The organism is Chitinophaga sp. (genome assembly GCF_017745275.1).
Lineage (GTDB): Bacteria > Bacteroidota > Bacteroidia > Chitinophagales > Chitinophagaceae > Chitinophaga.
Window position 1 is genome coordinate 692,057 of sequence record NZ_JAGHZS010000001.1, and the last position, 57,671, is coordinate 749,727.

Genomic DNA, 57,671 nt, shown 5'->3' on the forward strand with positions numbered 1-57,671 from the left:
AGATGAGCGCTCCCTTACCACTGTAAAAACCTCTGAACAACAACGACTGTTCTCTCTGCACTGGGAAATCAAAACGCTGTTATACCTGGGCGTATTGCTACTCAGCGGCGGCCTCGGTATCCTGATTTACAAAAACATTGATACCATTGGACACCAGGTCATCCTGCTGATCATCGGTGTCATTTGTGCGGGTTGTTTCAGTTATTGCATCCGCCAAAAAAAACCTTTTTCATGGCAACAGGTTCCCTCGCCCAACGCATTTTTCGATTATGCGTTACTGTTAGGTTGTCTCACATTTGTGACCTTTATTGGTTATCTGCAATTCCAGTATACGGCCTTCGGCACCGCCTATGGCCTGGCTACGTTTATCCCGCTGGCTGTACTCTCTGTCAGCGCTTACTACTTTGATCATCTCGGCGTATTATCGATGGCCATTACTAACCTCGCCGCCTGGATGGGCATTGCCCTCACACCCGCTCAAATACTGACTGCCAACGACTTTGGCAATGCGCGTATTGTGTACACGGGCGTTATACTGGGTATAATCCTGTTGGCATTTGCACTGATATCTTCCCAAAAAAATCTGAAAAAACACTTTGCCTTTACTTACCAGAACTTTGGTGCGCATATCTTTTACATCGCCTGCATTGCAGGTATCTGCATATTTGACGATGCCCATGTGTGGTGGTTCCTCTTTATGTGTGTGATTGCTGCTTATATCTACTGGCAGGCATTCCGCGAACGCTCCTTTTATTTTGTGCTCATCACGGTACTGTATATCTACCTGGCCTTTAGCATTGTATTTTTCCGCATATTATTCAAAGCTACAAATATTGAGCAGCTGTATACCGGCTTCTTCTACGTGATTGGCTCTGCTATCGGCGTAATTTTACTATTGATTAACCTCAACAAAAGAATTAAAAATGCTGGCGTATAAATCTCAAACTCTCGACAATCTTCATATACAGGAAGAAGCAGCGAAAGCATTGCGGAAAGACTGTATCGACGTAACCACCTACAGGGCTATTGAAGCGGCACACCCGGTAAACTTCTATACGCCTAACCCGGTTATAAAAATCGGGTTGTTTATCCTCACCGTGGTGATTGTATCTTTCTCACTGGGACTGTTCTCCTTAATGACGCTGGATATCCATCATCCTGAAAGGGTAATCAGAGGTCTCTGCATTTTTGTTGGACTGGGCTGTTATGCAGTCCTGGAATTATTTATTGCGAGCAAAAAATTATTCCGCGCCGGGCTGGATGATGGTCTGCTATGGTGCGCTACCGGCTTGTTGATTTGCAGCCTGGCAACTTATGAAGATACCAGTACTACCACCTGGTGTGCAATTACCTTAGTAACTACCCTCCTGGCTACCTTACGTTTTGCTGATATGGTGATGGCAGGCTTTGCATTTCTCGCCTTTGTGGGCCTTGCTTTCAGCCTGCTGGTTGAAATGGGGCCCGTGGCTAAAACCATTGTCCCTTTTGTTATCATGGCGCTTTCATTGGTGGTTTATTTTATGGTAAGAAGAGGTATGCGGCAGCACTTACTCCGTCACTACAATCGTTGTCTGACGGTGGCAGCGGTACTCGCTTTGCTCACTTTCTACCTGGCCGGCAATTACTTTGTGGTAAGGGAAGTAAGTAATACCATGTTTGACTTGCAGCTACAAGAGGGACAATCCATCCCGGGTGCCGCATTCTTCTGGATTTGTACCATCATCATTCCGATTGCTTACGGCTACCTGGGCATTCGTAAAAAGGACGCTATCCTGTTACGTACAGGTTTGGTGCTGCTGGCGGCTATTGTATTCACGGTACGGTACTATCATCATGTAATGCCGCTGGAAGCAGCCATGGTAGCAGGCGGGCTGATACTCACCGTAGGTGCATGGGCATTGATCCGCTACCTGCAAACACCCCGTCATGGCTTCACTTATATGGAAGCAGACGAACCTTCGCTGGCAGATAAATTAAAACTGGAGTCATTGATCATTGCGCAAACCTACGTTCCGGGCGCGCCTAAACCCGATATGGATTTCGGTGGAGGCAGTGGCGGCGGCGGCGGGGCCAGCGGTAATTATTAATAGTAATAAAAAAATTACGGGGAGATGGTAATAGCTGCTGCTGTTACCATCTCCCCGTAGTTTTTTACATCTTCCTATATCAAAATATCAACAGGAACTAATGGGCATAAAAAAAGCCTGACTGAATGATCAGTCAGGCTTAAAGAGCGAAAGACCGGGCTCGAACCGGCCACCCCGACCTTGGCAAGGTCGTGCTCTACCAAATGAGCTACTTTCGCAGAGGTATTAAGAACTTTGGGAGGATATTACTCCGCATGTGACGCATGCGTTTTGTATCCCTTACTGGAGCGGAAGACCGGGCTCGAACCGGCCACCCCGACCTTGGCAAGGTCGTGCTCTACCAAATGAGCTACTTTCGCAGAGGTATTAAGAACTTTGGGAGGATATTACTCCGCATGTGACGCATGCGTTTTGTATCCCTTACTGGAGCGGAAGACCGGGCTCGAACCGGCCACCCCGACCTTGGCAAGGTCGTGCTCTACCAAATGAGCTACTTCCGCAGGTATTAAAAACTTTGTTAGTTTAAAGAACTCTTCCCTTCGATGTGCATTCTTTCGTTTGCTTTGCCCCGTGGCGTTTTCGTTGGGATTGCAAAGATAGGAAACGGACTGAAAACACAAAATTTTTTTTCAAACTTTTCTAAAAAAATTTTGCACGAATATATGCAACAACTCATTGAAACACAGAAGGGCAAAGCTTTTCACCAATAAAAATAGTAATACTTTTTATTTACAACGTATCTGTAACTGCAACAGTACGAACCACCAAAGGCTTCTTTTTCGACTTTTTCCGCTTACCCCACCACACATAAAAACCCGTTACCGGCAAGGAAGCACAAATAAAACTGATGATGAAAGCAATTATTTTTCCTGCAATGCCGCCAATAGCTCCCACATGAATATCGTAGTTCATTTCTATTAATCGCTCGCCCCGGTTTTTATGGCTATCATTGCGCCTGCCTAATTGTTGGGCAGTGTATTGGTCAAACTGTAATTCATCTGCGCCAAAATAAGTTTCCTTACCCTTATAGCCACCAATTACATGCACGCCCTTTTCCCCACGGGCCGGATAAATGTAGATGCGGCGCGATCCTTTCAGCACCGGCAATGCTTGCGCAAAAGCCTTATCCAGCGGGTTACCGGTGATGGTAGCGGTACCTTTCACTGACTCATGCAGTGATCTGTCCGGCGGCGTAGTACTACCGGCAGCTACCACATACACTGTTGCCTGAAACCACGTAAACGCCCACACCATGCCGGTTAACGCCAACACTAATGCCAAGGTAAGGGCATAAAAACCCAGTACATTATGCAGGTCATAATTCACCCTTTTAAAGCCTGCTTTCCACTTAATTTTAAAGCTCTTGTCCCGGTTTCCCTTATTCCATTTCTTAGGCCACCACATAATCAATCCCGTGATCAGCAGTATCACAAAAATGAAAACACTCCAACCTACAATCGGCTGCCCATAAGGCGTATTCAGCAATAAACTCCAGTGAATGGATTTGATAACAGAGAAGAAATTATGTTTATAGTCGATGATACCGGTTACGGCTCCACTATAAGGATTAATCATTACAGACTCGTAGTACTCCACCCCTCCAAAATAGGTCAACGCTGTATCATTACCTTTGTAAGTCATAAACTCCCAGGCCCGGTCCGGCGCAGGATACGTTGTAATGTTCAGTAAAGGCTTTCCGGGTCCAAGCACCGCCTCCGCCTTCTTTTTCAGCTCGCTGACAGGCAGCAACGCCCGGTTTTCCGGCGTTACAAATAGTTGTTTACGGTAGTAGTAATTATTGATCTCCTGTTGAAAAACAAACAAACACCCGGTGATACTCACTATCAGCACAATAATGCCTGACCCCAGGCCCAGCCAGAGGTGTAACTTTTCTACGATGATCCTGAACAGCGATTTATGCTGTTTCTTTTTTAATTTATCCGTTCGCTTAAACATATTGTATCATTGGAGAATAAATCTCCATCATACAAAGTTGTCCGTAAAACGCGAGGATGTTTAATCGTATCCGGAATTTCATTTACGCAAAAGGGAAAGTTGGGGCACAAAAAAACCTCCTCCGGAAAAACCGGAGGAGGCCTGGATAATTATGTGAAAGCAGTTGCTTACTTATATTTTGGATTGTACAGCGAGCTTCCCTGCACTTTTACATCTGGCTTACCTGCATATTTATGTGTATAAAGGCCGTAGCTGAGTCCCAGGATGAAAGCTACCAGGCAAAATAACTGCACGTAAAATAACCAGCGGGAGCGGGAAACCTTATCTAAGGTAATATCGTATTTATTTTCTACTGTATTCTGTTCCATAATCAGTTTATTTCCGCTGCAAACCTACATAATATTTTGAAATTTTCGAAGTTATTTGAGAGAGAAAGAAAACTTTCACCGATTAAATAAGCTCAGAGAATTTCTTATGTTTTAAAAAATAATACCGCCAGATCATGATCCCGTGAAATACGCCTGTCATTTTCATCAGCTTTATTTTCGGTAAATGATCAGTCCCTGTATATTTACGGCGCCAGCGATAATAATCTTTATAAGCCCTGTAAATCGCTGCCATATCCTTCGGTTTACCTGCCACCAGGCTCTTAACCCCAGCCAGGATATCCAGGAAGAAACGCTGTACCAGTACAATCCAGCGGTCTTCATTATGCAGGTTTTTCCACAACATCATCAGGTTGTTCCGGAAGTTCAGGTATAACTTACGGGGATTTCCCTGTGGTAAACTACCTCCGCCCACATGAAACACCACGGAGGCCGGACAATAACAAATCCGGTATCCTGCGCGCTGTAAACGCCAGCAAAGGTCTACTTCTTCCATATGTGCAAAGAAATCGTGGTCAAAACCACCTACCTCATGAAAACAGGACGAGCGGATAAACAATGCGGCCCCGGTTGCCCAAAAAACGTCCTGTACATCATCGTACTGCCCCTGGTCTTTCTCTACGGTATACAATACACGTCCCCGGCAGAAAGTATAACCCAGGATATCCATCCAGCCACCTGCGGCACCGGCATACTCAAACTCATCTGGCTGGTTATAAGCCCGCAATTTAGGCTGACAGGCTGCAATACGCGTATCCTGCTGCATCAGGGCCACTACCGGCTCAATCCATCCGGCCTCTACTTCCACATCCTGGTTCAGCAATACGTAAATATCGGCCTGCACTTCCCCTAAAGCGTCATTATACCCACCGGCGAAGCCGTCGTTGCGGGCATTCCGGACAATCCGGATCTGCGGGTAATGCTTCGCCACAAAATCCACGCTGTCATCTGTAGAGGCATTGTCTGCCAGCACCAGCTGCAGGTTGCCGTAAGTAGAACGGCAAACAGACGGCAGGAACTTCTCCAGAAAAGACTTCCCATTCCAATTTAAAATAACAACTGCTACTGATGGCAATACGGACAATGGATCTTACGTTTATGCGTGAACAATTATTTTTGAGATGCAAATATGCAACAAACGATGCTAATATTTGCCAATCATTACAGAATCAGGGAAGCCAAATATGGCTTAAATTAGAAGTATGTTTAAACAGTATATCGGATGGAAGTTTGTACTGGCCTCCATAGCAGTGCTCATTATTGGAACCACTATATGGTTTGTAAGTAATTTATCGAAGAATATCCAGGAAGAAGAACGAAAAAAAGTAGCCACCTGGGTGGAAGCCAACCGGGAGCTGCTGCGTACAGATGCCGACGCCAATCTCAACCTGGCCATCGGTATTGTGACCAACAACACCACCATTCCCCTGATCCTCACCGATGAGGAAGGCCATATACTCGACAGCCGCAACCTCGACTCCCTCCGCATCGCAAAGGATCCAAAGTACCTCTCCGAACAACTGCGGGCTTTCAAAAAACAACATCCTCCCTTTATCATGGAGGTAGATGCCAAACAAAAGATGTATAATTTCATCTATTACGGCGACTCCCTCATTCTCCGGCAGGTACGATACTATCCTTACATTCAGCTGTTTGTAGTCACCCTCTTTATCGCCATCGTACTCTTTGCCCTTTCCAGCACCAACCGGGCCACCCAAAACCAGGTATGGGTAGGACTGGCCAAAGAAACTGCCCACCAATTGGGAACACCTCTCTCATCCATGGAAGCCTGGCTTGAAATCCTACGGGAAAACGAAGCCAATACCACCATCGTGGCAGAACTATCGAAAGACGTAGACCGCCTCAAACTCATTACGGATCGCTTCTCCAAAATAGGTAGCATCCCCAAACTGGAGGAAACCAACATCGTGGCCCAGATAGAAAACATGACCAACTATATCCGGAAAAGAGCGCCACAGAAGGTACAACTAACCGTTCATAGCGCCGACGAAGAACTGCCTGCGATGATATCTCCCCCACTTTTCGACTGGGTAGTGGAAAATTTATTAAAAAATGCGCTGGACGCCATGGAAGGCAAAGGGAAGATCGATATCACCATTGAAAATCACTCTACTTATATCACAGTAGACGTTGCAGATACCGGGAAAGGGATTCCCAAAATGAGCTTCGAAAAAGTGTTCAAACCCGGATTCAGCACCAAGAAGCGCGGATGGGGCCTCGGCCTTTCACTCGCCAAACGGATCATAGAAGAATATCACCGGGGACGCCTGTATGTAAGGTCGTCTGAAATCAATAAAGGCACCACTTTCAGGATCCTGTTGAGAAAATAATTGACCTTTTTGAGAAAATATGAATAAATAAATTTGCTTATTTTAAAAAAGCCGTTATTTTTGCACCCCATTCTACCAGATGCGAAGGTGGCGAAATTGGTAGACGCGCTACTTTGAGGTGGTAGTGCCTGAAAGGGCTTGGGAGTTCGAATCTCCTCCTTCGCACCAAACGAGACAAATGAGGATAATCCTCGCTTGTCTCGTTTTTTTTGGCAAAAGCCACGTCCAGCGTGAGTATCAAAACAGGTGTTGCCAACCCGCGGTGAATATAAATCGATGCCACTGAATATCGTGCTGTTGTTAACATCATTGTTCGTAACGTACATGCGTTACCGTAATTAATCATAAACGGTCGGACTGTAAATAAACAGTCCGACCGTTATACCACTTCCATTCACAGGCCTATTCTTTTTTTCTGATAAGTTTGGCTTCTTTATCTTCCATACCATACAGGTCGTTAAACAACAGTTTAAACGTACCTAATGACTGCCCGCGGAAAGTAATTTCTGGTCCGAACGCATAGAGCATACCAGCACCTACCGGTGCTGAAAAAGCCGCTACCCCGTCTTTTAGGTATGATTGTCCCCAGGCCCAACCGCTGTGTAAAGGTTGTGCGGTAGCGAACCAGGCAATCGGTTTGATCCCTTCCTGCGCCGCGTTGGCATCCAGGCGGAATACCGGGCTGTTGTCAAAGTTCACATCGCCGACAGAAGGCAGCCCCCATGCGGCCGGATGTGTACTATCAAACGATACCTGGAGAATACTGCCAGGTACAAAATATTTGGTACCGGGCAATGGTTTTTCCTGCCCGGCTTTGTCCGTTTCCACCAAAGCATTATGTACCGGCAATCCCAGATGGTAAGCGAGATTGGTACTGCTGCCAATAGTAATAACCGTACCGCCTTCTTCCATGAATTGCTTTAATGCCGGTATAGATTTTTCTTTAGAGATCTTACCTAACATATGCCGGTAGTTTTCCGGAATTTCCGCAGGAGCCGGATCTTTTTGCGTGTATCCGTACCTGTTAGGCTCTGCACCTCCCACCGGTGGAATGGCGCGGGTAGCGAAGATGATCGCATCATACCTGCTATGCAGGTTTCCGGTATCAATGTCCTGCGGATAAATCACTTCAAATGGAAAATGGTATTGCTCCATGATCCACCGCATCCAGCCGGAAGGCATAGAGCCGCCATAGGTATCCCATAGCGCAATACGCATCGGGCGCAGGGCTACGGTACCCGCAGGTCGCTTATTGATGCCCGTAGTTTTCAATCCCAGGGTGGTAGCCGATTGTTGCAGGATCTCCTTTGCTTTGCCATTGGCAGGTACAAAGAAGGCGCCCGCTACGGCTTTATTATTACCCGCTACTCCTTTGGTGAGACGGTATACTTTTACACCGGCTTTCAGGAGATCGTTGACCGCAATAAAAGCATTGTTCTCGCGGGCACTCAGCAGGTAACCCGCGCCGGCACCTGCCAGCGTGTTTTTGGGAGGCGACTGCAATTCACCGTAGGGCAGCCGCGTAAAGGGTCCGTCGAATGCGTCGAGCACCCGGTCAAACTGAACCCCCATCTGGAAAGCCAGTGTCCAGCCTGCTGCATCATATGGCCGGATAGGAGGCCCACCCGGGTATTGAAAATCGTTGGGGTGATCCTGTGGTTCAAACATATCCAGCACATGCGGCCGGAATGACTGGTTCGTTTTTACGATATAAGATCCGGCAGGATAGGATTTGCCGCTTACCGTAAACGCGGCATCTGCTTTCTGTACCTGGATACCCGCCTTGATCAGCGCATTGATAAATTTCACCGCAGTAGGAAAATCGGCCTGATCTGCCGGCAGGATATATCCCCGTGGATCTCTTCCCGCAGGATCTTTGAATACCGCGTCGTAATATTTCATGGGAATATTGTTACCCCGACGCATCCAACCATAAGGATCACTCCCATCGTTTTTATCGGTGGAATCCGGATGGTCTTTCTTAAAGGCGGCGGTAACGGCCTCGGAACGTTTCGGCGATAATGTCCAGGAGTCCTGGTTGCCACGGTCGATCGCGTTTTTACCCATTTTGTAAATATTGTAGAGCACTTCATCACGCTGACGGGCAGCGTAATCCAATACCGCGTAGTTCAGCGATACAGAATAATCGATAGAGCGTCTGAAACGCCAGTCGTCCTGCGGCTTTACGGGATTTGGTGTAGCGCCGTTGGGAATTAACCGTTGTGGTACCACAGGGATTTTCTCTGGTGTGGGATTTCCAATAATTTCCGTAAGCAACCCAATCATATTATGATACTGCGTGGTGGTACGCAATCCGCCGTTATACCAGGTAGAGAAACTGGAGCCGTTCAAACGGGTATAACCTGGTTTATCTTCTGCGTTCAACCGGTTGTACATAGCGGCCCCGAGTGCATCGATACCGGTGATCATCAGCGGATCAAAGAAATAATTGAACGGATCGCGGTAGGGAGGTCCTGCGAGTACAGAACCTTCGGGACCGCGTTGGTGGTGATTGTACATGATCTGCGGCATCCATTCAAGAAACAATTGTTTTCCCATGTTCACGCTTTCTTTCATGTTCATGATGTAGAAATCGCGGTTATTATCATGACCGATATATTTCTGATACAATACCGGCAACTGGTCTACCGATCTTTTCAACGGATCCGCATTCCGCATATACCAGTTGGACACCAGTTCCTGTCCGTCGGGGTTGGCGTGCGTCATCAGGATGATCACATTATCCAGGATGCGCATGGTTTCCGGATCTTTGCGGCTTGCCAGCTGCCACGCGGTTTCTATGAGCTGGTGCGTACCTACTACTTCTGTAGCATGTAATCCACCATCGATCCACACCACAGCCTTTCCTTCGGCGGCCAGCGCTTTCGCCTGTCCGGTGGTAAGGTCTTCCGCGCGGGCCAGTTGCTGTGAAATCTTTTTATACTTTTCCAACTGCTGCAGATTGGCTGGAGAAGAGATCACCAGCATATACTGGTCCCTTCCTTCTTCTGTTTTGCCGATGTCTACCAGCTTCACCCGGTCGGATGCCGCGAGCTTTTTAAAATACGCTGCCGTTTGTGTGTAGTTGGCCAGCTGATAATCATCCCCGATATTAAATCCGAAATGTTCTTTCGGTGAAGGGATGGTTTGCGCCACTACGGAATGACTATATAACCATCCGGCAACTGTGATGGCAACGAGTATTTTATTTTTCATGGCGTTGTTATTTGCGGTAATCTAATGCAGGTTTGCGGTCGCCCAGCATGGCTTCATACTGGAATCCGGCGCCTTGTCGTTTGTTTAACTCTGCTTTGGCGGCCTTCAGGCTTTCCGGGCTTTTAAACAGGTCATACGCGGTGAGTGCAATGGTTTTGGCAGCCACCATCATACCTTTTACGCCGATGCTGCTACCTGCGGCGGCTACGTTCTGCCAGCTGTGGCCGGAAGATCCCGGTACAAAGGTAGCGGTTACAATACCTGCTGTAGGCGCTACCCAGCTCACATCAGCTACATCGGAAGAGGCGCTGCCGCCGTCTTTGATCATAGTAAAAGGACTTACCCGGGAAGTCACCGTATCCGGATCAGGCGTGTTATCCTTCTCCACAAAAGTGGCCTGTATCTTTTTCGCAAATTCCTTTTCAGCGGGGGTATAGCTGAAGCCACCAACCTGTTGCAGGTTCTTATCCATCAATTGCGATAAGGTTACGTTGGGCAGCATGTTATAAACACCACCTATCACTTCGTAATCCATGCGGGTACCGGTTCCCATAGCAGCGCCTTCAGCAGCCTTTACCAGTCGCTCCCATACACTTTTTACTACTTTCATGTCCGGATGCCGTACATAATAATATACTTCTGCAAATGCCGGTACTACATTCGGTGCATCGCCACCCTTGGTGATCACGTAGTGGATGCGGGTAGAGGAAGGCACATGCTCCCGCATCATGTTCACCATATAGTCCATTGCTTCGACACCATCGAGCGCAGAGCGGCCTTTTTCGGGCGATGCGGCGGCATGAGCTGCAGTACCATAGAACCTGAATTTGGCGTTCTTATTCGCCAGCCAGGGAGAAATAGCCGCTGAATTCAGATTGCCGGGATGCCAGTGTAATACGGCATTCACATCTTTAAATAATCCTTCCCTTACCATAAATACTTTGCCGGAACCGCCTTCTTCCGCAGGACAACCATACAAACGGATCGTGCCTTTCACCCCACTGCTTTGTAGCCAGTTCTTCACGCTGATCGCTGCTGCAACAGAGGCGGTCCCAAACAGGTTATGCCCGCAACCATGTCCTGGTCCGCCTTCCTTCACGGGTTGTTTTTCCGGCACGGCTTCCTGCGACAAGCCCGGCAACGCATCGTATTCCGCAAGGATGGCTATCACTGGCTCACCGCTCCCATAGCTGGCTACAAAGGCAGTGGGAATACCGGCAATACCGGCCTTCACCTGGAACCCTTGTTGCTGCAGGGTGGATTGTAACAGCGCCGAACTTTTTTCTTCCAGGTAACCGGGTTCTGCATAGCTCCAGATCTTTTTGGCAATGGTATCGTAGGCAGCGGTATGTTGATCGAGGTAACTGATCATCGCGGTTTTCTCCTTGTTTTGTTGTGCCGGCAAAGTTGTTGTCATGCAACAAAAAAACGCGCAGGAAATGATAAATGGTTTCATGGGCTATTTATACAGTTGGTTAAACAGTAATTTAAAGGTGCTGTGAGATTGCCCCCGGAAGGTGATCTCCGGCCCGAAGGCATATAATTTTCCTTTGCCTACCGGCGCTGTAAAGGCAGCAATGCCACCTTTCAGGTATTGCTGTCCCCAGGCCCAGCCACTATGCAGCGGTGCCGCATCAGAAAACCATATCAGCTTTCTTATCCGGGAGGTATCTGCTCCGCTCAATTTGAAAACAGGGCTTCTTTCAAAGTATACATCATTTTTTGCCCGCATGCCAAAGGTTTCCGCTACCGAGGTGTCAATGTCTGCCAGCAGCAGGCTACCGGGAATATAATACTTTGTACCGCTGAGTGGTTTCATCTCTCCTTTCGCATTCTTCTCCATCAGTGCATTTACAACGGGTAACTGAAGGTGATAAGCCAGGTTAGTGCTGCTGCCGATGGTTACAATCTGTCCACCTTCTTCGAGGAATTGCTTCAACTGCGGAACAGACGTATCGGCGGTGATCTTACCCAACCAGCTACGATACTGTGCCGGCAGCTCTTCCGGCCTGGGTGGTTTGCTCTCAAAATTGTTACGCGGCTTCTTTGGTTTACCGGTATCAGGAATAGCGCCGGTGGCAAAAATAATCAGGTCGTATTTACTACGCAATTTTCCACTATCTATCGCGGAAGTATATACGAATTCATACGGAAAATGATATTGCTCCATCAGCCAGCTGAGCCAACCGGCCGGAATAGATCCTCCATAGTTATTCCAGAGTGCCACCCGCATGGGCGCCAGGGCTTTCATACCGGAGGGGCGCCGCTCACTAACGGCAACGGGTATACCAAATTCAGCCGCATCTTTCACAAGGATGGTCTGCGCCTTTGCGGAAAAAGGAATATAGAAAGCACCCGCATTGCTAACGCCTGGGGGTAAACGAAATACTTTTACACCCGCTTTCAGCAGATCATTCACCGCGATGAAAGCATTGTTCACCCGTGCATCGATCAGGTAGCCTTTGGCCGCAGCGGCCACCACTTGTTTTGGGGGCGACTGTAACTGGCCATAGGGTAGCCTTTCAAAGGGTCCGTCAAATGCTTCCAGTACCCGGTCGAATGTGATGCCCATCTGGAAAGCGAGCGTCCACCCGGCGGCATCGTAGGGACGGATCGGCGGACCGCCTTCATACTGGAAATCATTCGGGTGATCCTGTGGTTCAAACATATCTATTACATGCGGTCGGAAAGCCTGGCTGGTTTTGACTATATAGGAACCCGCCGGATAAGTTTTTCCTGCAACAGTAAAGGTAGCAGTCGCCTTTTCTACAGCGATACCGGATTGTATCAGCGCATTGATAAATTTTACAGCAGTGGGAAAGTCGGCCTGATCTGCAGGCAAAATATATCCCCGGGCATCTCTTCTCGCCGGATCTTTTAATACGGCATCATAAAACTTCACGGCAATGGTATCTTCCCGGCCAAAGGAAAATTCGCCCCCACCTTCTCCTTCGCCACCAGCAACGGCTTCCTGCGGGCGACTATTTTTATTGGCTACTTTGATGCTATCGATATAGCTGGGATAAAATGTCCAGTTATCGCGGTTGCCTCTTTCAATAGCGTTGCTGCCCATGCGGTAAATATTGTACAGCAGTTCGTTCCGGTAGCGGGCGGCGTAGTCGAGGATGGCATAGTTGAGCGATACCGAATAATCTATCGACTGCCGGAAATGCCAGCGTTGCGGCGTTACAGGATTGGGAGTGGCACCGTTAGGTACCAGTCTGTCGGGCACCAGTGGCACATTCTCCGGCGTAGGATTACCGATGATTTCCGTAAGGATACCCACCATATTATGAAAATACGGTGTGGTACGTAATCCACCATTCCACCAGGTGGAGAATTGTGAACCGGCACGTTGGGTGTATCCCGGTTTACCTTCTGCATTCAGGCGGTTGTTCATGGCCGCGCCCACCGCATCGATGCTGGTTACAATCAGTGGATCATATACATGGTTAAAAGGATCACGGTAAGGCGGACCTGCCAATACAGAACCAGCGGGGCCACGCTGGTGGTGGTTATACATGATCTGCGGGATCCATTCTACGAACAGCTGCCGGCTGATATTCTGACTCTCTTTCATGTTCATCATGTAGAAGTCGCGGTTATTATCATGTCCCACATATTTTTCGTATAGCCGTGGTATATTCATGGCTCTTTTACTGGTATCGCCTGTCCGCATGTACCAGTCGGACACCAGTTCCTGTCCGTCGGGATTGGCATGTGTGAGCAGGATGATATCATTATCCAGTATAGACATGGTTTCCGGATCGGTGCGGGTAACCAGCTGATACATGGTTTCTATCAGCTGATGTGCGCCTACTACCTCCGTGGCATGTAGTCCGCCATCTATCCAGATCACGGCTTTGCCCTCCGCAGCCAGCTCACGGGCTTGTGGCGCCGTGAGCCCTTCCGCGCGGGCCAGTTGTTGAGAGATAGTCTTGTATCGTTCCAGTCGCTGTATATTGACCGGTGAAGAAACAATCAGCATATACTGATGTCTGCCTTCTTCGGTCAAACCGATATCCACCAGTTTGGTACGGGGAGATGCAGCGAGTTTTTTAAAATAGGCTTCTGTTTGTGTATAGTTGGCCAGCTTATAATCATCTCCTATATTAAAACCAAAATGTTCCTTGGGAGATGGTATCTGCTGCGCCCATGCAATGGCGACGGTCGCCAGCAGCAGGATCAGCAAACGGTAAAACTTGCTATTCATAAGCGCATAAGAATTTCAGATAAACAAATGACGGACTATTGCTTTTTAAACCTAACGCCTACACGGCAATCACCAGGTTCTCCGCGGGCTTCATCACAGATATTATTGAAGAAGGTAACAATGCGTCTTCCATCAGCCAGGTTTAATATAAACTTAAACAGAAAATAATCATTCACTTTCACATTTTCCAGGCTTACATTATTCATCGCTGCCAATTGCGCCGCAGTAAAGGAATACGTTTTGGGAAAGGCCGTTACGGTTTCCAACAGGTGATCATTGGTGCCTACAATACTGGGCAATGGAAACTGGGCAATATTCGTATATTGATTACCGGGAGACGATATCACTAACGGGTACGCAGGTACGCTTGTTTCAGCTTTATTGTAACTGTTGTATACTTCTATGGATGTTACCGTTTCTTTGCCAAAACCTTCCCAGGTTAGTGTAAACGCAAACTCCTGTGCCGCCAGGTTGGGATCGGTGAGGTTAAAGAAAGCTACCTTACCCGCCTGCCGCGTAGGCAGGGCTGTTTTGGTGGTATCTATCGTCACTATTGGCACAGCGCTATAGTTATAATCCTGCCATTCGTAGGTTACCTTTTTACAGGAAAACGCCACCGAAGAAATAACCAGTATGGCCACTATAAAATGCTTCATAATTATAATTTTAGTCCCGTAAATATGTTAGCTTATTTATCCCAGAATACCGGTGTTGTTTGTTGTGCTACCTGCAATGCACCTGCATTTTCTCCCAGGCTGGTATTGGCTGTCAGTTCTGTTTCAGAATAATAGAGCCGCAGCGGGAAGGTGTTGAGCGGCGACAGTGGTGTGCGCAGCAAGGGCAAACCGGTTCTCCGGTAATCGCTGTAGGCTTCCATACCGTTACCATATTGCGCAATGTATTTCTGCGTCATCACCAGTACCAGCTTACCGGCGTCTGTGGCGGCATCGTATTTCAACAATTGGTCTGCTGCAAAATCATTGATCGTAGCAGCCGGCAAAGCAGCGCCGCCGTTGGCGGCAGCAAAGGTGCTCACACTGTTAAGATGCGCTGTAATCCCGTCTTTAAAAGCCTGCCGCGCATCATCGCCGGTATTCAGCGTGAGCGCCGCTTCTGCCCGGATAAACTTCACCATCGCATTGGTGATCATCGGCATGATCCCGGCGCCGGTGCCGTCTGTAGGACCTACTACTTTCAGTGTACCGGTGGCGCCGTTATTGGTGAGGAAACGGTTGGTGACCGGGATATTATTCACAGGTGCATTGTCGTACAAACCACCGGCAGGATAAATACCAAAGGTGGAACGCCTGTTCAGATCAGCCGGTGCAGCCGTACCATCGCCGGGATTACGGCCGTAGTAACCATTGCTGTTGGCGGAATTATTCAGTCCTGCTGTAGCATTCTGCCGGAAGATATAATACCGCAACCGGGGATCATCGTTGTTAAACAACAGGTCGATCAACGACTGGCTCATGTAAAATGTTTTACTGCCCTGGTACTCCACGCGGTGCCAGGGATGCCGGTTGTTGGGGTTTTGCCCTGAGCCGAAACGGAAAGTAAAATCACCTGCGTTGGAATTGGTGGTCCCCCCTATCAGCGTGGCCGGATCAGCTATCAGTGCTTTGATGGCAGTGGCAGAACGTGCCGGATTCACCAGGCGGATCTGGTTGTATAGTTTCAGCTTTAACGAGTTGGCCATCATCAGCCAGGAGCTTTTTACACCACTGTATAAGAGATCGGAGGTGGCAGGGACAAGCGTGGTCCCAGTGACTTTAGCAGCATCGGCTATCGCTTCGTCTACCATCTTCAGTACGTCTTCATAAATCTCCGTTCCTTTCTCAAATGCAGGGCTCACGTTGGCCTGGCCCTGTTGCGACTGTGAGTAAGGAATATCGCCCCACATATCTACCATCATGCTTGCCAGGTAAGCCTTCTCGAGTTTAGCAACGGCCACATACCCCCATTGCTCCTGGGCGGCACCGGCTTTTATAATAGCGGCAAGATCATTTAGTGTTTGTGTGTAAAAGCCATCCCAGGAATCATTGAAACTGGTACCTTGTTGCTGTAACCGGCTCAAACCGGAAGAGAACACCGTGTATTGCATAAAGGTGGCGGTACCGCTATTCAGCTGGTACATATTCGCCGCCATAGATACCTCCGTAGAAGGCAGTAATAACGACAACTGGGCAGTGGTAGGATTATTCGGGTCTGTATTGATGTCTACAAATTTTTTGCAACCGGAAACGGTTAACACACCTGCCAGTCCTATTGTGTACGCGATATATTTAAGTGCCATTATCATATCAGGTTTAATGATCAGAAAGAACATTTCAGGTTCACACCAAAGCGCCGGGTAGTAGGCACTGCCAGGTTATCATATCCTTGCGAGTTGCCTACGCCCAGGGAGCTGACCTCCGGATCGAAATTGGTATATTTTGGAAAGTTGGGAGCGCTGTACCAGAGGTTACGACCCGTTACAGAAATGAAGGCAGCACCAAAGGGCGTTTTACCCAAAAGGCTTTTGGGCAATTCATAGCCAAATGCTATTTCGCGTAAACGGAATACTGTTGCATCGAATACCGATCCTTCATTGATACCACCATTGCCCGGGCCCATACTACCGCTGAAGAAATGATCTTCAAAAGACAATGCCACATTGTTAGGGATCTTATTTCCCCTTTCATCCAGCAGTGGTTTTTGTGTATTGATATCGCCTAATATACCGGGAGATACAATCATAAACTCCCGATTCTCCATATCGCGGGTAACACCGCGGGAAAGCATCTCTGCTACGGTACGCGAATACAGCTGTCCACCCTGTTTCCAATCGAACAATACATTGACGGAAAAGCTGCGGTAACGGAAGGTATTTGTAATGCCTACCATAAAATCCGGGTTGGGATTACCGATTGCTTTTAACGAACCCGATATCAGCGGTTTGCCGGTGTTAGGATCTATGAGCACGTTGCCTTCATCGTCCCGTGCATAGGCGGTGCCCTGGATCAAGCCGTAGGGCTGTCCTACCACATGCACGCTGCTGGTACCGTTAGTACCACCATAGCTGAAGCGTTCATATCCTCCGAGGTCCTGGATGATGTTACGGTTGCGGGTAAAGTTGGCTGATATTTCCCAGTTGAAACCGTTGTTGCTCTGGAAGGGTACACCTGTTACTCCGATCTCCACACCCTTGTTGGTGGCCTCTCCCAGGTTTAAGATCTGTGTGGTATACCCGGAAGAAGGCGCCGCGGTTACTTCAAAAATCTGCGAGGTACTTTTCTTATTGTACCAGGTAAAGTCAACGCCTATACGATTATGGAAGAATTGTAACTCTGTTCCTATTTCCAGTTCTGTGATAAACTCCGGTTTCAGGTTAGCATTGGTGAGCAGGTTGGCCTGTGTTACCACGTTGTATACAGCTCCTCCTGATGGCGTAAAAGGCAGTCCCACATTGGCGGGCGTGGTACTGGCGCCCAGGATAGGATTGACCTGGTAAAAGTTCTGCGTCTGGTATGGCGATGCTTCGTTTCCTACTTTCGTATAGCCGGCCCTTACCTTACCAAAGTTCAGTACATTTTTGGGCAGATGCAATGCTTCTGTAAATACCAGTGATCCATTTACACCGCCGTAGAAATAACTGCTGTTATTGGAAGGCAGGGTGGAAGAGATATCGTTTCGTCCTACAAAGTTGAGCGACGCATAGTTTTTATAGTCGAGGGTGATATCTGTAAAGAAGGCATAGTAGCGCTGTTTCAGGATATTCCGGTTATTGATCAGCTGTATCGGTGTAACAGAACTCGTGTTGTTCATGTCTATCAGATCAGCTACAATAATGTTATCTCCATAAAAAGCTTTCCGGTCTGTGAGCCGCTGGTTGACGTTATTTCCCAGGATGGCGCGCAGTGATATATCGGGCGTAAGTGGTTTGGTGGCGGTAACGAGCAAAGTATTATCCAGTTCCTGGCGGTAGATATTATCCGAAGTAATGCTTCCATTCGGATAGGAGGAACTGCCTTTGCCGCGTACACTCATTCTCCGGTCGGTGTAGGCATTGAAGCCCACGGTATTCTGTATATTTAGCCATGGCAGCGGATCAAAACCCAGTACCAGGTTACCATAGTAGCGGTCTACATCGCTGGTAGAGGGACTGTGTTTCACGGACCAGTAAGGATTATCCACCCCCGTGTAGTCGTATACGTTACTACCATCAATGGGGTTTTCGAAAGGATAATTGGTGAGGTCGTAGCTGGTAGGTACATACATCAGCGTAGACATGATAGAACCGGTAAGTCCACCCACCGGTGGTGTTTTCTGCCGGGTAGTCGCGTAGTTGATTGCACCGCTGGCATAGAATTTATTCTCCAGCCGGATGTTACCGCCGATGTTAACGGAGGTACGTTTGATTTCATTGCCGGGTACTACGCCCTGGTTATTGGTATTGGAAAAACCGGCGTTAAAGTTTCCTTTTTCACTGCCGGAAGAAATGGTGATAGCGTTTTCATATACACTTCCCTGCCGGAAAAAATTCTTCGCATTCTCTTTTGCATATGACTTATAAGGCACCTGTATGGGAGTGACGCCATCGGCTTCATAGAATTGCGGGAATACCGCAGCGCTAAACTGGCGTGTGAGCTGGTGAGGGATGGTTTTGCGTGTAGGCAGCAAGCTGGGTACGCCTTCGAACGGTTGTCCCCAGGAAGCGTATACCCCTTGACGGTAGTCGTTGTTGGTACCCTGACCGTATTTGGTTTGATAGTCCGGCAATCCGGATACCTGTTCAACAGAGTAGCCGGTGTTATAAGTGATCTCGGTACCTTTCCGACTTTTCTTTTTTCCGGCTTTGGTAGTAATGATAATGGCGCCATTAGCTGCGCGGGAGCCGTACAGGGCGGCTGCCGCAGCTCCTTTCAGCACCGTCATGGATTGGATATTGTTAGGATCAAGGTCGAAAGCGCGGTTGGTAACACCGGCGCCGCCTACGGTGGTAGCCCCCACATTGGCGAAGCTGGAGTTATCAAAAGGCACGCCATCCACTACAAATAAAGGTTGGTTGTTGCCATTCAGGGAAGAGTTGCCACGAATAGTGATATTGGTACCGCCACCGGCCACACCACCGGCCGATTGTACGTTTACACCAGCTACTTTACCCGTGAGCGCTCTTACCGGGTCTGGTTCCGATTTCTGGGCCAGCTTATCGGAAGTGATAGTACTTACGGAATAGCCCAGGCTGTTCTTTTGCCGGGCGATACCAGCGGCAGTGACTACAAAGTCCTGCAATTGCTTTACTGCGGCTTTTAAGCGGATAATACTGACATCTGACGCTTTTACTTCTGTGATGCTGTATCCCACAGCGGTGATCACCAATACGGCGCCTTCTTTTACTTTTAAGGAGAAGGTGCCATCGCCGGCGGAGGTAACGCCGTTAGCGGTTCCTTTTTCCATGATAGTTGCGCCGGGAAAGGGTTCACCTGTTTCGCTCAGTATTTTTCCTTTTACTACGATGTCTGCCAGCGGGAGGGTTGTCATCTCCGCGGGGAGGGAACGTTTTTCATTGTCGGTGAGCACGATGTAGCCATCATTCACCACGAAACCAATTTCCATGCGGCCCAGCAGGCGGTCCAGCACTTTACCCAGGGCTTCCTGGTTGGCACTGGCGCTTACTTTTCTGTCGAGCGAAATATGGCTGGAACTATACACAAACTTCACGTCTGCTTTACTATGGATCTCGTTCAATACGCCTTTCAAACTCATATCATCTGCCTGCAGCGATATTTTCCGGTCGAGGATACCCTGTGCATACCCGGATGTGGGAGTAGCGGTGCTAAAGAGCAACACACCTGTTATGACATAGATAGCTGTTACTTGCTTGCATTTGTACAGGAAGGCATTTGTTTTTAAATTTATGAGCATAGACCTTGTACTTTGTTAGATTTCGGAAAGAATTTGACAAAGGAATTCCCTTACCGCGCTATCACGCGGTGATAAAATGGGCTATTCACATAAGCTGGGGGGGACTGTCCCCCCTCCAGCTTTAGTTGGCAGAGATGTTAGCCATTGGGTTGTTTTTCTGTGTTTGTCCCGATTCGATAGTGGTTGATAACAAGTTCATTTTTTACTTTTTTTGTTTGAGTAAAATAGTTTTTCCCCTGATCTCGACATCCAGGTAGAGCGCCTGGCAGATCATATTCATTGTGTGTTGTAAAGACTGGTCGGTAAAATCAGCAGTGATTAGATTGGTGTTGATAACTGCATCCTGCAGTTGAATATTTACTTCAAATTTCTTTTCTATCCGTTGTAAAACGTATGGCATAGCGGCATCATTGAATGCCATATTATATTCTGTACCGTCCATGATTTCCTTGATCGGTGGCATACCGGTTTCCTGTTTTGTGATAGCGGCTGCCGGCGCAGAATAGATGGCCTGTTGCTCCGGGTACAACACCATTCCCGGTGAAGCTGGTGCACTGAGTGCAATCTTTCCTGTTAGTACCGTTACTTCTGTTTCCTTTCCTTTCTCACGGATATTAAAGCTGGTTCCCAACACAGTAGTCGTAAGGGATCCACACTTTACCAGGAAAGGATGCGTCGGGTCCTGGGCGATTTCAAACAGCGCTTCTCCTTCCAGTATTACTTCTCTTTTACCTGTGCCGAAGCTAACAGGATAGACTAAACGGCTTTCCCCTTTCAACCATACGATAGAGCCATCGGACAGGATATACTTTTTGGTATGACCAACAATACTTTTTGCGGCCACCAGGCGATGTGGTGCTACCAGGTTGAGTATACTGGTGCGGAACAGGGTACCGGAAGTGATCAGTATAGCAACACCGGCGGCTACCTTCCAGTAACGGAACAGCGGTCGTGCCAGGCTGCGTTGTTTCGTTTGTTGAATGCGTGCCATTAACTTTTCATATCCACCGGTGCGGGCATCTTGTTTTTCTTCCTCCGTTAATGTATCAAACGCATGTTCATCTCCGACAGCGTCCAGCCACTGTTCCAATTTCTCCGCTTCCGCCGGATCCAGCGTACCATCCAGGTATTTCCCGATTAAATTTTTAAAGTCCTGGTTGTTCATTCTTTTTTGTGCTGCTTAAATTTCACCGGGTAGTTAATCACATCCCCTATAGTTAAGTACACTGAGAAAGTTGTAACACCTATGTCTTTTAAAAAAAAATTTAAAAGTTATGGGAGATAGGAATGCGGGGGAATATAAATGAGGCAGATCCGGCCAGGGACAGGCATTACGGGAGATGAGGATGCAGGGAACACAACCTGCCTGCAACTACTGCCAGGGGCTTGTTTCCAGCACCAGCAGCACAATACACAGATGATGTCCCAGCATTGTTCTCAATTGCCGGAGTGCTTTGGTCAGATGATTTTCCACTGTTTTATGGGAGATGTTCAGCGTGCTGGCGATATCGCTAACAGATAGATGTTCATGACGGCTCATTCTGAATACCTGCTGACATTTCTCCGGCAGGCGGGATACTTCTTTCTCCATCCTGTTTTTCAGGTCTGTAGCAGCCATGTTTTCTTCATTGGAGTTGTCGGACATTTTTTCGGGATACTGCGCAAATTGGTGGGCATAGGTTTTACGAATGCGATCCGACTTAATATAATTCAGCAGCTGATATTTTACAGCGGTAAATAAATAGGCGGAGAGTGAATGGGTCAGTTGCAATTCTTTGTGCTTTACCCAAAGCGAAAAAAATACTTCCTGAATGATTTCTTCCGCAATTTCCTTACTCTTTAAGCGGTTGTACACATAGCCATATAAGCGGGGCCAATACTCCTGGTAAATAGCTTCATACACACTCATATCCCCCTCTTTTAACAAGGTAATGATGCCTGCCTCATCATAAACATTATATTTTTTCTTAATGTTCAATATTTTCGTCTATCCATATGCTACAACCATAAACAAACAAAAAAAATATCACTTTTCATAATTATTAGCTTCTATTTTATATCAAAACCAAGAAATAAATAGATTTTTTATAGATAACCGATTCATTGACATGATAAAAAGAATTTAGACAATCCAGTCATGTGCGGGTTATTATTTTTCCGGGAGATTTTTTCCGTACGATAACTTTTGTTCTAACAAACTCTCCATCCTTAACAATTTCCTAATCGGCCCTTAACACCTGCCTAACAATCTTCCCGGAACTTAGATATACCCTTACATGATTACATTACTACCCTCGGAAGCCCTGCCTGTTGTTTGTTCTACTAATGTTGATTGAGGAGGAAGGAACCTGAAACTCCTTCCTTTTTTTATTCCGGCCGCCAATCCCCTATCTTTACGAAATATTTTTTAGAGAATACTATGGGAACATCAATCACCTGCCCCAGCTGCAAACATCAGTTTGTCATGGAGGATGCATTCGCTGCGGACATCGAGAAGGAAATGAGAGGAAAAATGGAAGATGAATGGCGCCGGCGCCTTAAGTCGCTCCAGGATGAAAAAGATACCCTTCTCTCAGAAAAAAATAAAATGGCCCAGGAACGGCGCCAGATCGAAACACTAAAGCAACAACAGGAAGAAGAAGTTAATAAACGCGTGCTCGCGGAAAAAAAACGTCTCCAGGACTCCCTGGAGCAGGAGCTCCGTAAATCCATTACAGCTGATATGGATAACCAGATAGCCGTATTGCGCGAAGCTAACCAGGAACAGGAAGAGAAACTCAAAGAAGCCCGTAAACAGGAGCTGGAATTTCTGCGGAAAGAACAGGAACTGAATAACCGCGAGCAGGAACTGGAAATTAGTCTCCAAAAGAAATTACTGGAAGCCCGCTCAGAGCTGGCTGATAAAATACGTAAGGAAGAAGCAGAACGCAACAGCCTCAGAGATACAGAACACCAGTTGCGCCTGAAAGAGCTGGAGAAACAACTGGAAGACCAGCGCCGCCTTGCAGAAGAAATGAAACGCCGGGTGGAACAAGGCTCTACGCAGCTGCAGGGAGAAGTTCAGGAACTGGTGCTGGAAGAAATGCTGCGCGCCAACTTCCCCTTCGATGAAGTAACACCGGTAGGAAAAGGCGTACGTGGCGCGGATTGTATACAACTGGTCCGCAACCAATACGGACAGGAATGCGGCCGCATCATCTATGAAAGCAAACGTACCAAAGAGTTTATCAAAGATTGGGTAGAAAAGCTGAAAGCCGATATGCGCAGCCAGGGCGTTGATATAGCCATACTCGTTACCCAAACCATGCCTAAAGACATGGAACGTTTTGGTGAAAAAGACGGCATCTGGATCTGTACATTCGCTGAAGTAAAAGCCCTCGCTTATGTACTCCGCGATGGTATCGTTAAAATCTCCGGCAAGCTACGCTCCCAGGAAAACAAAGGCGACAAAATGCACATGCTTTATGAATACCTGACTGGCGGCGAGTTTGCAGAGCAATGGAAAGCCATCCGTGAAGGATTTATGTCCATGAAACTATCTATCCAACGTGAACGTGATGCCATGGAAAAATTGTGGAAATCACGCGAAAAACAATTGGAAAAAGTGTTGCTCAACGCAGCGCATATACGCGGATCTATTGAAGGCATTGCCGGCAGCGACTCTGTAGACCTGCAACTGCTCGAAGATGCAGCAGATGACCTGTTAGACTAACTTTTATTTCAATACTATGTCAGCAATTATTAACACCATCATCTTTGACCTAGGTGCTGTACTGATCGACTGGAATCCGCGACACCTTTATCGTAAAATTTTTTCTTCAGAAGAAGAAATGGAAATATTTCTGCGCGATATCTGTACTTCTGAATGGAATGAAACACAGGATGAAGGCAGAACCCTCGCGGCCGGCACCGAGTTACTGGTAGCACAGTTTCCACAACACGAAAGTAATATCCGCGCCTACTACGGCAGATGGACAGAGATGCTCAACGGAGAAATTGAAGGCACCAAAAATATATTGCAGCAACTAAAAGCTAGCGGAAAATATAAGCTATATGCACTCACCAACTGGTCCGATGAAACCTATCCCATTGCATTGAACTTATACCCTTCACTGCATTGGTTTGACGGTGTAGTAGTATCTGGTAGCGAGAAAATGCGGAAGCCGGCTCCGGCCTTCTTTCAGTTATTATTAGACCGATATCATGTAACAGCAGCCAACGCTTTATTCATTGATGATAACAAGCGGAATGTATTGGCAGCACGCGCATTTGGCATCGATAGTATCCTGTTTGAAGATCCACACCAGTTAAAAATTGAATTAGAAAATAGATCTATTAATATTTAATCCATTTTATTATTAATTGAATTGTTAACCCTTACATCACTTTAGGATTTCCTTAACACTGCACTGATAAACTTTCTGTAACAATCAACTATCTAAAACGTTCTAGAGAGGAACACGGAAACATGATTGTGAGGAATACCAACCTGTTGGATTTCATTATCGTTAACCTGTGAGAAATTATTTTTTAAATTAATACGCTAGGACATGAAAAAAACATTGTTTTTATTCAGTGCCGCTGCCGCCGTGGTAGCGATGGTTTCATTCAGCAGCTGTCGGAAAGATCCTTTGAAAGATATGACCAATGAAGAGTCCAGGATCTACATTACCAATCACGACAGTACCGCAAATTTCACCTCTTATTCAACTTTTAGCATAGTGGATTCTGTGGCTGTATTAACATTAAACAGTGATACCGCTAAGAAAGCATTAACAGACTACGATAAGAAATTGATTGCATCTGTTACTGCTGCCATGAAACAACGTGGCTACCAGTTAGTACCAAGGGCTTCCAAACCTGATCTGGCAGTGAATCTTACCCGTATCGACAACTCGTACTCCAGCATCTCCTGGAATCCAGGATGGTGGGGTGGCGGTGGCTACTGGGATCCTGGTTACTGGGGATTTCCAGGCGGCGGCTGGTACTGGCCTCCATACTATACCGTATACCGGGTAAACGAAAAACAGGTGGCTATTGACCTCTTCGACCTCAAAAATCCGAAAAACGGTAAGTTCACAGCAGTATGGAATTCACTGTGGCGTGGCTCAGGCGTATGGAACATTGATAACATTGACTCCATGGTACAGGCATCTTTTGCCCAATCCGCTTACCTGACTAAATAATTGATTTGAACTTTTTAAATGACAGGAAGATGAAAAAGATTATAAACTGGATATTGATTTTTGCAGGATGTTTTGCAGCGCAGACAGTATCTGCACAGGTTCGTCCACCGTTGTCAGTGGATATCAACTATTCTATTACGCAGCCACTGGGCTCTTTGAAAGATTATACCGATAAAACCAGCTTCCGTGGATGGAGTGCCGGACTACAATATTCGCTGAATGGCCAGTTGTCTGTTGGTCTCCGTTCCGGGTTCCAGGACTTTTATCAACGACTGCCACGCGCCGTATATCCCGATAAAACCGGCGATGTATCCGCGGTACAGTCACGTACCCTGCAGGTAATTCCTATTCAGGCCACCGTGAGCTACGCATTTACCAAACCCGAATCAGCAGTGATTCCATATGCTACTTTGGGTGTAGGTACAGCGAATATGAATTATGAAAAATACTGGGGTGAGTTTGTGGAGAAGAATAACACCTGGCAGTTCCTCGTAAGCCCCGAAATAGGCGTCAATGTGCCTTTCGGCAAGGCCTCCCCCGTAATGTTCAATGCAAATGTGCGCTACAACTATGCGCCATATAAATATGCGGATATTACCAATTTCAATACAGTACAGGGAAATATCGGGGTTAAGTTCCATCTGAACTAATACCTCTTTTGTCCATATTCTAAGAAAGAAAGCGTGAATGCACATCCCATCCGGCTTATGGCGGATGGGATTTTTTTTAGAACTCCATATATTGCTTAAATCCCTGGCTGAAAGCCTCTTTAATAGTACCGTCTTTATCCTTATAAATATAAATCGCCTCCAGTGCATATTCCGGGTGTTGAGCGATAAAAGCCAGCCCCTTCTCCACCCCCATTAAAATAAGCGGATTATCAAAAGCATCTGCCGTAAAACAATCTTTTGCAATCACCGTAACACTGATGATATTGTTATGCAACGCAATGCCTGTTAACGGATGAATTGTATGCGCAAAACGTGTACGTCCCTGGTCAAAAAAACGGCGATAATTTCCACTGGTGGCAATACCTTTACCAGGTAACCGTACCAGGCCCTGCACGGGCTCATATGTGGTATCTCCCGGCGACGGCCGCTCTATTCCAATACTCCATACCTTATGCTGATGATTGTGCCCTTTTGCACATAACTCCCCACCCACATCTACCAAGTAATTCTCTATCCCCCTGGACGCCAGGAATTGGCCCAATACATCTACCGTGTATCCTTGTGCAATACCATTACAATCTATTTCCACTCCTTTTTTGGTGGCATATAACCGGTCTCCTTTCACCCGGAGATAACGGGAACCTATATACGCCATGGCTGCTTTAATACTATCCGCAGGAGGCACTCCTTTGAAAGAAGGCTTGCTGACGCCGAATCCCCAGAGATATACCAGCGGCTTCACCGTAATATCAAATAATCCGTTGGTAGCCTTATTGGTAAACAATGCTTTTTTTATCACCGCCTGCATGTGTTCATCCATCTGCACTGCACCTGTTTCATTGAAACGATTGATCACAGAACCGGGCCTATACAAAGAAAGCGATTGGTCAATAACACGAAAAACAGAGTCTATCTGCGGCTGCAGCGTACTGGTATCTGCTGATAAATATTTTACGATGTAATAAGTTCCCTGCGCTTTACCTTCACATGCCACCAACTTCAAGGCCGGCTCCTGCTGCGCTTTTGCTACAATGCTTCCTAGCAGAAAAGCCGCTAACAATAATTTATTCATCTTATGTTTATTCATAAAAACAAAAGCTATTATAGTGAATAATAGCGAGAATTTCCGCCCTATTATCCGCTATAATAGCTTTTTGCTTTCGGCTTTATCCTTTATGCTTTATTTAAATGCGTCTAATCCCGTTACATCCATGCCCGTTATGAGCAGGTGTATTTCATGCGTACCCTCATAAGTCATCACACTTTCCAGGTTCATCATGTGCCGCATAACGGAAAACTCGCCGGTGATGCCCATACCACCTAACATAGTGCGGGCATTGCGGGCAATATTAGCCGCTACTTCGCAGGAATTACGCTTCGCCATAGATATCTGTGCAGGAGTAGCTTTACCTTCATTTTTCAGCACACCTAAACGCCAGTTCAGCAACTGCGCTTTTGTAATTTCAGTAATCATCTCTGCCAGCTTTTTCTGTGTAAGCTGAAAACCACCAATGGGGCGGCCAAACTGGATACGTTCTTTCGCATAACGAAGTGCCGTATCGTAGCAATCCATGGCAGCACCCAGGGCTCCCCAGGCAATGCCATAACGCGCAGAAGAAAGACAGGTTAAAGGCCCTTTTAATCCTTTGGCCTCCGGCAATATATTTTCTTTCGGCACACGTACATTATCAAACACCAGTTCACCGGTAGCGCTGGCACGTAAACTCCACTTTCCTTTTGTTTCAGGAGTGGTAAAACCAGGCATGCCTCGTTCCACAATGATACCGCGGATCACGCCCGCTTCATCTTTCGCCCATACTACCGCGATGTCGGCAAACGGTGCATTAGAGATCCACATCTTTGCGCCGTTAAGGATCACATGATCCCCGTCTTCCCGGAAGTTGGTAATCATGCCGGCAGGATTAGAACCATGATCCGGCTCAGTAAGCCCAAAGCAGCCCATAAATTCTCCTGTAGCCAGCTTGGGAAGATATTTCCGTTTCTGGGCTTCGCTACCGAACATAAAGATAGGATACATCACCAGTGAACCCTGTACCGAAGCGGTAGAACGAATACCGCTGTCGCCACGTTCCAGCTCCTGCATCATCAGTCCGTATGAAATATAATCCATTCCTCCACCGCCATAAGTGACCGGGATAGTAGGACCGAAACAGCCCAGTTCACCTAATCCACTGATAATTTGCGATGGGAAAGTGGCCCGCTGACAATAGTCTTCAATGATAGGGGATATCTCCTTCTTCACCCATTGCCTTACCGCATCGCGGGTCAAAAGGTGTTCTTCATTCAACAGGGCGTCTACATTAAAGTAATCGGGCGATTGAAACAGATCTTGTTGCATTAACTACAGGTTTATTACCGAATATAAGCAATTAGGAATTACGAAGCAGGAATTACGGGGGAAGGCTTGAAAAACGCAGACCGGCCCGCTACGACTGCACAAATAATGCATGCTGCTGCAAAATCTTCGCCGTTGAACGCGGGTTATTTCACAGCAAGTTAGTACCTTACAATCAAATCAGAGAGCTATGGCAAGCAAAGTTATACCTGCGCTTTTGCTGTTGGGATTTTTAGTCATTGTGATGTTATCATTTCACCCCACACCATTACAATCCGTTGCACTCCACGTGCTACCCCCAAAAGTCAAATCTGTCGCAACTCCGGAATTTAAAAAATACTGGATGGTTTTTCTGAAAAAAGGTCCACAACGCAACCAGGATTCACTGGTAGCCGCAAAAATCCAACAGGACCATCTTTCCAACATCACCAAAATGGCCGAAGCCGGCAAACTATTGGTAGCGGGCCCTTTTGGCAATGATGAAGACCTCCGTGGTATTTTTATTATGAATTGTAAAGACAGCCTCGAAGTTGTATCACTGGTAAACGCAGATCCGGCGGTAAAGGCCGGCAGGCTGGTATTTGAGGTTAAACCGTGGTGGACAGTAAAAAATGCGGTATTTAAGTAATAGCATAAAGCAGAAAGCGTAAAGCAAAAAGCTATTATAGCGAATGATTAAAGCGGATTTTTTAATGTTACGCTTTAATCATTCGCTATAATAGCTTTTTGCTTTACGCTTTCTGCTTTCTGCTTTATGCTAAACAGCCGCTGCAATCTTATTCAGGTACCCTGCCATTTCCTGTTGATATTTCAGGGCTTCATTTCTGGCATCGGTCGCAAAATCTTCTCCGTTTCCGGCATAAATAATAGCGCGGCTTGCATTTACCAGCAACCCGCAATCCTTATTCATGGCCTGGGTGGAAATTTCCTCCAGGCTACCTCCCTGTGCACCTACACCGGGTACCAGGAAGAAGTGATCCGGCACCAGTTTGCGAATATATCCCAGTTGTGTAGACTGCGTAGCTCCTATCACAAACATCAGGTTATCCGGTGTACCCCATTCCATACCAGCCTTCAATACTTTTTCAAACAGGAATTCATCGCCTACCTGCTGCATCTGAAAATCCTGGCTGCCTTCATTGGAGGTTAGTCCAAGCATGATAGCCCATTTTTCAGGAAACTGTAAGAACGGCAGTACACTGTCTTTTCCCATATAAGGCGCTACTGTAACAGAGTCGAACTTATAAGTGTCGAAAAAAGTTTTCGCGTACTGGGTAGAAGTATTGCCAATATCGCCGCGCTTTGCGTCTGCAATAGTGAAAATACCGGAAGGGATATACTCGATGGTACGTTGTAAACTTTCCCAGCCACGGATCCCCATACTTTCGTAAAAGGCCGTATTAATTTTGTAGGCTACGCAAAGATCTTTGGTAGCGTCAATAATCGCCTTATTAAAGGCAAACACCGGATCTGCATGTGAAAGCAGGTGTTTTGGAATCTTTTGTATGTCTGTATCCAGTCCTACACATAAGTATGACTGCTTTTCCTTAATCAGATTCACCAATTCCTGTCGATTCATAGTCGGTTAATTTGGGGCGCAAAGTTAAGTAAAACTTAAGTATTGGCGCTGCTTAAAACATATTATGATTACCTGTTATGGCGGTAATTAAAGATAATCTTTTTCATGAAAGCGAAAAGCAAAAAGCTATTATAGCGAATGATCAAAGCGTAAACATTAAATATCCGCTTTGATCATTCGCTATAATAGCTTTTTGTTTTTCGCTTTATGCTTTCTGTTAAACAATAATATCTACAATCTTAGTTGGTGCTATATTGGCATTACGCATAGCAATAGAACGGGCGGCGGCCCCGGCAACATCCAGGAATGCTTTGCGGGTCAGCTTTTCATCACCGGCCATAGCAGGCACGCCATCGTCTCCACCTTCGCGGATACTTTGTACCAGTGGTATCTGACCGAGGAATGGTATTTCCAGCTCCTCCGCCAGGCGTTTACCACCTTCTTTACCGAAAATATAATATTTGTTTTCGGGCAGCTCTGCTGGCGTGAAATAGGCCATATTTTCCACTAAACCGATGATAGGCACATTAATTTGTTGTCCCTGGAACATGGAGATACCTTTTTTAGCATCTGCCAGCGCCACATCCTGTGGAGTGGTAACAATCACCGCACCAGTAACAGGTACGGTTTGTACCAGTGTCAGGTGGATATCACCGGTGCCTGGAGGCATGTCAATGATCAGGTAGTCCAGTTCATCCCAGTATACATCCGTAATAAACTGTTTCAGTGCACTGCTGGCCATGGGTCCACGCCATACAACTGCCTGTCTTTCATCGATCAGCAACCCAATAGACATTACCTTGATGCCGAATTTTTCGATGGGCTGAATCATGCCTTTGCCGTTTACGTCGACCATCATTGGTCTTTCGCCACGTACACCAAACATGATAGGAACAGAAGGACCATAAATATCCGCATCCATCAACCCTACTTTAGCGCCATCTCTACCCAGTGCCAGCGCCAGGTTAGCCGCCACAGTAGATTTACCTACGCCTCCTTTACCGGAAGCCACCACGATAATATTTTTCACATTAGACAGTACACCTTGTCCATTGGCTCTTTTGGTGTTCACGTTGGCGGTCATCACTACCTCTACCTGCGCCTCTTTGCTCACCATCATATGAATGGCGTTTACACAGGCATTCCGGATCAGGTCCTTTAACGGACATGCCGGCGTGGTTAATATGACAGTAAATTTTACTTTATTGCCATCAATTTCTATATCTTTTACCATGTTCAGCGTAACGAGATCTTTCCCCAGATCTGGTTCCTCTACGTTGCTCAGGGCCTTTAAAACCTGCTCTTTCGTGATCATAAATTGTTGTTAATTTTGAATCCAGACAGCAAAGTTAACCCAATTGGGATTTAATTTACAATTTCTCTGGGCAGCTGATCAACTGCATGGAAACACGTAATTAAATTTTTATATCTTAGGGCCGGCATGCATCAGAAAAGATCCTACATACTGTCACTCATCATTGTTTTCCTTTTGTCTCCCTTCCTACTGAGAGCACAGATTTCGGAATTCAAAGACAGCGTTATCCAGATTTCAGGTATTACCATGACGGCAGACAGCCTCCGGGCCATCCCTGCAGTAAGTATATTAGTGAAAGGTCAGGGACGGGGTACTATCTCCAACAGGTCAGGTATATTTTCTATCGTTGCGTTCAAAGGCGATACCCTCTCCTTCAGTGCAGTGGGCTTCAAACATAAAAACTACCGGATACCACCCGATATCAAGGGGAATAGCTTCTCCCTGATACAACTGATGGTGGAAGATACCACCTATCTCCCGGTAACTATTATCAAACCTTATCTTTCCAAAGAAGAATTTGAAAGGGCATTCGCTAATGCAGACATACCCGACGATGCCTACGAAGTAGCCCGTAAAAACACCAATAATGCCAGGCTCCGTGCCATGGCCCGCTTCACCCCTGTTGATGGACGGGAAGGCGTAAATCAATACTTCAATAAACAGGCACAAAATCTCTACTACGCAGGCCAGCCACCACCACAGAATATCTTTAATCCGCTGGCATGGGCGCAATTCATACAAGCCTGGAAGCGTGGCGACTTTAAACGTAAGGATGAAAGTTACGGTAACTAGATAACTAGTTTGTAATGGGTAATTCTTTAAATTAGTGCCCGATTCATTTCAGACAAATCACTACACCATGCAAAAAATTGCGGTCATCGGCGCCGGTACCATGGGAAATGGTATTGCGCATGTATTTGCTCAACACGGCTATGCCGTTACTTTAGTAGACGTATCTGCTCCTGCACTGGATAAGGCGCTGCAAACCATTACGAAAAACCTCGACAGACAAGTTGCCAAAGGCACCATCACAGAGGACGTAAAAACACAAACCATCAGCAATATATCCCTGCAAACGGATCTCGCCGCTGGTGTGAAAAACGTTTCCCTCGTAGTAGAAGCCGCCACCGAAAATATTTCACTGAAACTGAAAATATTCCAGGACCTCGATCAACACGCGCCGGCGGACGCTATCCTCGCAACCAATACTTCTTCCATTTCCATTACTAAAATTGCTGCTGCCACCAAACGACCAGCAAAAGTAATAGGCATGCACTTCATGAATCCTGTACCAGTTATGAAACTGGTGGAAATCATTAATGGCTATGCTACTGATAAAGCTGTCACCGATACCATTGTGGCGCTCTCAGAAAAACTGGAAAAAGTACCCTGCGTTGTAAACGACTACCCGGGATTTATCGCTAACCGCATCCTCATGCCAATGATCAATGAAGCTATCTGCTCCCTGTTTGAAGGAGTAGCCGGTGTAGCAGAAATTGATACTGTCATGAAACTCGGTATGGCGCATCCCATGGGACCATTACAGTTGGCGGATTTCATCGGGCTGGATGTTTGTCTTTCTATCCTGCAGGTATTGCACGATGGATTTGGCAACCCTAAGTATGCCCCCTGCCCCCTGTTGGTAAATATGGTAACTGCCGGCTACCTGGGCGTGAAAAGTGGAGAAGGATTTTATAAATATACTGCCGGTAGCAAAGACCTGGTAGTCAGCGAAAGATTTTCTTAAGAGGTGAAAGCATAAAGCACAAAGCATAAAGCTATTGAGGCGAATGATCAAAGCGAATTAATATCCGCAATGATCATTCGCCTCAATAGCTTTATGCTTTGTGCTTTATGCTTTCACCTTCTTAATAACGAGACCGTAAATATCCCCCAACCGCAGGAGACACAGTTCTTCGCCGGATTTGGGTATGCCGATTTCCATCTCACAAAACAATTGTAATTCCTGGGAAATAACGGTGCAGTTATTTTGTTTTACTACCATCATTACATCATTCATGATGGTATAGTCAAAGCTGAGATGATATTTGCTTTCTATATTTTTCTGGATTACCGGAATCAACTGCAATACCATGGCAGCGCTCATTTTGTAGGCATTGATTAAACCGGGTACACCGAGCAGGCTACCGCCAAAATAGCGGACCACTACAATCAGCACATCCGTGATCTGCTTGCTGTCTATTTGCCCGAGAATCGGTTTGCCGGCAGACCCGGAAGGTTCACCATCGTCGGCGGCCCTGAACTGTAGGCCAGCCGTACCCAGGCGATATGCATAACAATGATGCGTGGCTTTGGGATGTTCTTTCTTTACTTCTCCGAGGGCTTCTTTTACTTCCTCAGGAGTTTTAACAGGAAAGGCATATGCGAGAAACTTGCTGCCCCTGTCTTTAAATTCTGCTACTGCTGTTTTATCAATTGTAAAATAAACCTCCATCAATATCATTTAAACGCGTACTCAAAAAAACTACGCCCGATTATAAAAATCAATCTTATCGCCATTTACCAGCATCGTGTCCGCACGGGTAGCATTGGTCAACGTGGGCGCCATCCGTCCGTTGGGCAGTGTAACCGTGCCCGTTATAATGCGGGCTTCATCCCATAATCCGGCATCAATAAATTGCTGTAATAAATGGGGACCACCTTCTACTAAAATGCTCTGTATTTGCCGTTGATGCAGTTGTTTCAGCAGTGCCGGCAACATGTCCGAAAAATCCAGCTGCATCGTTTCGGTGAGCCCGTGTGTTTCTGCCGGAGCAGTGGTCAGGAAGATGGTAGGAATGCTACCGTCCCACAGGTGATGGGTACGCGGCACTTTACTTTCCCGGTCTATGACCAGTCGTACCGGATCTTTGCCTGTCCACAGGCGGTTATTGAGGCGGGGGTTATCCAGCAGCGCTGTTCGGGTGCCTACCAGGATTCCCATTTCCTCACTGCGCCATTTGTGCACCAGCCGGTCGCTATACGGATTGGAAATCTTTACCGGAGCGCCATCCGCAGCAGCCATGATGCCATTACTTCCCTGTGCCCATTTCAACACAATATACGGTCGTTGCTGTTCATGAAAAGTAAAAAAGCGGCGGTTCAGATAGCGGCATTCGGCCTCCAGCATGCCTGTTTGCACATAAATGCCTGCCTTTTGTAACTTCTCAATGCCCTTCCCGGCCACGGCAGAGAAGGTATCTATGCAACCAATCACCACTTCCCTAATACCCTGTGATACGATCAAATCGGCACATGGAGGGGTTTTCCCGTGATGCGCACATGGCTCCAGGCTTACATACATAGTGGCTAGTGGGATCAGCGAGCGGTCTTCCGGTGCTACGCTGTTCACACAGTTCACCTCCGCGTGAGCCTGTCCATACTGCTGATGATAACCCTCTCCGATGATCCGTCCCTGGTGCACCAATACTGCACCCACCATTGGATTAGGTGCTACCTGTCCTGCCCCCATCAGGGCGAGCTCCAGGCAGCGTTGCATAAAAAATTCATTGAACGTGCTATTCATATATACCGGCCGATGTAATATTTTTGCAAATGTATTCGTTTTTAGCCAGTGGAAAATGCCACTTCCCCAGGTTTGCATTTTCCCACTTATATTCCTTAAACTTTATATATTGACTATACAAACGGCCTTTACCTATATTACAGGTGCCATCAGTGAACTATATGATGAGCGGGAAGCCGCCAACATAGCGCATATCATCATGGAATACCTGACCGGTATGAGCAAACTGGATCGTATTGTGCACAAAACAAAGATCCTGTCGCCAGATCAGAAGCAACGTCTGAAAGAAGCTATAGAAGCACTGCAGCGCCACGAGCCGGTGCAATACATTACAGGCACGGGCTGGTTTTACGGTATGGAACTGCTGGTGAATAAAAATGTGCTGATTCCCCGCCCGGAAACAGAAGAGCTGGTAGAATGGATGGTACAGGATGCTGCCCACCGGCATCGCCTGCACCTGCTGGATATTGGCACTGGTAGCGGATGTATCCCGCTGGCCCTGAAAAAATCATTGCCGGATGCTGTAGTAACCGCCGTAGATGTAAGTGAAGGCGCCCTGGAAGTGGCCCGCAGCAACGCTGCCCGTCAACGGCTGGAAATCAGCTTCCTGCAGTTGGATGCGCTGAATCCCACACAGGTAGCCTCCCTGCCGGAATCAGATATGATTGTCAGTAATCCCCCCTATATTACACAAAGCGAACAAAAAAATATGCAGGAACTGGTGTGGGGCTTTGAGCCCTCCCTTGCCCTCTTTGTACCTGATAACGATGCCCTGTTGTTCTACCGCCATATCTCCATCATGGCTAAAAATAAGCTCGTTCCAGGAGGCTCCCTCTATTTTGAAATCAACGAAGCACTCGGTAAAGAAGTAGTAGCACTCATGGAGTCACTGGGCTTTGCAGATGTGGTGTTGAAACAGGATATGTTTGGGAAAGACAGGATGGTGCGGGGAAGCATAAAATATAAAGCATAAAGCACAAAGCATAAAGCTATTGAGGCGATTGATCAAAGCGAATTAATATCCGCAATGGTCAATCGCCTCAATAGCTTTATGCTTTGTGCTTTATGCTTTCTGCTACTATTTATGTGCTGTGGCCAACACCACCTTTGCTCCCATTTCCCTCGCTACTTCCATTACATTCACCACATCTTCTACGGGTACAGATTTCTCTGCATTGATCACAATGGTAGGATCTACCTTTTCATTGCCAATAGAAGGCGCCAGGGCCTGTTTCAGGTTATCAAACGGCACTTTGTTGGTACCCACAAAAAACTCCCGTTTTTCATTGATACTCACTACCACCGTTTGCTTGGCTTTTGTATTGCTCTTGGCTTTGGGCAACAGCAGTTTAATAACATTCGGATTAGCCAGTGTGGAAACAATCAGGAAAAACAACAGCAGAATGAACAAGATGTCATTCAGCGCCGAGTTGTGCATTTCCACCTGCCTTTTATTTCGCCTGCGTAAATTCATGATAGATGGTTTTAGCGGGTGGGTTCCTGCAGGATATCGATGAATTCAGCAGAAGCGCCTTCCATCTTATTTACTACTTTATCAATTTGTGCATTCAGGTAACTGTAGCCGATAAATGCCACGATACCGATGATTAATCCCGATGCAGAGGTAATCATCTTTACATAGATACCGCCTGCAATAGTTCCCAGTGTAATATCTGAGGTAATAGAGATGTTGAAAAAGGTTTGGATCATCCCTGCAATAGTACCCAGGAACCCGAACATAGGCGCAATACCTGCGATAATAGACAGGATCACCAGGTTCTTTTCCATCCGGTAAATTTCCAGTTTCCCCACATTTTCCATGGATTTCTCAATATTATCGATCGGCTTGCCGATACGCTGTATCCCTTTCTCAATCATACGGGCAATAGGTCCTGGCGTATTTTTAGCCAATGAACGCGCCGACTGCATATTACCGCTGGTGATCTGATCACGGATCATCGGCATAAAGTTATCAGGCAGTTTACCAGCTTTGGCAATAGTAATGGCCCGCTCCACAAAAACATATACTGCTACCAGCGACAAGATGCCCAATGGGATCATCAACACACCACCCTTCATCAGCATGTCAATCAAATGAATCTCCGGAGGAGGTGCAGTAGCAGCAGAAATACCCTGTGCAACGGTATCTGCTTTGGGACGTAATAAAGAATCCTGTAATAATGTAATTAAACCTAACAACATGAACTATATTTTAACGGGTGCGTAAGTAGAACACTACTATAAACGGTTAAAGTAATAAAATATTTGCGAAAGTTCACGCAAAGGAACAAAGGAGCAAAGACGCTAAGATTATTTTTATCTTATTACATTTCTTTACCTCTTTGCTCCTTCGCTTCTTTGCGTGCAATTTTTTACGCCTTCTCTTCCCAAAGCTGTGCCAGATATACAATTGTTTGCACTGCTTTCTGCATATCCTGTATGCTCACATATTCATGCTTACTATGTAAGGCCATTTCCCCGGTGAAAATATTCGGGCAGGGCAATCCCATAAAAGATAAACGGGAACCATCCGTACCACCGCGGATACTCATTCTCAGCGGCTGTACGCCGGCACGACGGATCGCCTCCGCTGCATAAGCTGTCACTTCCGGGTGATGCACCAGCACCTCTTTCATATTGCGATACTGCTCGGTTACCTTCAGCGTAGCTTTTGCACCATGGTACTTATCCAACACCTTTTCCATGATACGACGCAGATAAGTTTCATGGGCCTCCAGGTGCGCCGTTTCAAAGTCACGGATGATAAAGTCAATCTCCGTTTTCTCCACATTTCCCTGTACACGCACCGGGTGTATAAATCCTTCCCTGTCGTCGGTCGTTTCAGGAGACAGGCTGTCCTTCGGTAACGCATCTACGATTTCTGCCGCAATCTTAATAGCGCTGATCAGTTTATCTTTGGCGGCTCCGGGGTGTGCGCTCACACCATAAACGGTGATCCTGGCACCGTCAGCAGAAAAGTTTTCATCTTCCAAAGAGCCCAGCTCACCACCATCCATGGTATAACCAAAGCTGGCAGCCAGTTTCTTCATATTTACTTTTTCTACCCCGCGTCCTACTTCCTCATCTGGTGTAAACAAGATACGGATAGCACCATGTTTTACTTCCGGGTGAGTCACCAGGAAGTGAGCAGCATCCATGATCTCAGCTACACCAGCTTTATCGTCTGCACCCAGCAGGGTGGTACCGCTGGCAGTAATAATATCATCTCCCTTTTTGCTGGCGAGGTAAGGATGTTCTTTCGCACTGATCACTACGGTTTCATCATCCGGCAATGCAATATCACCTCCATCATACTGGTAATGCACAATGGGTTTCACGCCGGTGCCACTGCTGTCGGGTGAGGTATCCACGTGAGAACAAAAACAAATCACTGGTACCTGTTTGTCGGTATTTGCAGGAATAGTAGCATACACATAGCCATGCTCATCCAGCTCTGCATCTGTAATGCCCATCTCATGTAATTCCTGTACCAGCAGGCGTGATAAATCCTTTTGCTTTTCCGTTGTCGGAAAACTGTTGCTCATCGGATCTGATTGCGTATCTATTTGTGCATAGCGCATGAAGCGCTTGTCGACTGTGTAGGAGTAATTTGTAAACATATTGCAAACCTAAGGAAAAACACCTATACACCCCCTGCCGTAAATTATTCTGTTTTACCACCGCTCACAATACTCTAAAAAGTAATTTATTCTGTTTTAATATAATTTTTTAAGACAAAAATCTAAATATTCACAATAACTACGAACAAACAAACAATAATAATAGGTTTGCAAAGAATAAAACATATCCTACATATGCTCACCAATATTGCGGGCTACCCTAGAATAGGCAGCCAACGGGAACTGAAAAAGGCTTGCGAAAATTACTGGGCCGGAAAAATTTCACTGGAAAGACTGGAACTAACGGCAAGGCAGCTACGAAAAGAAAACTGGACATTACTACAGGAAGCAGGCATAGACCTGATTTCTTCCAACGACTTCTCTTATTACGACCAGGTACTCGATATGAGTATGACCGTAGGTGTGATTCCCTCCCGCTTCCAGGCGCTGCGGGACACCTTCGCCAACCCTAACTGCCCTGAGCTGTATTTCGCGCTGGCAAGAGGTTACCAGAAAAATAATTTTGATATCACCGCCCTGGAAATGACGAAATGGTTTGATACCAATTACCATTACCTGGTGCCGGAATTTGAGTCCCGCCAACAATATGCGCTGCATAATCCCAAATGTGTACAGGAATTTAAAGAAGCACTCAGCCACGGCATTACCACCAAACCTGTGCTGATAGGCCCTGTAACGTTTATCCTGAGTGGTAAAATAAAAGATGCGGAGTTGAGCCACGACACTTTACTGGAAAAACTGTTGCCAGTATATATCCAGCTCCTCACCGCCTTACAGGAAGCCGGCGCTACCTGGGTACAACTCGACGAACCTTCCCTGGTAACCGACCTGGAACCGGCTGCAAAAGCACTATATGACACCGCTTATACCGCTATCCGCGCTGCATTACCTGACCTGAAAATTTTACTGGCTACTTACTTTGGCGGGCTGGAAGACAATACAGAATTGGCTTTACAATTACCGGTATCCGCATTACACATTGACCTGGTACGGGCGCCGGAGCAACTGGATACAATACTGGCGGACCTGCCTGCAAATAAACTCCTCTCCCTCGGTGTAGTAGACGGACGTAATATTTGGAAAAACGACTATAACGCATCTCTTGCGCTTATCCGGAAAGCCATTGCGCAGATCGGTGAAGATCGCCTGCTGCTGGGCACTTCTTGCTCATTACTGCATGTGCCATACGACCTGGATGCAGAAACTGCCCTGTCTCCGGAAATTAAACAATGGATGGCCTTTGCCAAACAAAAAGTGGGCGAAGTAGTTGCATTGAACCGCATTATTGCAGGTGATACCACTTTGCTGGCAGACAATGAAAAGGCTATGAACAGCCGCAAGACTTCCGCCAGCATACATCTCCCGGCTGTAAAGGACAGGCTTAAACAGGTAACTACCGCCGATACCCAGCGCCATAGCACGTTTGCTCATCGCCAGTTGTTACAGCATGCAGTGCTGCAATTGCCTTTATTCCCTACTACTACTATCGGCTCTTTCCCACAAACGACGGAGATCAGGCAACTGCGCGCCGATCTGAAAAAAGGTGTGATTTCCCAGGAAACCTATGATGCCGAAATCCGTAGTGCTATTACCGACACCATTTACCGCCAGGAAAACCTGGGCCTGGATGTATTGGTTCATGGCGAGTTTGAGCGGAATGACATGGTGGAATATTTTGGTGAACAACTCGATGGATTCACCTTCACACAAAATGGATGGGTACAAAGCTACGGCACCCGCTGCGTAAAACCACCGGTTATTTTTGGAGATGTGCAACGTCCCCGGCCAATGACGGTAGCCTGGAGCCGCTATGCTCAATCACTCACCAACAAACCGGTGAAAGGCATGCTCACAGGACCTATCACTATTTTGCAATGGTCTTTTGTAAGAAATGATCAACCCCGCATGGATACTGCATTTCAGTTGGCGCTCGCCATCCGCGATGAAGTAAAAGACCTCGAAGATGCCGGTATTACCGTGATCCAGGTAGATGAACCTGCCCTGCGCGAAGGCCTGCCACTCCGCAAAGCACTGCGTGCCGCCTACCTGGAAGACGCCGTGAAAGCCTTCCGCCTGGCAGTTTGCACGGTGGATGACGCCACCCAGGTACATACACATATGTGTTATGCAGAATTCAATGACATCATCGAACATATTGCCGCTATGGATGCAGATGTGATTACCATTGAAACCTCCCGCTCCCAGATGGAACTGCTGGAAGCCTTTGCTCACTTCCGTTACCCCAACGAAACAGGGCCCGGCGTATACGATATCCATTCGCCAAGAGTACCTACGGTAAAAGAAATGGAAGCATTACTGGAAAAAGCAGCCCAATTGCTGCCGGCCCGTAATATCTGGGTAAACCCCGACTGTGGCCTGAAAACGCGGAAATGGGCGGAAACAGAAGCCGCACTCCGGAATATGGTTACCGCCGCCAAAAATGCAAGGATAAAGCAGACAGTGAGTTGCTAAAACCTTCGTACTTTCATGATATGGCATGTCATGAAACCGTTACCTGTCCGCGCTGCCAGCGTACCTTTGAATGCCGTGTAGGCACCATTCTACGCTGTCAATGCCAGGACATTAGCTTATCGGAGGAAGAACGACACTTCATCCAACAGCAATATAGTGGTTGTCTTTGTATTGATTGTTTACGTGAGCTGAAATCCGGCTTTCCGGGGCCACCTGCTCCTTTGAAGAAGGAGCATAAATAGCTTTTAGCCATTAGTTCTTAGAAAAAATGCAGCGGAGAACATGTAATATGTTAATCTCCGCTGCATTTTTTTCTAAAAGCTAATAGCTAATGGCTAAAAGCTACAACATTATACGATTTCTACCAGCTCCAGGTCAAACACCAGATCTTCACCAGCCAAAGCGTGGTTAGCATCCAGGGTAATGAACTCGTCGCCAATAGCAGCTACTTTCACCTGAAATACCTGGCCCTGAGGATTGCTCATCTGCAATTCCATGCCTACTTCCGGATTCAGATCAGCCGGGATATTCGCTTTAGGAAAATCCATGATCATTTCATCGCTCTTAGGACCATATGCCTGATCAACAGGGATATGAATGGTCTTCTTATCGCCAACTTTCATGTCCAGCACACCATTCTCAAATCCTTTGATAACCATACCGGCACCTACCTTGAATTCGAGTGGAGGTCTGCCCTCTGATGAATCAAAGGTAGTTCCATTCGTTAAACGGCCATGGTAATGCACCTTCACTGTATCCCCGTTTTTAACAGCTTGCATAAAAATTAATTGTTTAGTGTTAATAATTACGCGCAAGATACAAAAAGCTGCTATAATCCGCGTTTTTTGATGCAGCCAATAAAGCTTTGCTGTATCTTAACGGTATGAACCGTATATTACTTGTTTGCATCCTCCTGGTAGGATGCTTTATGGAAACCTCCGCACAATACGCGGATCTCGTACTGCCAGGTGCCACACAAACCAGCCGCTATCTGCCATTGCTGAAAAATAAACGGGTAGCTATGATGGTGAATCAAACCGCTACTATCGGGAAAACCCACCTGGTAGATTCCCTACTGAAGCTCCATGTAAAAATCCAAAAGATCTTCAGCCCGGAACATGGCTTCAGGGGCAATGCCGGCCACGGCGAAACAGTCGCCAACAGCATCGATTCTGCCACTGGTATTCCCATTGTGTCGCTCTACGGCAAACACCGCAAAGCCACCGCTGCAGACCTGAAAGATGTGGATATCCTCCTCTTCGATATACAGGATGTGGGTACCCGCTTCTTTACTTACATCTCCTCCCTGCAGGAACTCATGGAATCTGCTGCTGAAAACAATAAAACCCTCGTGATCCTGGACCGTCCAAACCCTAATGGAGATTATGTTGACGGTCCCATCCTCGATACCGCTTTTCGCTCTTTTATCGGCATGCAGCCTATTCCCATTGTGCATGGCATGACAGTAGGTGAATATGCCCGCATGCTCAACGGAGAACACTGGCTCAGCAAAGGTGTACAATGCAACATTAAAGTGATTCCCTGCGAAAACTACAGCCATCAAACGTTTTACCGCGTTCCCATTAAACCCTCTCCCAACTTGCCTAACATGGCCGCTATCAACCTGTATTCTTCGCTCTGCTTTTTTGAAGGAACAGTACTCAGCCTGGGACGCGGCACCGACAAACCTTTCCAGGTATACGGCTCTCCGCTGTTTCCTAAACAAGGCTTCTCTTTTACACCCCGCGCCAGCGCTATCAATCCTACACCGGTACTTAAAGATCAGCTCTGCTATGGCTACGACCTGAGTAATGCACCGGAAACGGTTCCTCACAAAGGCCGCAGAATTGAATTGAAATGGCTGATAGATGCGTACAAAATATTCCCGGACAAAGACAAATTTTTCATTCCCTTCTTCTCTAAAGTAGCCGGCAATACACAGCTGCAACAACAAATTGTAAAAGGGGTTTCGGAAGAAGATATCCGCAAAAGCTGGGAGCCCGGCTTAGCGAAGTTTAAAGTAATACGGGCGAAGTACCTGTTGTATTAGCATTTAGCCATTGGCTTTTAGCTTTTAGCAAAATGCAGCGGAGATTAACATATAACATGTTCTTCGCTGCATTTTGCTAAAAGCTTTATTTTTGCCCTCTATGAGTAAAGACCTCCGTATAATTTTTATGGGTACGCCCGATTTCGCAGTGGCATCCCTGGATATATTAGTGCAACACGGCTTTAATATTGTTGCGGTGATCACAGCACCTGATAAGCCCGCGGGACGTGGATTACAGCTACAGGAAAGCGCCGTGAAACAATATGCCGTGAGCAAAGGACTACCGGTATTACAACCGGAAAAGCTGAAGAACCCTGATTTCATTGCCACTTTAAAGGAGTTGAAAGCAGATCTGCAGGTAGTAGTGGCATTTCGTATGTTGCCGGAAATAGTATGGAATATGCCACCGGAAGGCACTATTAATGTACATGCGTCGCTGTTGCCTCATTACCGCGGTGCAGCGCCTATTAACTGGGCCATCATCAACGGTGAAAAAGTATCTGGTGTAACTACCTTTAAGCTGCAGCACGAAATTGATACCGGAGATATCCTGTTCAGCGACAAAGTTGCCATCCGGGAAGATGAAACTGCCGGCGAATTACATGATGCACTCATGCACACCGGCGCCCAATTGCTGCTAAAAACAGTACAAGCCATTGCCGCCGGTAATGCCGTGGGAACGCCACAAGCCAACATCCCCGCCGCCGATATTAAACATGCGCCTAAAATATTCAAGGAAACCTGCCAGATCAACTGGCAACAACCATTGGATAAGATCTATAACCATGTGAGGGGATTAAGCCCGTATCCGGCCGCCTGGACCGTTTTTCAGGGCAAAAATCTGAAGATATACAAAGCTCACAAAGAACTGACCACCCCTTCCAAAGCACCGGGAGAATTTGATACCGATCAAAAAACCTATGTAAAAATTGCTGCTGCTGACGGGTATTTATACCTCGATGAAATACAACTGGAAGGCAAGAAGAAAATGGATATTGAAGCATTCTTACGGGGATATCGCTTTCAATAAGCAGAAAGCAAAAAGCAGAAAGCAAAAAGCTATAAAAGCGAATGACCTGAGCGTATGAGTTTAAATACTCGCTCAGGTCATTCGCTTTTATAGCTTTTTGCTTTCTGCTTTCCGCTTTCTGCTTTCCTTAGTTCTCATAACTCAACTCGCAATAGAAGCGGGTTTCATTATTACCAAGGGCTTGCATGGCACTGTCGCTCAGCTTAATGATGAGGCCCGCATTGGCTTTCATCTGCGGAATAACATCCAGTACTTTAGCATATACCGCCTTACCATTTAATGGGTTGGTTACTTTAATGATGGTGCCACGGGGTGCAGTATTATGCAGCGCATAATATTTTCCTACGGCATTGCTCTTAAACCAGGTACCAGGGCCTTTTTCAGAAGTGGTCTTTTTACCGTTATTGGTTTGTTCGGCATACAGTTGCTCAAAATCAGCGCTGCTGTTAGCGGCGGCTGGTCTTGCAGGAGGAGGAGTGGGTGTAGCCACTGTTTCTACCGGTTGTTCTACAACAGGTGCTGCTTTTTCCTTCTCTTTCTTTACTGTTTCCTTTACAGGAGCAGGTGCCGGGGCTGGCGCTGGTGTAACGGCTGTTTCTACAGGCTCCGCTACCGTTGCTGCTTTCTCTTTTACCTTTTCCACTTTAGGCGCTGCTTCCGCGGCTGCACCACCTGCTTTGATAAAGCCGATGATCACATAACTATCTTTCTTCAGTCCATCGCCGGAAAAGTTGTTCCATTGGCGGATGTTATCCAGTGGCACTTTGTTATAGTTCACGCTTACCCGGTACAAAGTTTCCTTATCGGTTACTTTATGATATACCGGCTTACCGGTAGCATCAGCTTTTTGTGAAAAGTTAGCTGCGGTTAACGGGATATGCAAATTATGTCCCAGTTGCAATCCCTGCTCCATGGATACTTTATTGGCAGCAGCTATTTCTTTTGGCGGTATACCATATGCACGGCTGAGGCTATAAAAATTTTCTCCTTTCTTAACAACATGGGATATGTAAAGGGCGGGGGAAGTACCTTGTACCTGCAGCGTGTCCTGCGCCTGCACCGCTCCTGCACTAAAACCAAACAAGACGATTGATAGAATCGATTTTACCATACTAACTCTGTTTATGATTGATGATCTGCCTGCTGCCCCGGATATTTCTGCTCTCGTATGTAGTACCCAACGACAACCTAATTATACCATTGCAGCACCAAAAAATCTGTTTTTTTTATTTGCTATTTCGGGCAACGAATATATGTGTTAAAATTGACAATTTTATTTAATAAACCAAACGAAAAATTCTGCCTTTTGTTGTGGTGAGCTGCGGGGATCGTTCTCGTCAAATACTCACGGCAAACACCTGTTGGCATTGCATTTCAAGTTGGCCATTATGGGAGATAAATAGCGATACCTTATTTTTTTACAATCCTGTAATTTCTTTCAGAATGCGTAACTCTTTCGGGTAGTAATTATTCATGCGGTTAGGTAAAAATTTTGCCCAGCCAAGATTCATTCCTTCATACCGTACCAGCGCCCAGCCTCTTACTGCCGTAGTCACACCGGGATCTTCTTTACGCAGGTATTGTAATGCCTGCTGCAGGTTAAGGTCTACCGCCGGTATCTGGTCAGCTACCAGCAAACTCGCCGCCAGCTGATGATCAGGAATTAATTCTTTCTGTCCGGGTTGCCCCGCTTTAACACCCGCCTTGCGAATATACAATTGTTGCTGCAACAATGGCATTTCAGCAGCTAATAAAGGCGGTAATATCAATACTTCGTCCTGGTGCAGGAGATATTCATAGCTGGCCGGCACGTTTAACCAGGGCATCATTACCTCACGTTGCCGCGCTGTTAAAGCGACTTTCTTCGGCTCCTTTTCTTTGCCTTTATTACGCACTGACTCCCCGCTACGCTTGCGGAAACAGGCAATAAAAAAGCCTTCCCCTTTCAACCTGTCGGGATAAAAACGATAACCAGTGCAGTTTCGTTTAGTCGTTACCGTTGGTACAATTCCCCATTGTTCTTCCAACGGAATGGAGATATTCTCCAGCTCAAAATGATCAGCCAGCCAATCCAGTATGGCCTCATCTTCTTCAGCAGAAAAAGAGCAGGTAGAATAAATCACTACGCCGCCCTCTTTTACAGCAGGCAACACATCTGCCAGGATACGCTGCTGCCGCTGGCTGCAAAGCGTTACATTTTCCAGCGACCATTCCGATACCAACTCCGGATCACGGCGGAACAAACCCGAACCGGAACAAGGCGCATCTACTACTACCAGGTCGAAGTAACCCGGCAGCCTGGAAAAATCACGCGGATCGTTATTCGTCACCACCACGTTGGCGGCGCCCCACTTAGTAAGATTATCCGCCAGCAAAGCCGCACGCGCTTTAATCACCTCATTGGCCACCAGTAAACTATCAGGGCTGATCACCGATTGCAGTAAGGTAGACTTGCCCCCTGGCGCCGCACACAAATCCAACACCTTCAAAGCGGCCGATACATCTACGGTAGCACGCACCGCCTGCTCCAGGAACATTGAAGATGCTTCCTGTACATAATACGCACCCGCATGAAAAAATGGATCGAATGTAAAAGATGGCCGGGCTGGTAAATAGTATCCCTCACTACTCCACGGTACTTTATTCAGCCCCGCGGCAGACAGGGATTGCAACACCTGCTGCGCTTTCTCCGGTGACGTAATTTTATTGGGATTTAACCGCAGGGATGTAATTTTTTCTGCGGCAGCATGAACACGTTCAAATGTTTCCCGGTTATAACCCGGAAGTCCTGCTAATGAATCAAGCAGCGCTACTGGTAAATGACTGGACAAAGGAAATTTTTCCGCAAAAATAATATTTTCTCCGGCAAAGCAGCACAGGGCAAAGCAGCAAAAGAGAATAAGAAATTCATAGCTCCTTTGCGGGAAAACTATACCTCCTTAACGGCAGTCAGCAGGTCCTGCAGTACTTTCTTGGCATCACCAAACAGCATGGAGGTTTTAGGTTGAAAGAACAAGTCGTTTTCTATACCGGCATATCCCGGTTTCATGCTACGTTTATTCACAATCACCACTTTCGCATTTTCCACTTCCAGTATAGGCATCCCATAAATAGGGCTGGCGGGATCATTTTTGGCAGCGGGGTTTACCACGTCATTGGCGCCGAGGATCAGGACCGCATCTGTTGTGGAAAACTCTGCATTGGCATCTTCCATTTCCAACAATTTCTCATAAGGTACATCTGCCTCTGCCAGCAACACGTTCATATGCCCCGGCATACGACCCGCCACCGGGTGAATGGCATATTTCACTTCTACCCCTTTTTCCTCCAACATTTTTTCCAGTTCATGACACACATGCTGGGCCTGCGCTACCGCCAATCCATAGCCCGGCACAATGATCACTTTATTGGCATAGGCCATTACCACCGCCGCATCGCTTAAACTGATTTCTTTATAGCTACCCTGCTCTTTTCCGCCAGCAGCCGCTACTGCACCACCACCACCAAAGGAACCAATCAGCACATTCTTCAAAGAACGATTCATGGCTTTGCACATCAGGATCGTCAGAATTGTACCCGCGGAACCAACAAGGATACCACCGGTGAGCATCACCGGGTTACTATATAAGAATCCGCCACAGGCCGCCGCCACACCCGTAAAGGAGTTAAGTAAAGAAATCACTACCGGCATATCTGCCCCACCAATGGGAAGCACAAATAATACACCGTAGAACAATGCCAGCAGGAAAATAATGTAAAAAACGAGGATACCGGTACCGGGCGATACGGCAAATATCATTAACAACCAGGCGGACAATCCTACGAGCAACGCCAGCACGCCTAAATTCAGCAGATGTTGTCCTTTGAAAGAAAAATCCTTCACTTTACCCGCCAGCTTGCCCCATGCAATGATGCTGCCCGCGCAGGACACTGCACCAATCACCAGGCTGAGTAGTATTACCAGTACAGTACCCCGTGATGCTGATGATTCCAGCAGTTGCAACACCAGGTGATCATCAGAAACGGGCGCATATAAATTACGGATCAGCGCATGAATATGATTAAATTCTACGATGGAAATTAATGCGGCGCAAGCGCCTCCCATGCCATTGAACATACTCACCATTTCCGGCATGGCGGTCATCTTTACTTTTTTAGCAGATAACACTCCAATCACGCCTCCAATCAGCAATCCTGAGAATATCCAACCATAATTATGCAGTGGTGCATCATTTACCCGGTAAAGAAAGATAGTACCCACAATCGCCAGCGACATTCCACCAGCCGCTATCAGATTGCCTTTACGGGCAGTATCCGGCTTGCTTAACATCTTTAGTCCGAGGATAAAAGTAACAGAGCCAATCAGGTAAATAATTGATAAAATGCTGGATCCCATATTGAGTAGCTTTTAGCTTTTTAGCTTTTAGCCGTTAGCTATTAGCTATTAATAAACGCACGTAAGGTTAATCTTCGCTGCATTTTCTAATAGCTAATAGCTAACGGCTAAAAGCTAAAAACTGGTTCATTTCCTTTTACCTTTAAACATCTCCAGCATGCGGTCTGTTACCACAAAGCCGCCCACTACGTTGATGGTACCCAGTATTACCGCCAGGAAGCCGATGATCAACGCCACATAATTATCCGGCTCTGCTTTCCCCATCACAATAATGGCACCTATGATCACCACCCCGTGGATGGCGTTGGCACCACTCATCAGCGGCGTATGCAGTACAGACGGTACTCTTGAAATAACTTCCACCCCCAGGAAAATGGAGAGAATAACAATGTAGATCAGGTCGATATGCTGGTGAAGAAAAGCAAAAATATATTCCATGTTGAACAGGTATTTACAATCCTAACGAGGGCCGTTAAGCCGGCTGCATCATGCTTTTCACACGATCATTCACAATTTCTCTGTTATGTGTGATACAGGCACCACGTACAATATCATCTTCAAAATCCAGGTGCAGAGCGCCTTCCCGGGTAAGGATCAGCTTCAGAAAGTTAAATACATTCTTTGCATATAACTTGCTGGCATCAGCTGGCATGGTAGCTGGCAGGTTGGAATCACCGATAATGGTAACGCCGTTATAATGCACCGTTTCATTGTTCTTTGTCTGACTGGTATTACCGCCGGTAGCTGCTGCCAGATCTACGATCACGGAGCCGACACGCATACGGTCCAGCATTTCATTGCTGACCAGTATCGGCGCTGTTTTGCCCGGAATTTGCGCCGTAGTAATCACAATATCTGCTTTGGCTATACTTTCCGCAATCCGTTGTTGTTGTTTTTGTTTGTAGTCGTCTGTTTGTTCTACTGCATAGCCACCGGCTGCAGAAGCATCCGCTGCGCCTTCTACTTCCACAAATTTTGCCCCCAGGCTCATCACCTCTTCTTTCACGGCAGGACGGGTGTCGAACACTTCTACCACTGCCCCTAAACGACGGGCCGTAGCGATAGCCTGCAGGCCGGCTACACCTGCACCCAGTATCAGTACTTTCGCCGGCGCAATGCTGCCGGCTGCGGTCATTAACATAGGGAAATAACGCCCATAGCTATACGCTGCCAGCAATACCGCTTTGTAACCGGCAATATTGGCCTGGGAACTAAGCACATCCATGGCCTGTGCACGGGTAGTGCGGGGAATAGTATCTAAACTGAAAGAAGTAATGTTGCGGGAAGCCCAGTATTCCACTTCGCTTACACGATAGAGTGGTTGTAAAATACCTACTATGATTTTACCGGCTGGTACCTGGTCTGCCAGCTCCCGGGAAGGAGGCTGCAGGGTAAAAATGATGTCTGCGCCGGAAAGAATGTCTGCTGCAGTTTTAATCAATGCTCCCGCCTGCATATAGGCGTCGTCGTTATAGCTGGCATTGTTGCCGGCTCCCTGCTCCACCCACACGGTCACCGACATTTGCTGCAGTTGCTTTACTACTTCAGGGACAAGAGACACCCTGGTTTCGCCGTTTTTTTCTTTTAAAATTCCTGCAATCATCTGGTGGAAATTTATAATGGAATTTAAAGAAAAAACGCCAACAACGAACTATTTTCCGGAATTAATTTTTAGTGAGAGAAGCGGCAAAAGTGGCTGCATTTTGCAACAAAGCCGGGATAGCTACGCCCCGCATGTAATTTCCCTGGATAGATATACCCGGATATTGTTTTTCAAAATTGTCAACAGCACCGCGCAATTTCGCGTGCCCTACATTCAACTGCGGAATAGCTTTGGGCCAGGTACTAAATCGCTGCATCACCGGAGGAGCCGTTAAATGCAGTATCTCCGTAATTTCTTTGATCACCTGTTGTTGCCATACTTCAGGACTCAGTTGATCAAACAACTGTTCCTGCCTGGCACCACCCAGGAATACGGTAAACAATATTTTTCCTGCCGGTGCCTTCTCCGGGAAAATAGCAGAATTGCAGATGGCTCCCAGGAAGTGTTTATTTTCTGCATGTGGCACCAAAAAGCCGAAACCTTCCAACGGCTGTGGCAGCGCCGCAACATCAAACCCCAGGTGTAATACGCCCATGCGGGGATAAGGCACTTCCCGCAAAAGCGCGGCAGTAGTAGTATCGAGAGAGCTGATGATATCAGCGGTACGGTAGGCAGGCGTTGTAATCACTACTTTTGCGGCTGTAAAGCTGGCAGATACGCCGTTTTCCACCGCGTTGACCAGATAGCCGTTATTAGAAGAGCTGATGGCGGTAATGGCGCAATTAAAACGTACCGGTGTGGTCAGCAACTGTGTCAAACGATTCGTGAGTACCTGGTTGCCTCCCTTGAAACTGATAATTTTCCGGCCTCCCATGGCGGTTTTATTCTTCATCAGTCCTTTGGTAACGCTGCCATATTCCTGCTCCCAGCGCGGTAATGCAGGTAATACCTCGCCAATGCTCATGCGGTCAGGATGACCTGCATAAATACCAGATAATACCGGATCAAATACATAATCCGCAATTTCTTTATTAAATCTTCTGCTTACAAAATCAGTCACACTCTCCTCTCCCTCAACAGGTGCTGCTTTCCGGAAACGCTCCGTAAACAGGCGCCATTTGCTGCCACGACTCAGATAATCCGAAGCCATGATTTTAAAAGGATGAGGAGAAACACCATGTAGTTGATTGTTTCTAACGAGGAACCGATGTTTACTGGCGGCACTGGCTTCCAGGATATCCCCATCCAGCCCCAGTTCCCTGAAGAATGTCAATACTTCGGGAGTAGCAGCAATGGTATTGGCGCCGGCATCCAGCTCAAATCCATTTTCCCTGAAAGAATGCATTACACCACCCGAATGATCTGCTGCTTCCAGTACCAGGTATGGTACCTGCAACTTTTGCAATTCATATGCAATACTCAGCCCGGCGATACCGGCGCCAATGATCAAAACGGGTTGTTCAGACATATGGAAAGATTAAACTACTTGTTCTTTGGCAATGATTTCCGTACAATATTTTACTACCGCTTTCACCCACATCGGATGTATATTCAGACAGGGTATCATGGTAAACGTTTCACCTCCGCTGCTCAGGAACGAATGCTTTCCTTCTACAGCAATCTCCTCCAATGTTTCCAGGCAGTCGGATACGAAAGCCGGACATACAATCAGCAGCTTCTTCTTTCCCTCTGCAGGCAATGTTTCCAGCAACCCGGCCGTATAAGGCTTCAGCCACTCTTCACGCCCCAGCCGCGACTGGAAAGAGATACCCCATTTTTCACGGGGTAATCCCAACTGCTCCGCTACCAGCTCAGTGGTAACCGTGATCTGGTGACGATAACAGAAAGGTGACGCGGCTGATTTCACATGACAACAATCAGCCACTTTCATACAATGCGCCCCGGTAGGATCTGCTTTACGCATATGCCTTTCCGGTAATCCATGGTAACTGAATAATACGTAATCATACTCCTGCTGGAGATATGGACGCATACTTTCACTCAATGCATTGATATATTCCGGCTCATCATAAAATGGCGGAACAGTAGATAACTTAAATTTATATTTCTTCTTACGGTAAATTTCCTGCGCATACTCCACTGCGGTTTCATAAGAAGACATCGCATAATGTGGATACAATGGCAACAACACCACTTCCTTCAAATCAGGATTTTGCTTCAACAGGTTGTTAAAAGCTACTTCGGGGCTGGGATTTCCATAACGCATGGCTATTTCCACCGGTATCTCCATATCGTTCTGCACTGCCATCTGTAACTGCTTCGTCAATGCTACCAGGGGAGAACCTTCTTCCCACCAGATAGATGCATAGGCCTTCGCAGACTGTTCCGCGCGTTTCGGTACAATGATACCCTCTATCAATATCTTACGGAATAACCACGGATAGTCGATGACACGCTTGTCCATCAAAAACTCTATCAGATAACGTTTTACATCCGGTACAGCCGTAGAATCAGGCGATCCAAGGTTCATCAATACTATTCCAACATCAGATTTAGCTACCATTTCCTTTTATAAATTGTGGCAAAGCTAAGGAAAAAGCAGAAAGCATAAAGCATAAAGCAAAAAGCTATTGAAGCGGAGAATGAAGCGGATGACGCTTTCCAAACCCGCTCTGATCTTCGCTTCAATAGCTTTTTGCTTTATGCTTTATGCTTTCTGCGCTTTACAGTTCCTTGTCATCCTATTGTAAAGAATAAAAACTGATAAAAATCATTTTTTCGTCGTACTGATTACCAGTAGTAGAAATGACACACTAATGACAGCCTAAACCCATTTGTTTGGAACGTATGAAAGTACTTTTGCATCCGGAAGCTTATATAAGAACATGCAGGTCAGTCATTCAAAAGAAATAGCAAATTTTCATATCGTTGGCATCAACTATAAGAAAACAGACGCTGCTATCAGGGGATTATACGCCATCAATCCGGCACAGTATCAACAACTCCTGGAGCATGCCAGGACGGTGCAACTAGACGATCTCTTTGTACTATCCACTTGTAACAGAACAGAAGTATACGGATTTGCTGCGAATCCCGGGCAGCTGATAGACTTGCTATGCAGGGAATCTAACGGCGATAGAAGCCAGCTCGAAGAATTAGCTTATATCAAATCAGGAGAAGAAGCCGTAAGGCATTTATACCAGGTGGGCACCGGCCTTGATTCCCAGATCCTCGGCGATTATGAAATCATCGGCCAGATACGTAACGCTACCAAATTCGCTAAAGCACAGCAATGCCTCGGCAGCTTCCTCGAAAGATTGGTGAACAGTGTATTACAGGTTTCCAAACTCATTAAAACAGAAACAGGACTCAGCAAAGGCACTGTATCCGTGGCTTTCGCCACCGTAAGGATGCTGGAACGCATTTGCCCTGATATAAAAGATAAAAAAATTGTGTTGTTAGGTGTGGGCAAAATAGGCCGTAATACCTGCAAAAACATGATTGAATACCTGGGAGTAAAAGAAATCACCCTCATTAACCGCACCATGCAGGTAGCAGCAGATTTCGCCGATCAACACGGATTGAAATATGCACCCTACGAAAACATGGTCAGTGAAATGCAGGCGGCAGACGTAATACTGGTGGCCTCCAATGCACCACATCCAACGGTATTAACACATCACCTGCACCAGACTTCTCCCAAACTCATCGTAGACCTTTCTATTCCATTTAACGTGGAAGCGGCCGTAGGTGACCTGCCGCATATCACCCTCGTAAATGTGGATGAACTGTCGAAAGTACAGGATGAAACCCTGCAAAACAGGCTCGGCGAGGTTCCTAAGGCCATTGCCATCATTGATGAACACATGGAGGAATTCCTCTACTGGTATAAAATGCGCAAGCACGCGGTAGTATTGAAAGCAGTAAAAGATAAACTGCATGAAATACATACCCGCGAAATACAACAGCAGAAAAACGGAGGCCACTACAACATAGAAGATATCGAACTGGTATCCTCCCGCATCATACAGAAAATGATTAATCTCATGGCAGGTAAAGTACGCAAGGAAACTGATAAAAGTGACCAGTACATTGCTATGATCAACGATATTTTTGAGACCGGTGTTAACCAGGAATAAACCAATGGATAAAGTTATCAGGATAGGCACAAGAGAAAGTCAGCTGGCCTTATGGCAGGCACACCAGGTAAATGATTTGCTTACCGCACAAGGTTACCGCACAGAACTGGTGCCCATTAAAAGCGAAGGTGATATTGACCTGGTTACTCCCCTATACGAAATAGGCGTACAAGGTATCTTCACCAAAAGCCTGGACCTCGCTCTGCTCAATAACCGCATCGACGTTGCCGTTCACTCCTTCAAAGATGTTCCCACACAATTACCACAGCAAATTGTACACGGTGCCATCCTCAAACGTGGCCCCGTAAAAGATTTGCTCGTATATAAAAACAATACTGATTTCCTGGAACAGGCAAACTATATCGCTAACATTGCCACCAGCAGTGTACGCCGCAAAGCGCAATGGCTCCGGAAATATCCGCAACACCAGTTGCACAACCTCCGCGGTAACGTGAACACCCGCCTGCAAAAACTGGCGAATGAAAACTGGGATGGCGCCATCTTCGCTGTAGCCGGGCTGGAAAGGATTAATGTACGTCCTGCTAATTCCATTGACCTCGACTGGATGTTGCCAGCTCCTGCACAAGGCGCTGTAGTAGCCGTTTGCCGGGAAGACGATACTTTCTGCCGCGAGGCCTGCGCCGCATTTAACGACGCACCTACCGCACTCGCCACACATATTGAACGCGAATTTTTACGTACCCTGATGGGCGGTTGCACCACGCCTATCAGCGCTTACGCTTACATAAAAGACAACACCATACATTTCAGCGGTGAGCTCTGCAGCCTCGATGGCAGCAGCTTTTTCAGCACTTCCAGAGAAGTACCCCTCGATCAGGCACAACACCTGGGACAGGCGGCAGCAGAGGAAATCATGGCGCAGGGCGGCGCCGAAATTGTAGCACAGATCAGAAATGTCAAATGATAAATACCGCATATTATGCACCAGGCCACTGGCTGCCAGCTCCATTGCTGTAGCGGAAGAGGGTGGTTTGCTCATTGATGTTAAAGACTTTATACAAATAAAACCTTTATACAATGAAGCGCTGATAGGTGAACATAATATCATGCAGGTATTTGCACAAGACACCGTGCAGGTTTTCACCAGCGCTAATGCGGTTAAAATCCTCGCTGATGACTACTTCCACCAGGGCAGTACTTACTTTGTCATTAACAACATGAAAATTTGCTGCATTGCCGGCAACACCCGGAAACTGGTGGAAGAAAAATTTCACCCGTACCAAATACTGGCGGAAGCCAGCTATGGCAAAGACCTGGCAAACGCTATTATTCAACGGGGCGATATTGAGGCAGTAAATTTCTTCTGCGGCAGTCAACGCAGAAATGAATTACCTGACATGCTCAAAGCTGCAAACATCGCTGTTACCGAATATGTGATCTACGAAAATATCCCCACCCCCGAGGTGACTGTGCAAGATTACGACGGCGTGTTTTTTTTCAGCCCAAGCGCAGTTAAAAGTTATTTTTCTGCGAACACCTTATCTCCAGGCACAGTGTGCTTTGCGATAGGTCGTACCACGGCTGCTGCTCTACAAGAGCATACCGACAACAAGATTATTATGAGCACCAGCACTTATGAAGAAAGCATGGTGCAAACAGCTATATTTTATTTTAACAACATTAACTGCTACGAATGAGCGCATTGAAGAACGACTTATTGCTGAAGGCCCTTAAAGGTGAAACCGTTTCCCGCACGCCTGTATGGATGATGCGTCAGGCTGGTCGCTATCTCCCGGATTATATTAAACTGCGTGATAAATATTCCTTTTTTGAACGCTGCGAAAACCCGGAACTGGCCACAGAAATAACCGTGATGCCGGTAGACCAGGTAGGAGTAGATGCCGCCATTATTTTTTCTGATATCCTCGTTGTACCGCAAGCCATGGGCATGGAAGTACAGCTGGTGGAAAAAGTAGGCCCCCTGCTCCCTGCTCCCATTAAATCTGCACAAGACCTGCAGCGTTTATGCGTTCCCGATGTACAGGAAAGATTACACTACGTATTTGATGCCCTGAAGCTCACCAAAAAAACACTGGATGGCCGTGTGCCCCTGATTGGCTTTGGTGGCGCTCCCTGGACCCTCCTCTGCTACATGGTACAGGGTAAAGGCTCCAAAACATTTGATGAAGCAAAAGCATTCTGCTACCAGCAACCAGCCGTAGCACACCAGCTGCTGCAGATGATTACCGATACCACTATTGCCTACCTGAAAGCACAGGTAGCCGCAGGCGCCGATACCGTACAGGTATTCGACTCCTGGGGTGGATTGCTCAGTCCGCAGGATTTCGAAGTATTCTCTTTACAATATATCCGCCAGATCGTAGCCGCCATGAAAGATGTGTGCCCTACCATTGTATTCGCCAAAGGTGCCTGGTTTGCGCTTGAAGACATGGCTGCCACCGGCGCTCATGGCCTGGGCATCGACTGGTGTATTAAACCGCATTTAGCGCGTCAGTTTGCCGGCGAAAACATCACCCTGCAGGGCAACTTCGATCCGGCTAAATTGCTGGCTCCCATCCCTGAAATTGAAAAGGCCGTGAAAGAGATGTTGAAAGGGTTTGGCAGACAACGTTACATCGCCAACCTCGGACATGGTATCTTACCAAATGTACCGGTAGATCACGCCAAAGCATTTGTGGAAACAGTTAAAGCACACGGATAAATACCATGAGCATTAAAAACGAATTCATCACCTTTATCCACGGCCTGCAGGATCAAATCTGCACCGCCCTGGAAAATGCGGATGGGAAAGCTACCTTCCGGGAAGACCTCTGGGAACGCCCCGGTGGCGGTGGTGGCAAATCACGCGTGATTGCCAACGGTAACGTATTTGAAAAAGGCGGTGTCAGCACCTCTATCGTGCATGGTGATTTGCCCGAAGTAATGGCACAACAGTTTGGCGTTACCAACAGCAAATTTATGGCCTGCGGTATCTCCCTGGTGATCCACCCGGTGAACCCTTTTGTGCCTACCGTACATGCTAACTTCCGCTATTTCGAATTATACGAACAGGATGGAACACTGAAAGACAGCTGGTTTGGTGGCGGCGCTGACCTTACCCCTTACTACCTGGAAGAAAAGGATGGCATCCATTTTCACCAGACCTTCAAAAATGCCTGCGATCCTTTCGGTACAGACCTCTATCCAAAATATAAAAAACACTGCGATGAATATTTTGTGAATAAACATCGCGATAACGAAGCCCGTGGCATAGGCGGTATCTTTTACGACTACCTTCGCCCCGATGCCAATACCACTGCGGAAGAAAGACTGGCCTTCTCCAAAGCCAATGGAAACGCTTTCCTGGACGCCTATCTGCCTATCGTGGAAAAGAACAAACACCTGCCTTATACCGAAGCACACAGAAGCTGGCAGGCGTATAGACGTGGCCGTTACGTAGAGTTCAATCTTATCCACGACAGAGGTACCCTGTTTGGCTTAAAAACCAATGGCCGTACAGAATCAATCCTGATGAGCCTGCCACCGGTAGCCCGCTGGGAATATGATTTCCATACAATACCTGGCAGCCCGGAAGCACAACTACAGGAATTCCTGAAACCACGCGACTGGATTAAGCCCACTATATAAAAACTATAAAATTTTTATAAAGATGATCAGAAGAAACAGAATCTTAAGAGTATCTCCCGCCATTCGCGCAATGGTAGCGGA

49 protein-coding genes and 4 tRNA genes (2 of these 53 running past the window's edge) are annotated in these 57,671 nt (G+C 46.8%); 22 read left to right on the top strand and 31 right to left on the bottom strand.

What is annotated here, in order from left to right; translation table 11 throughout:
• Positions 1 to 937: the 3' portion of a DUF2157 domain-containing protein gene (locus tag J7623_RS02630; protein WP_291916874.1), read on the top strand. It extends 44 nt beyond the left edge of the window; only the last 937 of its 981 coding nucleotides appear in the window; the start codon falls outside the window, past its left edge; its stop codon occupies positions 935 to 937.
• A complete protein-coding gene (locus J7623_RS02635) occupies positions 924 to 2,087 on the top strand; it encodes a hypothetical protein (protein ID WP_291916876.1) in 1,164 nt (387 codons plus the stop codon). The genes J7623_RS02630 and J7623_RS02635 overlap by 14 nt, the downstream gene beginning before the upstream one ends.
• Before the next feature lie 145 nt (positions 2,088 to 2,232).
• On the opposite strand, the gene J7623_RS02640 is transcribed toward J7623_RS02635, so the two are convergent.
• The 6 genes from J7623_RS02640 to J7623_RS02665 form a co-directional block, all read right to left on the bottom strand.
• Positions 2,233 to 2,305: transfer RNA gene (locus J7623_RS02640), tRNA-Gly, on the bottom strand.
• A 65-nt stretch (positions 2,306 to 2,370) separates the two neighbouring features.
• Positions 2,371 to 2,446: transfer RNA gene (locus J7623_RS02645), tRNA-Gly, on the bottom strand.
• A 65-nt stretch (positions 2,447 to 2,511) separates the two neighbouring features.
• A tRNA-Gly gene (locus tag J7623_RS02650) sits at positions 2,512 to 2,587 on the bottom strand.
• A gap of 229 nt (positions 2,588 to 2,816) precedes the next feature.
• Positions 2,817 to 4,043 (bottom strand): PepSY-associated TM helix domain-containing protein, encoded by a 1,227-nt coding sequence (locus J7623_RS02655; protein WP_291916878.1) that lies wholly within the window; start codon positions 4,041 to 4,043, stop codon positions 2,817 to 2,819.
• Between the two features lie 167 nt (positions 4,044 to 4,210).
• Positions 4,211 to 4,411, bottom strand: a complete 201-nt coding sequence (locus tag J7623_RS02660) for a hypothetical protein (protein ID WP_291916880.1) — start codon at positions 4,409 to 4,411, stop codon at positions 4,211 to 4,213.
• 82 nt (positions 4,412 to 4,493) lie between these two features.
• Positions 4,494 to 5,513, bottom strand: coding sequence for a glycosyltransferase family 2 protein (locus J7623_RS02665; RefSeq protein ID WP_291916882.1), 1,020 nt, complete (start codon positions 5,511 to 5,513; stop codon positions 4,494 to 4,496).
• A gap of 118 nt (positions 5,514 to 5,631) precedes the next feature.
• On the opposite strand from J7623_RS02665, the gene J7623_RS02670 reads away from it, so the two are divergent.
• Together J7623_RS02670 and J7623_RS02675 are read left to right on the top strand one after the other, a co-directional pair.
• Positions 5,632 to 6,780, top strand: coding sequence for a HAMP domain-containing sensor histidine kinase (locus J7623_RS02670; RefSeq protein ID WP_291916884.1), 1,149 nt, complete (start codon positions 5,632 to 5,634; stop codon positions 6,778 to 6,780).
• An 81-nt stretch (positions 6,781 to 6,861) separates the two neighbouring features.
• Positions 6,862 to 6,948: transfer RNA gene (locus J7623_RS02675), tRNA-Leu, on the top strand.
• Positions 6,949 to 7,182: 234 nt separating this feature from the next.
• On the opposite strand, the gene J7623_RS02680 is transcribed toward J7623_RS02675, so the two are convergent.
• The 8 genes from J7623_RS02680 to J7623_RS02715 all read right to left on the bottom strand — a co-directional run bounded on the left by J7623_RS02680 (position 7,183) and on the right by J7623_RS02715 (position 22,094).
• Positions 7,183 to 9,996: a M14 metallopeptidase family protein gene (locus J7623_RS02680; protein ID WP_291916887.1), complete on the bottom strand. Its 2,814-nt coding sequence runs from the start codon at positions 9,994 to 9,996 to the stop codon at positions 7,183 to 7,185.
• Positions 9,997 to 10,003: 7 nt separating this feature from the next.
• Positions 10,004 to 11,413: an amidohydrolase gene (locus tag J7623_RS02685; RefSeq protein ID WP_291916889.1), complete on the bottom strand. Its 1,410-nt coding sequence runs from the start codon at positions 11,411 to 11,413 to the stop codon at positions 10,004 to 10,006.
• Between the two features lie 42 nt (positions 11,414 to 11,455).
• Positions 11,456 to 14,209, bottom strand: a complete 2,754-nt coding sequence (locus tag J7623_RS02690; RefSeq protein ID WP_291916891.1) for a M14 metallopeptidase family protein — start codon at positions 14,207 to 14,209, stop codon at positions 11,456 to 11,458.
• A 35-nt stretch (positions 14,210 to 14,244) separates the two neighbouring features.
• Positions 14,245 to 14,865: a hypothetical protein gene (locus J7623_RS02695; protein WP_291916893.1), complete on the bottom strand. Its 621-nt coding sequence runs from the start codon at positions 14,863 to 14,865 to the stop codon at positions 14,245 to 14,247.
• A 32-nt stretch (positions 14,866 to 14,897) separates the two neighbouring features.
• On the bottom strand, positions 14,898 to 16,505 hold the full coding sequence (locus tag J7623_RS02700) for a SusD/RagB family nutrient-binding outer membrane lipoprotein (RefSeq protein ID WP_291916895.1): 1,608 nt from the start codon (positions 16,503 to 16,505) through the stop codon (positions 14,898 to 14,900).
• Positions 16,506 to 16,525: 20 nt separating this feature from the next.
• Positions 16,526 to 20,116 (bottom strand): SusC/RagA family TonB-linked outer membrane protein, encoded by a 3,591-nt coding sequence (locus J7623_RS02705; RefSeq protein ID WP_291916897.1) that lies wholly within the window; start codon positions 20,114 to 20,116, stop codon positions 16,526 to 16,528.
• A 202-nt stretch (positions 20,117 to 20,318) separates the two neighbouring features.
• Positions 20,319 to 21,281, bottom strand: coding sequence for a FecR family protein (locus tag J7623_RS02710; protein ID WP_291916899.1), 963 nt, complete (start codon positions 21,279 to 21,281; stop codon positions 20,319 to 20,321).
• Between the two features lie 207 nt (positions 21,282 to 21,488).
• On the bottom strand, positions 21,489 to 22,094 hold the full coding sequence (locus tag J7623_RS02715) for an RNA polymerase sigma-70 factor (RefSeq protein ID WP_366838151.1): 606 nt from the start codon (positions 22,092 to 22,094) through the stop codon (positions 21,489 to 21,491).
• Between the two features lie 486 nt (positions 22,095 to 22,580).
• Between J7623_RS02715 and J7623_RS02720 the strand changes: the two genes are divergently transcribed.
• The 4 genes from J7623_RS02720 to J7623_RS02735 all read left to right on the top strand — a co-directional run bounded on the left by J7623_RS02720 (position 22,581) and on the right by J7623_RS02735 (position 25,952).
• Complete coding sequence (locus J7623_RS02720; protein WP_291916901.1) at positions 22,581 to 23,828, top strand: DUF2130 domain-containing protein; 1,248 nt, start codon at positions 22,581 to 22,583, stop codon at positions 23,826 to 23,828.
• 16 nt (positions 23,829 to 23,844) lie between these two features.
• On the top strand, positions 23,845 to 24,462 hold the full coding sequence (locus tag J7623_RS02725) for an HAD family phosphatase (protein WP_291916903.1): 618 nt from the start codon (positions 23,845 to 23,847) through the stop codon (positions 24,460 to 24,462).
• 204 nt (positions 24,463 to 24,666) lie between these two features.
• On the top strand, positions 24,667 to 25,302 hold the full coding sequence (locus tag J7623_RS02730) for a DUF4136 domain-containing protein (protein WP_291916905.1): 636 nt from the start codon (positions 24,667 to 24,669) through the stop codon (positions 25,300 to 25,302).
• A 29-nt stretch (positions 25,303 to 25,331) separates the two neighbouring features.
• Positions 25,332 to 25,952 (top strand): outer membrane beta-barrel protein, encoded by a 621-nt coding sequence (locus J7623_RS02735; RefSeq protein ID WP_291916907.1) that lies wholly within the window; start codon positions 25,332 to 25,334, stop codon positions 25,950 to 25,952.
• Positions 25,953 to 26,028: 76 nt separating this feature from the next.
• Here the strand turns inward: J7623_RS02735 and J7623_RS02740 are convergent, their stop codons facing one another.
• On the bottom strand, positions 26,029 to 27,060 hold the full coding sequence (locus tag J7623_RS02740) for an FAD:protein FMN transferase (RefSeq protein ID WP_291916909.1): 1,032 nt from the start codon (positions 27,058 to 27,060) through the stop codon (positions 26,029 to 26,031).
• A 93-nt stretch (positions 27,061 to 27,153) separates the two neighbouring features.
• On the bottom strand, positions 27,154 to 28,332 hold the full coding sequence (locus J7623_RS02745; protein WP_291916911.1) for an acyl-CoA dehydrogenase family protein: 1,179 nt from the start codon (positions 28,330 to 28,332) through the stop codon (positions 27,154 to 27,156).
• A 340-nt stretch (positions 28,333 to 28,672) separates the two neighbouring features.
• Here J7623_RS02745 and J7623_RS02750 point away from each other — a divergent pair, with 340 nt between their 5' ends.
• Positions 28,673 to 28,957: a YciI family protein gene (locus J7623_RS02750; RefSeq protein ID WP_291916913.1), complete on the top strand. Its 285-nt coding sequence runs from the start codon at positions 28,673 to 28,675 to the stop codon at positions 28,955 to 28,957.
• Positions 28,958 to 29,086: 129 nt separating this feature from the next.
• Here J7623_RS02750 and pyrF read toward each other — a convergent pair whose 3' ends face one another.
• Together pyrF and J7623_RS02760 are read right to left on the bottom strand one after the other, a co-directional pair.
• Entirely contained in the window at positions 29,087 to 29,908 is an 822-nt protein-coding gene (gene pyrF / locus J7623_RS02755) for an orotidine-5'-phosphate decarboxylase (protein ID WP_291916915.1), read from the bottom strand.
• Between the two features lie 217 nt (positions 29,909 to 30,125).
• Positions 30,126 to 31,223 carry an Mrp/NBP35 family ATP-binding protein gene (locus tag J7623_RS02760; RefSeq protein WP_291916916.1) on the bottom strand — a complete coding sequence of 366 codons (1,098 nt, stop codon included), beginning with the start codon at positions 31,221 to 31,223 and terminating at the stop codon, positions 30,126 to 30,128.
• A gap of 126 nt (positions 31,224 to 31,349) precedes the next feature.
• Between J7623_RS02760 and J7623_RS02765 the strand changes: the two genes are divergently transcribed.
• Together J7623_RS02765 and J7623_RS02770 are read left to right on the top strand one after the other, a co-directional pair.
• On the top strand, positions 31,350 to 32,015 hold the full coding sequence (locus J7623_RS02765; protein ID WP_291916918.1) for a carboxypeptidase-like regulatory domain-containing protein: 666 nt from the start codon (positions 31,350 to 31,352) through the stop codon (positions 32,013 to 32,015).
• A 67-nt stretch (positions 32,016 to 32,082) separates the two neighbouring features.
• Entirely contained in the window at positions 32,083 to 32,970 is an 888-nt protein-coding gene (locus J7623_RS02770; protein ID WP_291916919.1) for a 3-hydroxybutyryl-CoA dehydrogenase, read from the top strand.
• Between the two features lie 105 nt (positions 32,971 to 33,075).
• On the opposite strand, the gene J7623_RS02775 is transcribed toward J7623_RS02770, so the two are convergent.
• Positions 33,076 to 33,678 (bottom strand): YigZ family protein, encoded by a 603-nt coding sequence (locus tag J7623_RS02775; RefSeq protein WP_291916921.1) that lies wholly within the window; start codon positions 33,676 to 33,678, stop codon positions 33,076 to 33,078.
• 30 nt (positions 33,679 to 33,708) lie between these two features.
• Positions 33,709 to 34,827 (bottom strand): bifunctional diaminohydroxyphosphoribosylaminopyrimidine deaminase/5-amino-6-(5-phosphoribosylamino)uracil reductase RibD, encoded by a 1,119-nt coding sequence (gene ribD / locus J7623_RS02780; RefSeq protein ID WP_291916923.1) that lies wholly within the window; start codon positions 34,825 to 34,827, stop codon positions 33,709 to 33,711.
• A gap of 31 nt (positions 34,828 to 34,858) precedes the next feature.
• Between ribD and prmC the strand changes: the two genes are divergently transcribed.
• Positions 34,859 to 35,722 carry a peptide chain release factor N(5)-glutamine methyltransferase gene (prmC, locus tag J7623_RS02785; RefSeq protein ID WP_291916925.1) on the top strand — a complete coding sequence of 288 codons (864 nt, stop codon included), beginning with the start codon at positions 34,859 to 34,861 and terminating at the stop codon, positions 35,720 to 35,722.
• Between the two features lie 105 nt (positions 35,723 to 35,827).
• Here the strand turns inward: prmC and J7623_RS02790 are convergent, their stop codons facing one another.
• The 3 genes from J7623_RS02790 to pepT all read right to left on the bottom strand — a co-directional run bounded on the left by J7623_RS02790 (position 35,828) and on the right by pepT (position 38,369).
• Positions 35,828 to 36,223, bottom strand: coding sequence for a biopolymer transporter ExbD (locus tag J7623_RS02790; RefSeq protein WP_291916927.1), 396 nt, complete (start codon positions 36,221 to 36,223; stop codon positions 35,828 to 35,830).
• 11 nt (positions 36,224 to 36,234) lie between these two features.
• Complete coding sequence (locus J7623_RS02795) at positions 36,235 to 36,951, bottom strand: MotA/TolQ/ExbB proton channel family protein (RefSeq protein ID WP_291916929.1); 717 nt, start codon at positions 36,949 to 36,951, stop codon at positions 36,235 to 36,237.
• A 170-nt stretch (positions 36,952 to 37,121) separates the two neighbouring features.
• Positions 37,122 to 38,369, bottom strand: coding sequence for a peptidase T (gene pepT, locus J7623_RS02800; protein WP_291916930.1), 1,248 nt, complete (start codon positions 38,367 to 38,369; stop codon positions 37,122 to 37,124).
• Between the two features lie 195 nt (positions 38,370 to 38,564).
• Here pepT and metE point away from each other — a divergent pair, with 195 nt between their 5' ends.
• Complete coding sequence (gene metE, locus J7623_RS02805; RefSeq protein ID WP_291916932.1) at positions 38,565 to 40,862, top strand: 5-methyltetrahydropteroyltriglutamate--homocysteine S-methyltransferase; 2,298 nt, start codon at positions 38,565 to 38,567, stop codon at positions 40,860 to 40,862.
• A gap of 20 nt (positions 40,863 to 40,882) precedes the next feature.
• Positions 40,883 to 41,104, top strand: coding sequence for a cysteine-rich CWC family protein (locus J7623_RS02810; protein ID WP_291916934.1), 222 nt, complete (start codon positions 40,883 to 40,885; stop codon positions 41,102 to 41,104).
• Positions 41,105 to 41,212: 108 nt separating this feature from the next.
• Here the strand turns inward: J7623_RS02810 and J7623_RS02815 are convergent, their stop codons facing one another.
• Positions 41,213 to 41,641 carry a peptidylprolyl isomerase gene (locus tag J7623_RS02815; RefSeq protein ID WP_291916936.1) on the bottom strand — a complete coding sequence of 143 codons (429 nt, stop codon included), beginning with the start codon at positions 41,639 to 41,641 and terminating at the stop codon, positions 41,213 to 41,215.
• A gap of 104 nt (positions 41,642 to 41,745) precedes the next feature.
• On the opposite strand from J7623_RS02815, the gene J7623_RS02820 reads away from it, so the two are divergent.
• Entirely contained in the window at positions 41,746 to 42,912 is a 1,167-nt protein-coding gene (locus J7623_RS02820; protein ID WP_291916937.1) for an exo-beta-N-acetylmuramidase NamZ domain-containing protein, read from the top strand.
• A 100-nt stretch (positions 42,913 to 43,012) separates the two neighbouring features.
• Positions 43,013 to 43,942, top strand: coding sequence for a methionyl-tRNA formyltransferase (gene fmt, locus J7623_RS02825; RefSeq protein ID WP_291916941.1), 930 nt, complete (start codon positions 43,013 to 43,015; stop codon positions 43,940 to 43,942).
• A 127-nt stretch (positions 43,943 to 44,069) separates the two neighbouring features.
• On the opposite strand, the gene J7623_RS02830 is transcribed toward fmt, so the two are convergent.
• From J7623_RS02830 to hemH, 7 genes are all read right to left on the bottom strand, one after another.
• Positions 44,070 to 45,053 carry a LysM peptidoglycan-binding domain-containing protein gene (locus tag J7623_RS02830; RefSeq protein ID WP_291916943.1) on the bottom strand — a complete coding sequence of 328 codons (984 nt, stop codon included), beginning with the start codon at positions 45,051 to 45,053 and terminating at the stop codon, positions 44,070 to 44,072.
• Between the two features lie 307 nt (positions 45,054 to 45,360).
• A complete protein-coding gene (locus tag J7623_RS02835; RefSeq protein WP_291916944.1) occupies positions 45,361 to 46,773 on the bottom strand; it encodes an RNA methyltransferase in 1,413 nt (470 codons plus the stop codon).
• A gap of 98 nt (positions 46,774 to 46,871) precedes the next feature.
• Positions 46,872 to 48,338 carry an NAD(P)(+) transhydrogenase (Re/Si-specific) subunit beta gene (locus J7623_RS02840; protein ID WP_291916946.1) on the bottom strand — a complete coding sequence of 489 codons (1,467 nt, stop codon included), beginning with the start codon at positions 48,336 to 48,338 and terminating at the stop codon, positions 46,872 to 46,874.
• Positions 48,339 to 48,464: 126 nt separating this feature from the next.
• Positions 48,465 to 48,776: an NAD(P) transhydrogenase subunit alpha gene (locus J7623_RS02845; RefSeq protein ID WP_291916948.1), complete on the bottom strand. Its 312-nt coding sequence runs from the start codon at positions 48,774 to 48,776 to the stop codon at positions 48,465 to 48,467.
• Positions 48,777 to 48,810: 34 nt separating this feature from the next.
• The gene (locus J7623_RS02850) at positions 48,811 to 49,941 is read right to left on the bottom strand and encodes a Re/Si-specific NAD(P)(+) transhydrogenase subunit alpha (protein ID WP_291916950.1); all 1,131 of its coding nucleotides are present in this window, start codon (positions 49,939 to 49,941) and stop codon (positions 48,811 to 48,813) included.
• Between the two features lie 61 nt (positions 49,942 to 50,002).
• The gene (gene hemG / locus J7623_RS02855) at positions 50,003 to 51,349 is read right to left on the bottom strand and encodes a protoporphyrinogen oxidase (protein WP_291916952.1); all 1,347 of its coding nucleotides are present in this window, start codon (positions 51,347 to 51,349) and stop codon (positions 50,003 to 50,005) included.
• A gap of 9 nt (positions 51,350 to 51,358) precedes the next feature.
• Positions 51,359 to 52,405, bottom strand: coding sequence for a ferrochelatase (hemH, locus tag J7623_RS02860; RefSeq protein WP_291916954.1), 1,047 nt, complete (start codon positions 52,403 to 52,405; stop codon positions 51,359 to 51,361).
• A 322-nt stretch (positions 52,406 to 52,727) separates the two neighbouring features.
• On the opposite strand from hemH, the gene hemA reads away from it, so the two are divergent.
• The 6 genes in view from hemA to hemB are tightly spaced (at most 16 nt apart) and all read left to right on the top strand, a layout consistent with a single transcriptional unit that may run on beyond the window.
• Positions 52,728 to 53,981, top strand: coding sequence for a glutamyl-tRNA reductase (gene hemA / locus J7623_RS02865; RefSeq protein WP_291916956.1), 1,254 nt, complete (start codon positions 52,728 to 52,730; stop codon positions 53,979 to 53,981).
• 4 nt (positions 53,982 to 53,985) lie between these two features.
• Positions 53,986 to 54,906, top strand: a complete 921-nt coding sequence (gene hemC, locus J7623_RS02870) for a hydroxymethylbilane synthase (protein ID WP_291916958.1) — start codon at positions 53,986 to 53,988, stop codon at positions 54,904 to 54,906.
• Positions 54,896 to 55,639 (top strand): uroporphyrinogen-III synthase, encoded by a 744-nt coding sequence (locus tag J7623_RS02875; protein WP_291916959.1) that lies wholly within the window; start codon positions 54,896 to 54,898, stop codon positions 55,637 to 55,639. Before hemC ends, J7623_RS02875 begins: the two co-directional genes overlap by 11 nt.
• On the top strand, positions 55,636 to 56,664 hold the full coding sequence (gene hemE, locus J7623_RS02880; protein ID WP_291916960.1) for a uroporphyrinogen decarboxylase: 1,029 nt from the start codon (positions 55,636 to 55,638) through the stop codon (positions 56,662 to 56,664). Before J7623_RS02875 ends, hemE begins: the two co-directional genes overlap by 4 nt.
• A 5-nt stretch (positions 56,665 to 56,669) precedes the next feature.
• Positions 56,670 to 57,590, top strand: a complete 921-nt coding sequence (gene hemF / locus J7623_RS02885; RefSeq protein ID WP_291916962.1) for an oxygen-dependent coproporphyrinogen oxidase — start codon at positions 56,670 to 56,672, stop codon at positions 57,588 to 57,590.
• A gap of 16 nt (positions 57,591 to 57,606) precedes the next feature.
• Positions 57,607 to 57,671, top strand: the 5' end (the start) of a protein-coding gene (hemB, locus tag J7623_RS02890) for a porphobilinogen synthase (RefSeq protein ID WP_366838374.1). The gene runs 913 nt beyond the window's last position; the window shows 65 of its 978 coding nt (coding positions 1-65); it begins with the start codon at positions 57,607 to 57,609; its stop codon lies off the right edge, out of view.

Coding starts and splice junctions, on each gene's coding strand:
- J7623_RS02670 (WP_291916884.1), top strand. CDS start 5,632: ATGTTTAAACAGTATATCGGATGGAAGTTTGTACTGGCCTCCATAGCA.
- hemG (WP_291916952.1), bottom strand. CDS start 51,349: ATGTCTGAACAACCCGTTTTGATCATTGGCGCCGGTATCGCCGGGCTG.
- J7623_RS02845 (WP_291916948.1), bottom strand. CDS start 48,776: ATGGAATATATTTTTGCTTTTCTTCACCAGCATATCGACCTGATCTAC.
- hemE (WP_291916960.1), top strand. CDS start 55,636: ATGAGCGCATTGAAGAACGACTTATTGCTGAAGGCCCTTAAAGGTGAA.
- J7623_RS02720 (WP_291916901.1), top strand. CDS start 22,581: ATGGAGGATGCATTCGCTGCGGACATCGAGAAGGAAATGAGAGGAAAA.
- J7623_RS02685 (WP_291916889.1), bottom strand. CDS start 11,413: ATGACAACAACTTTGCCGGCACAACAAAACAAGGAGAAAACCGCGATG.
- J7623_RS02700 (WP_291916895.1), bottom strand. CDS start 16,505: ATGGCACTTAAATATATCGCGTACACAATAGGACTGGCAGGTGTGTTA.
- J7623_RS02655 (WP_291916878.1), bottom strand. CDS start 4,043: ATGTTTAAGCGAACGGATAAATTAAAAAAGAAACAGCATAAATCGCTG.
- J7623_RS02735 (WP_291916907.1), top strand. CDS start 25,332: ATGAAAAAGATTATAAACTGGATATTGATTTTTGCAGGATGTTTTGCA.
- hemA (WP_291916956.1), top strand. CDS start 52,728: ATGCAGGTCAGTCATTCAAAAGAAATAGCAAATTTTCATATCGTTGGC.
- J7623_RS02840 (WP_291916946.1), bottom strand. CDS start 48,338: ATGGGATCCAGCATTTTATCAATTATTTACCTGATTGGCTCTGTTACT.
- J7623_RS02745 (WP_291916911.1), bottom strand. CDS start 28,332: ATGCAACAAGATCTGTTTCAATCGCCCGATTACTTTAATGTAGACGCC.
- J7623_RS02725 (WP_291916903.1), top strand. CDS start 23,845: ATGTCAGCAATTATTAACACCATCATCTTTGACCTAGGTGCTGTACTG.
- ribD (WP_291916923.1), bottom strand. CDS start 34,827: ATGCAAACCTGGGGAAGTGGCATTTTCCACTGGCTAAAAACGAATACA.
- J7623_RS02830 (WP_291916943.1), bottom strand. CDS start 45,053: ATGGTAAAATCGATTCTATCAATCGTCTTGTTTGGTTTTAGTGCAGGA.
- J7623_RS02710 (WP_291916899.1), bottom strand. CDS start 21,281: ATGAACAACCAGGACTTTAAAAATTTAATCGGGAAATACCTGGATGGT.
- J7623_RS02770 (WP_291916919.1), top strand. CDS start 32,083: ATGCAAAAAATTGCGGTCATCGGCGCCGGTACCATGGGAAATGGTATT.
- J7623_RS02875 (WP_291916959.1), top strand. CDS start 54,896: ATGTCAAATGATAAATACCGCATATTATGCACCAGGCCACTGGCTGCC.
- hemF (WP_291916962.1), top strand. CDS start 56,670: ATGAGCATTAAAAACGAATTCATCACCTTTATCCACGGCCTGCAGGAT.
- J7623_RS02765 (WP_291916918.1), top strand. CDS start 31,350: ATGCATCAGAAAAGATCCTACATACTGTCACTCATCATTGTTTTCCTT.
- hemC (WP_291916958.1), top strand. CDS start 53,986: ATGGATAAAGTTATCAGGATAGGCACAAGAGAAAGTCAGCTGGCCTTA.
- pyrF (WP_291916915.1), bottom strand. CDS start 29,908: ATGAATCGACAGGAATTGGTGAATCTGATTAAGGAAAAGCAGTCATAC.
- J7623_RS02635 (WP_291916876.1), top strand. CDS start 924: ATGCTGGCGTATAAATCTCAAACTCTCGACAATCTTCATATACAGGAA.
- J7623_RS02760 (WP_291916916.1), bottom strand. CDS start 31,223: ATGATCACGAAAGAGCAGGTTTTAAAGGCCCTGAGCAACGTAGAGGAA.
- J7623_RS02790 (WP_291916927.1), bottom strand. CDS start 36,223: ATGAATTTACGCAGGCGAAATAAAAGGCAGGTGGAAATGCACAACTCG.
- J7623_RS02740 (WP_291916909.1), bottom strand. CDS start 27,060: ATGAATAAACATAAGATGAATAAATTATTGTTAGCGGCTTTTCTGCTA.
- J7623_RS02730 (WP_291916905.1), top strand. CDS start 24,667: ATGAAAAAAACATTGTTTTTATTCAGTGCCGCTGCCGCCGTGGTAGCG.
- fmt (WP_291916941.1), top strand. CDS start 43,013: ATGAGTAAAGACCTCCGTATAATTTTTATGGGTACGCCCGATTTCGCA.
- J7623_RS02690 (WP_291916891.1), bottom strand. CDS start 14,209: ATGAATAGCAAGTTTTACCGTTTGCTGATCCTGCTGCTGGCGACCGTC.
- J7623_RS02850 (WP_291916950.1), bottom strand. CDS start 49,941: ATGATTGCAGGAATTTTAAAAGAAAAAAACGGCGAAACCAGGGTGTCT.
- J7623_RS02795 (WP_291916929.1), bottom strand. CDS start 36,951: ATGTTGTTAGGTTTAATTACATTATTACAGGATTCTTTATTACGTCCC.
- J7623_RS02695 (WP_291916893.1), bottom strand. CDS start 14,865: ATGAAGCATTTTATAGTGGCCATACTGGTTATTTCTTCGGTGGCGTTT.
- J7623_RS02820 (WP_291916937.1), top strand. CDS start 41,746: ATGAACCGTATATTACTTGTTTGCATCCTCCTGGTAGGATGCTTTATG.
- pepT (WP_291916930.1), bottom strand. CDS start 38,369: ATGTTTACAAATTACTCCTACACAGTCGACAAGCGCTTCATGCGCTAT.
- J7623_RS02775 (WP_291916921.1), bottom strand. CDS start 33,678: ATGGAGGTTTATTTTACAATTGATAAAACAGCAGTAGCAGAATTTAAA.
- J7623_RS02815 (WP_291916936.1), bottom strand. CDS start 41,641: ATGCAAGCTGTTAAAAACGGGGATACAGTGAAGGTGCATTACCATGGC.
- metE (WP_291916932.1), top strand. CDS start 38,565: ATGCTCACCAATATTGCGGGCTACCCTAGAATAGGCAGCCAACGGGAA.
- J7623_RS02750 (WP_291916913.1), top strand. CDS start 28,673: ATGGTTTTTCTGAAAAAAGGTCCACAACGCAACCAGGATTCACTGGTA.
- J7623_RS02660 (WP_291916880.1), bottom strand. CDS start 4,411: ATGGAACAGAATACAGTAGAAAATAAATACGATATTACCTTAGATAAG.
- hemH (WP_291916954.1), bottom strand. CDS start 52,405: ATGGTAGCTAAATCTGATGTTGGAATAGTATTGATGAACCTTGGATCG.
- J7623_RS02810 (WP_291916934.1), top strand. CDS start 40,883: ATGGCATGTCATGAAACCGTTACCTGTCCGCGCTGCCAGCGTACCTTT.
- J7623_RS02705 (WP_291916897.1), bottom strand. CDS start 20,116: ATGCTCATAAATTTAAAAACAAATGCCTTCCTGTACAAATGCAAGCAA.
- J7623_RS02680 (WP_291916887.1), bottom strand. CDS start 9,996: ATGAAAAATAAAATACTCGTTGCCATCACAGTTGCCGGATGGTTATAT.